33 protein-coding genes and 2 pseudogenes are annotated in these 40,797 nt (G+C 70.9%); 17 read left to right on the forward strand and 18 right to left on the reverse strand.

All coding sequences use genetic code 11. The features are described from left to right. Positions 1–137: 137 nt before the first annotated feature. From ACIA5C_RS38205 to ACIA5C_RS38215, 3 genes are read right to left on the reverse strand one after another with little or no spacing between them, the layout of a single operon-like run. Positions 138–1,136 (reverse strand): glycoside hydrolase family 26 protein, encoded by a 999-nt coding sequence (locus ACIA5C_RS38205; RefSeq protein ID WP_396064001.1) that lies wholly within the window; start codon positions 1,134–1,136, stop codon positions 138–140. A gap of 24 nt (positions 1,137–1,160) precedes the next feature. Beyond that, the gene (locus ACIA5C_RS38210; RefSeq protein ID WP_396064003.1) at positions 1,161–2,408 is read right to left on the reverse strand and encodes a sensor histidine kinase; all 1,248 of its coding nucleotides are present in this window, start codon (positions 2,406–2,408) and stop codon (positions 1,161–1,163) included. Continuing rightward, on the reverse strand, positions 2,405–3,070 hold the full coding sequence (locus ACIA5C_RS38215) for a winged helix-turn-helix domain-containing protein (protein WP_396064005.1): 666 nt from the start codon (positions 3,068–3,070) through the stop codon (positions 2,405–2,407). Before ACIA5C_RS38215 ends, ACIA5C_RS38210 begins: the two co-directional genes overlap by 4 nt. Here ACIA5C_RS38215 and ACIA5C_RS38220 point away from each other — a divergent pair. After that, a complete protein-coding gene (locus tag ACIA5C_RS38220) occupies positions 3,069–3,392 on the forward strand; it encodes a hypothetical protein (protein ID WP_396064007.1) in 324 nt (107 codons plus the stop codon). The two genes, ACIA5C_RS38215 and ACIA5C_RS38220, sit on opposite strands and share 2 nt — an antisense overlap. On the opposite strand, the gene ACIA5C_RS38225 is transcribed toward ACIA5C_RS38220, so the two are convergent. Continuing rightward, the gene (locus tag ACIA5C_RS38225) at positions 3,322–5,406 is read right to left on the reverse strand and encodes an MMPL family transporter (protein WP_396064009.1); all 2,085 of its coding nucleotides are present in this window, start codon (positions 5,404–5,406) and stop codon (positions 3,322–3,324) included. The two genes, ACIA5C_RS38220 and ACIA5C_RS38225, sit on opposite strands and share 71 nt — an antisense overlap. A 46-nt stretch (positions 5,407–5,452) precedes the next feature. Between ACIA5C_RS38225 and ACIA5C_RS38230 the strand changes: the two genes are divergently transcribed. Both ACIA5C_RS38230 and ACIA5C_RS38235 read left to right on the forward strand, forming a co-directional pair. Further along, positions 5,453–5,953: a MarR family winged helix-turn-helix transcriptional regulator gene (locus tag ACIA5C_RS38230; RefSeq protein ID WP_396064011.1), complete on the forward strand. Its 501-nt coding sequence runs from the start codon at positions 5,453–5,455 to the stop codon at positions 5,951–5,953. Between the two features lie 86 nt (positions 5,954–6,039). Next, positions 6,040–7,401: an AI-2E family transporter gene (locus ACIA5C_RS38235; RefSeq protein ID WP_396064013.1), complete on the forward strand. Its 1,362-nt coding sequence runs from the start codon at positions 6,040–6,042 to the stop codon at positions 7,399–7,401. Between the two features lie 489 nt (positions 7,402–7,890). Here ACIA5C_RS38235 and ACIA5C_RS38240 read toward each other — a convergent pair. After that, a pseudogene (locus ACIA5C_RS38240) lies at positions 7,891–8,076 on the reverse strand (short-chain dehydrogenase); the annotation flags it as partial. A gap of 266 nt (positions 8,077–8,342) precedes the next feature. Further along, the gene (locus ACIA5C_RS38245) at positions 8,343–9,053 is read right to left on the reverse strand and encodes a GntR family transcriptional regulator (protein WP_396064015.1); all 711 of its coding nucleotides are present in this window, start codon (positions 9,051–9,053) and stop codon (positions 8,343–8,345) included. Between the two features lie 159 nt (positions 9,054–9,212). On the opposite strand from ACIA5C_RS38245, the gene ACIA5C_RS38250 reads away from it, so the two are divergent. From ACIA5C_RS38250 to mftD (ACIA5C_RS38285), 8 genes are all read left to right on the forward strand, one after another. Then, positions 9,213–10,754, forward strand: coding sequence for a beta-N-acetylhexosaminidase (locus ACIA5C_RS38250; RefSeq protein WP_396064017.1), 1,542 nt, complete (start codon positions 9,213–9,215; stop codon positions 10,752–10,754). A gap of 192 nt (positions 10,755–10,946) precedes the next feature. Next, positions 10,947–12,209 (forward strand): sugar ABC transporter substrate-binding protein, encoded by a 1,263-nt coding sequence (locus ACIA5C_RS38255; RefSeq protein ID WP_396064019.1) that lies wholly within the window; start codon positions 10,947–10,949, stop codon positions 12,207–12,209. A gap of 6 nt (positions 12,210–12,215) precedes the next feature. Beyond that, positions 12,216–13,178 (forward strand): carbohydrate ABC transporter permease, encoded by a 963-nt coding sequence (locus ACIA5C_RS38260; RefSeq protein WP_396064021.1) that lies wholly within the window; start codon positions 12,216–12,218, stop codon positions 13,176–13,178. Next, a complete protein-coding gene (locus ACIA5C_RS38265; protein WP_396064023.1) occupies positions 13,175–14,005 on the forward strand; it encodes a carbohydrate ABC transporter permease in 831 nt (276 codons plus the stop codon). The genes ACIA5C_RS38260 and ACIA5C_RS38265 overlap by 4 nt, the downstream gene beginning before the upstream one ends. A 31-nt stretch (positions 14,006–14,036) precedes the next feature. Further along, on the forward strand, positions 14,037–15,233 hold the full coding sequence (locus ACIA5C_RS38270) for a carbohydrate-binding protein (RefSeq protein WP_396064026.1): 1,197 nt from the start codon (positions 14,037–14,039) through the stop codon (positions 15,231–15,233). Positions 15,234–15,390: 157 nt separating this feature from the next. After that, positions 15,391–17,607, forward strand: coding sequence for a ricin-type beta-trefoil lectin domain protein (locus ACIA5C_RS38275; protein ID WP_396064028.1), 2,217 nt, complete (start codon positions 15,391–15,393; stop codon positions 17,605–17,607). Between the two features lie 84 nt (positions 17,608–17,691). Then, positions 17,692–20,070 (forward strand): phosphoenolpyruvate synthase, encoded by a 2,379-nt coding sequence (locus ACIA5C_RS38280; RefSeq protein WP_396064030.1) that lies wholly within the window; start codon positions 17,692–17,694, stop codon positions 20,068–20,070. Between the two features lie 83 nt (positions 20,071–20,153). Further along, positions 20,154–21,392, forward strand: coding sequence for a pre-mycofactocin synthase MftD (gene mftD / locus ACIA5C_RS38285; protein ID WP_396064032.1), 1,239 nt, complete (start codon positions 20,154–20,156; stop codon positions 21,390–21,392). On the opposite strand, the pseudogene mftF reads toward mftD (ACIA5C_RS38285), so the two are convergent. From mftF to mftA, 6 genes and pseudogenes are all read right to left on the reverse strand, one after another. After that, positions 21,383–22,705: pseudogene (mftF, locus tag ACIA5C_RS38290) on the reverse strand (mycofactocin biosynthesis glycosyltransferase MftF); the annotation flags it as partial. The gene mftD (ACIA5C_RS38285) and the pseudogene mftF sit on opposite strands and share 10 nt — an antisense overlap. Further along, the gene (gene mftE / locus ACIA5C_RS38295) at positions 22,702–23,400 is read right to left on the reverse strand and encodes a mycofactocin biosynthesis peptidyl-dipeptidase MftE (RefSeq protein ID WP_396064034.1); all 699 of its coding nucleotides are present in this window, start codon (positions 23,398–23,400) and stop codon (positions 22,702–22,704) included. The pseudogene mftF and the gene mftE, both read right to left, overlap by 4 nt. After that, positions 23,397–24,581 carry a pre-mycofactocin synthase MftD gene (gene mftD, locus ACIA5C_RS38300; protein WP_396064036.1) on the reverse strand — a complete coding sequence of 395 codons (1,185 nt, stop codon included), beginning with the start codon at positions 24,579–24,581 and terminating at the stop codon, positions 23,397–23,399. The genes mftE and mftD (ACIA5C_RS38300) overlap by 4 nt, the downstream gene beginning before the upstream one ends. After that, positions 24,581–25,768 carry a mycofactocin radical SAM maturase gene (mftC, locus tag ACIA5C_RS38305; RefSeq protein WP_396064038.1) on the reverse strand — a complete coding sequence of 396 codons (1,188 nt, stop codon included), beginning with the start codon at positions 25,766–25,768 and terminating at the stop codon, positions 24,581–24,583. Before mftC ends, mftD (ACIA5C_RS38300) begins: the two co-directional genes overlap by 1 nt. After that, on the reverse strand, positions 25,765–26,055 hold the full coding sequence (mftB, locus tag ACIA5C_RS38310; protein WP_396064040.1) for a mycofactocin biosynthesis chaperone MftB: 291 nt from the start codon (positions 26,053–26,055) through the stop codon (positions 25,765–25,767). Before mftB ends, mftC begins: the two co-directional genes overlap by 4 nt. Positions 26,056–26,063: 8 nt before the next feature. Further along, positions 26,064–26,201, reverse strand: a complete 138-nt coding sequence (gene mftA, locus ACIA5C_RS38315; RefSeq protein WP_396064042.1) for a mycofactocin precursor MftA — start codon at positions 26,199–26,201, stop codon at positions 26,064–26,066. A 110-nt stretch (positions 26,202–26,311) separates the two neighbouring features. Here mftA and mftR point away from each other — a divergent pair, with 110 nt between their 5' ends. After that, on the forward strand, positions 26,312–26,941 hold the full coding sequence (gene mftR, locus ACIA5C_RS38320; protein WP_396064045.1) for a mycofactocin system transcriptional regulator: 630 nt from the start codon (positions 26,312–26,314) through the stop codon (positions 26,939–26,941). Further along, complete coding sequence (gene mftG, locus ACIA5C_RS38325; RefSeq protein ID WP_396064047.1) at positions 26,931–28,427, forward strand: mycofactocin system GMC family oxidoreductase MftG; 1,497 nt, start codon at positions 26,931–26,933, stop codon at positions 28,425–28,427. Before mftR ends, mftG begins: the two co-directional genes overlap by 11 nt. A gap of 36 nt (positions 28,428–28,463) precedes the next feature. On the opposite strand, the gene ACIA5C_RS38330 is transcribed toward mftG, so the two are convergent. From ACIA5C_RS38330 to ACIA5C_RS38350, 5 genes are all read right to left on the reverse strand, one after another. Next, the gene (locus ACIA5C_RS38330; RefSeq protein WP_396064049.1) at positions 28,464–29,813 is read right to left on the reverse strand and encodes an FtsX-like permease family protein; all 1,350 of its coding nucleotides are present in this window, start codon (positions 29,811–29,813) and stop codon (positions 28,464–28,466) included. Next, positions 29,810–30,580, reverse strand: coding sequence for an ABC transporter ATP-binding protein (locus ACIA5C_RS38335; RefSeq protein ID WP_396064051.1), 771 nt, complete (start codon positions 30,578–30,580; stop codon positions 29,810–29,812). Before ACIA5C_RS38335 ends, ACIA5C_RS38330 begins: the two co-directional genes overlap by 4 nt. Before the next feature lie 122 nt (positions 30,581–30,702). Next, positions 30,703–32,775 carry a PQQ-dependent sugar dehydrogenase gene (locus ACIA5C_RS38340; RefSeq protein WP_396064053.1) on the reverse strand — a complete coding sequence of 691 codons (2,073 nt, stop codon included), beginning with the start codon at positions 32,773–32,775 and terminating at the stop codon, positions 30,703–30,705. Beyond that, complete coding sequence (locus tag ACIA5C_RS38345; RefSeq protein ID WP_396064056.1) at positions 32,775–33,962, reverse strand: nucleotide disphospho-sugar-binding domain-containing protein; 1,188 nt, start codon at positions 33,960–33,962, stop codon at positions 32,775–32,777. Before ACIA5C_RS38345 ends, ACIA5C_RS38340 begins: the two co-directional genes overlap by 1 nt. Beyond that, entirely contained in the window at positions 33,959–34,393 is a 435-nt protein-coding gene (locus ACIA5C_RS38350; protein ID WP_396064058.1) for a nitroreductase/quinone reductase family protein, read from the reverse strand. The genes ACIA5C_RS38345 and ACIA5C_RS38350 overlap by 4 nt, the downstream gene beginning before the upstream one ends. Before the next feature lie 228 nt (positions 34,394–34,621). On the opposite strand from ACIA5C_RS38350, the gene ACIA5C_RS38355 reads away from it, so the two are divergent. Both ACIA5C_RS38355 and ACIA5C_RS38360 read left to right on the forward strand, forming a co-directional pair. Then, entirely contained in the window at positions 34,622–36,079 is a 1,458-nt protein-coding gene (locus ACIA5C_RS38355) for an NDP-hexose 2,3-dehydratase family protein (protein ID WP_396064060.1), read from the forward strand. Next, positions 36,066–37,052, forward strand: coding sequence for a Gfo/Idh/MocA family protein (locus ACIA5C_RS38360; RefSeq protein WP_396064062.1), 987 nt, complete (start codon positions 36,066–36,068; stop codon positions 37,050–37,052). The genes ACIA5C_RS38355 and ACIA5C_RS38360 overlap by 14 nt, the downstream gene beginning before the upstream one ends. Here the strand turns inward: ACIA5C_RS38360 and ACIA5C_RS38365 are convergent. Then, positions 37,037–37,648, reverse strand: a complete 612-nt coding sequence (locus tag ACIA5C_RS38365) for a dTDP-4-dehydrorhamnose 3,5-epimerase family protein (RefSeq protein WP_396064064.1) — start codon at positions 37,646–37,648, stop codon at positions 37,037–37,039. The genes ACIA5C_RS38360 and ACIA5C_RS38365 overlap by 16 nt on opposite strands. 203 nt (positions 37,649–37,851) lie before the next feature. Between ACIA5C_RS38365 and ACIA5C_RS38370 the strand changes: the two genes are divergently transcribed. After that, positions 37,852–39,015 (forward strand): DUF993 family protein, encoded by a 1,164-nt coding sequence (locus tag ACIA5C_RS38370; RefSeq protein WP_396064066.1) that lies wholly within the window; start codon positions 37,852–37,854, stop codon positions 39,013–39,015. A gap of 52 nt (positions 39,016–39,067) precedes the next feature. Further along, on the forward strand, positions 39,068–40,797 hold a 1,730-nt coding region (locus ACIA5C_RS38375; RefSeq protein WP_396064068.1), incomplete at its 3' end, for a type I polyketide synthase.

The following is a 40,797-nucleotide window of genomic DNA, read 5'->3' on the forward strand; positions in this document are numbered from 1 at the left end:
TGGGGCCGCGGGGCCGGGGGGGCGGCTTTTTGGCCGGCCCACGGGGGGGGTTCGGGGGGGCCAACCAACACCCCCCCCGCCCCCCCCCCCCCGCCCCCCCCCCCCCCGGGGGGCCCCCCCCCCGCCCCCGGGGCTGGTCACGGGTTCATGAAGGGGTCTTTCGCCATCTTCTGGTACGCGGCGAGCGCCGACGAGGACGAGTTGATCTGCCAGTGGCGTTCCTTGTCGACGTCGAACCAGACGATCGCCTTGATCAGCGGGTAGTTGTTCTTCAGCGTCGGGATGATGTTGTTGATCCAGGTGGCCTTGCTGCCGCCGGCCTCGTCGGAGGCCATCTCCGCGATGATGATGGGCTTGCCCTTGGCCGCCAGCTTCGGGTACATGCCGGCGAAGACGTCCCGGAAACTCTGCCAGTCGAAGTCCGGGTCGGAGGTGCCCCAGTTATATCCGTCGATTCCGGTCCAGTCGACGTACTGATCGCCGGGGTAGTAGTTCATCGCCGGCGGGGAGCTCGGGTCGTCCTCGTTGTTGGGGCACCAGGCCCAGACGACGTTGGTGGCGCCGCGCGCCACGAAGATGTCGTGGATGTGGCGCCAGGCGGCGATGTAGGTGGCGGGTTGGTGGCCGCCCCACCCCTCGTCGCCGTTCATCTCGGCCGCGAAGTCGACGAAGAACTGCCGGCCCAGAGCCTTGGCGTCGTCGGCCCGCTTCCTCAGCATCGTGTCGTACCGGCCGTTGACGATGTCGGTGAAGTTGATGTCGTTGGGTTCGACGTTGACCAGCGGGATCCGGCCGTCGGCGAAGTCCGAGGTGTTGACCGACGACTTGACCCAGTCGTCGTTCTTGAAGTCGTAATAGGTCAGATGGACGGCCGGCTTCCGGCCGATCCGCTTGTCGGTCTGCGCGATCGTGCCGTTGCCGTAGTAGTGGCCGAGAAGCGCGCCCTGGGCCGGCACCAGCGGCGCCGTGGCCGAGGCCTGGGCCGGCGCGGTCTTCCGGGCGGGCGCGGTCGTCGAGGCGAACGCGTTGGTCTGGGTCACCGTGACGGCGGTGGCCGCGGCCAGGAACGTCGCCACCGCGGCGGTCCGGGCGGTGCGGCGGGAACGGGGTGGTGTCTGTGGGGGATCGACGGTCATGACGTCAGCGTGGCAGCCGGACCATTAGCGGACGATGACGCGGGGCAGCACCAGCTCGACCAGGGTGCCGGGCCCCGGGGCGGACGCCACCCGAGCGCGTCCGCCGTGCAGTTCGGCCACCCACCGTACGATCGGAAGCCCGACGCCGATGCCGCCGCGCCCACCGGTGACGCGGTCGCCGAAGACCGCTTCGCGATCGCGCGCGTCGATGCCCGGTCCGTGGTCGCGCACCGCAACCCGGCCCTCGGCGACCGACACCTCCACCGTGGACGGCGCGTCCCCCGCGGTGCCGTGCCGCACGGCGTTCTCGACCAGGTTGCGCACCGCCTGCGCGAGCAGGTCCGGGTCACCGAGCACGACGGTCGGCTCGGTCCGTAGCGACACCGACGCACCGCGGGCGGGCAACTCCTCCACGACCTGCTCGACCAGGAGGTCGAGCCGCAGCGGCGTCAGCTCCAGCGGCCGGGCGCCGCTGTCGATGCGGGCCCGGCTGAGCAGGCCGGTGACCAACCGGTCCAGGTGGTCGACCATCCGCACCGCGTCCCGCGAGGTAGTCGCGCCTTCCAGCGCCAGGCGGAGAGTGGCCAGTGGCGTCCGAAGCTCGTGTGCCGCCTCGGCCAGGAACTGTTCCTGCTGGTCCAGCGTCCGCATCGCGGGACGCACGGCCCGGCCGGACAGCAGATGGCCGGCGCCGACCGAGACCAGCATCAGCACCGTGCCGCCGACGACCAGCCAGAGGACCAGCTCGTCGTGGCTGCGTTCCTGCGGGGCGAGGTCGGCCGCGACGAGGACGACGGCCCCGATCTCGTCGGCGTCCCAGACCGGTGCGGTGGCCCAGCGCAGTTCGTGGCCGTCGGGTCCCCTGATCGTCGTGAGCACCGGCTCCTGCTCCCGGACGGTCGCCGACCACAGGTCGTCCAGCCGGCTCACTTGCGGCAGACCGCCCTCGCGCTTCGGCTGCAGCCAGCGGGTCTGCACGTCGCCCGCTCCGATCCGCTGCAGGACCACGGTGACATCCGACGCGGTCGCCAGCTCGTCCTCGGACAGCGGCTCCAGATGCAGAACTCCCTGGTCCATCCAGATCGCCCGGGACAACGCCTCGGCCCGTCCCTTCATCTCCGAGTCGAGCTCGCGGGAGCCGGAGCGGGCGTCGATCGAGGCCGCGATGACCACCAGCGTGACCAGCGAGATCACGCTGACCGCCGCGTACAGCAGGGTCAGCCACCACCGCATCCGCCGCAGCCGCGCCACCGCGGGCCGGGGCGCCGTCACGCCGAACCGCGGATGCGGTAACCGACGCCCCGCAGCGACTCGATCAGATCGGGCGGCCCGAGCTTGCGGCGCAGGTGCCGGATGACCACGTCGACCACGTTCGACGCCGGGTCGCTCATCTCGTCCCAGCACCGCTCCACCAGGTCGCCGCGGGTGACGGCCTCCCCGGCCCGCACCATCAACGCCTCGAGGACGGCGAACTCCTTGGCGGTCAGCGTGAGCAGGACGCCGGCCCGCCGCACCCGGTGGCTCGGCACGTCGAGGGTCAGGTCGGCGACCGTGAGCTCGGGCAGCCGCGGGTGCTGATCACGCCGGCACAGTGCCCGCGTGCGTGCCACCAGCTCGGCCATGGCGAACGGCTTGACCAGGTAGTCGTCCGCGCCGTGCTCGAAACCGGAGATCCGGTCGTCGACCGCGGCCAGCGCCGTCAGCACCAGCACCGGCACGGTCCGGCCGGCCCGGCGCCACGTCCTGATCAGCACGAGCGCGTCGCCGTCGGGAAGGCCACGGTCGGCGATCACGCAGTCATAGGTGTTGACCGACATCTTGAGGTCGGCCTCCGCCCGGTACCGCGCGTGGTCGACGGCGAACCCCAGGGTGCGCAGGCGCGCGGTGATGGCCGGCCCGAGCTCGTGATCGTCCTCCACTACCAGCAGCCGCATGGCCGAGGAGTGTAGAGCGGCCGGCCTCGAGGTCGCCGTCGCCGTCGATCTCCTCGGCGACGGCCGGCATCGTGCGTTCGGCCCGCTGCGCCAGGGCGGTGCTTCGGCGAGCCACTGCCGGGCGCCGGGCGAGTCACCCATTCTCGTGTACGAGGTCATGAACGGCTTAACGGCCCGACGCGACCATGACGTCGATGACGTCGATGACGTCACCGTGGCCCGGCGCAGCGGCTACGCGACACCGTTCGCCTTCACCCACGCCTTCCGCCGGAAGTACGGCGTGCCGCCGGGTCGTTATCGGGTTGACCGATCGGCCCGGTGACCGGTTGGGCGGGCCGGGCCGGCCACCAGAAGCGTTCGCCGAGCAGCAGGGCGATGGCCGGCACCAGCAGCGTGCGCACGAGCAGGGTGTCGAGCAGCACGCCGATGCCGACGATGACGCCGATCTGGGTGAGCACGATGACGGGCAGCACGCCGAGCACGGCGAACACGGCCGCGAGCAGGATGCCGGCCGAGGTGATGACGCCGCCGGTCGCGCCGAGCGCGCGGATCATCGCGGTGCGGGTGTCGCCGCGGGCCGCGGTCTCCTCCCGGGCGCGGGTAACCAGGAAGATGTTGTAGTCGACGCCGAGCGCGACCAGGAACAGGAAGCTGAGCAGCGGCACGCCGGCGTCCAGCGCGGGCATGTCGAGCAGGTGGGTCAGCACCAGGGTGGCGGCGCCCAGGCTGGCGGCATAGCCGGCGATCACGGTGAGCAGGAGCAGCACCGGGGCGAGCAACGACCGCAGCAGCAGGACCAGCACGAGCAGGACGACGGCCAGCACCAGCGGGACGATGACCTTGTCGTCGCGCAGATTGGCATCGCGCTGGTCGAGGTCGGCGGCCGGTGCACCGCCGACCAGGGCGTCGGCGCCCGGGATGTCCGCGAGCGCGGTACGCAGTTCGCGCACGGTCCGGTCGGCCTGCGCGGTGCCCGGACCCGAGGTCAGCTGCACCGATATCTGCGCCAGCCGTCCGTCGTCGGACGCTTCCGGCCTACCGGTTTGCGCGACGCCGTCCACGGCTCTGATGCCGGCGGCCACGGCGTCGGCGGCGCTGCCGGCGCTGATGACGGTCACCGGCTGGGACGAGCCGGCCGGGAAGTGGCGGGCCAGCGCCTGCTGTCCGGTGACCGATTCGACCTTCGTGCGGAACTGCTCGGTCTGCGAGAGCCCGATGTTCGTGCTCAGCAGCCCGGCCGAAAGTCCACACAGGATCAGCACCGCAACGGCCAGCACCGCGGAGGGCCGGCGGCCCACCGCGCGGGCGATGCGGGCCCACCGGCCGGTGTCGCTGGGCTCGGCGGTGCCGACCTTCGGCACGAACGGCCAGAAGACGGCGCGGGGCAGGCTGACCAGCACGGCGGGCAGCACGACCAGGCCGAAGAACAGCGCGACCGCGACGCCGATGGCGGCCGAGATGCCGAGCGTACGGTTGCTGGTCAGCACCGCGGCGAGCAGCGTCAGCAGCGCCAGGATGACGGTGGCGGCGCTGCCGGCGACGGCCGGTGCCGCCGCGCGGAGGGCGCCGGCCATCGCCGCGCGGCGGTCCGGTGTGCGGCGCAGCTCTTCGCGATAGCGGGAGATCAGCAGCAGGGCGTAGTCGGTGCCGGCGCCGAAGACCAGCACCGAGACGATGCCGCTGACCGCGGCGTCGGTGCGCTCGCCGACCAGCCGGGCGACCCAGGGCAGGAGCTTGGCGACCACCTGGTCGGCGACGCCGATCACGGCCAGCGGAGCGATCCACAGCAGAGGGCTACGGTAGGTGATCAGCAGGAGCAGGGCGACGACACCCGCAGTGGCCAGCAGGAGTTTGACGTCGGCCCCGTCGAAGGCGGCCGCGATGTCGCGGCTGAACGCGGGTCCGCCGGTGACCTTCGCGGTCAGCCCCGCAGGCAACGGGCCGGCGGCGACGGTCGCGCGGAGGGCGTCGACGGTCTTCGCCTCGGCGGCATTGTCGAGGCCACCGGGAACGGGGACGATCACCAGCGCCGCTTGGCCGTCCCGGGAGACAACCGGCGTCCTCCCCTTTCCCGCGGCGGCGATGGCGTCCTTGTCCGCCGCGGTCAACGGGCCGTCGCGACGCTCGTAGACGACCACCGCGGCGTCGGTGCGGCCGCTGGGAAACCGGTCTGCGAGCTCGGTGACGCGGGTCGACTGCTTGCCGGCGGGCAGCCCGTCGGCCGGTCCGGGGGCCGGCTGCGCCGGCGAGGTCAGCCACACCAGCGCCGTCAGGGCGGCCGCCACCAGGAGGACCAGAAGCGCACCGGTGCGGCTGGTGACTGCGGCGATACGCATCCGGAATCCTTCGTTTAGTGAAATATTCGTTTCCCGAAACGATAGGATGACGGCTGTGCCGACGCAACCTGCCCGCGACGCCGAGCGCGCCGAGATCGTCGACGACCTCATCGACGCGTTGCGGCTCTTCACTGTCGAAAGCGACGTCTTCGTGGACGTCTTCGCGCGGGCGCACGGTCTCGGCCGCAACGACCTCAACGCGATCATGTGGATCAGCCAGGGGACCCGGAGCGGCCACCCGATCACGTCCGGCGAGCTGGCATCCCGTCTCGGCCTGGGCGCCCCCGCGACGACCGGGCTGGTGGATCGGCTCGAGAGCGCCGGGCACGTACGCCGGGAACGCGACCCGAAGGACCGCCGCAAGGTCACCATCGTGATGGAGCCGCCGGCCCTGCAACTCGCGATCGACTTCTTCGTGCCGCTCGGGCGGTTGATGCACGACACCGTTGCCGGCGTGGACAGTCAGGATCTGCAACGGGCGACCGCGGTGATCCGGCGGCTGATCGGCGCCGTCACCGAGGCCCGGGTGGCCGCGTCCACGTCCTGAACCGCGTTTTCCCGCGACCGCCCGGGGGTAGTCGATAGCTTCCGGGTCTGGCGACGTCCTGCGCCGGCCGGCTTAAGGAGTGCTCTATGGCCTGGCTCGACGACGCCCGGGAACGGGCCCGCACCCGCCTCCGTCAGGCACGCGATGCCGACCAGGTGCCGCCCTTCGCCGGCGACATCGACCCGGACGGCGCCACCCCGGTGGTGATGGTCGACGCGTCCCCGCGGATCGACGACGGGCTTCCCCGGTCGGTGCGGGTCGCCGGCGCCTGGGCCTGGCGGGTGATCCTCTTCGTGGCCGCGATCTACGTGCTGCTGCGGGTCCTCGCTCTGCTGCGCGTGGTGGTCATCCCGGTCGCGGTGGCGCTGCTGCTCGCCGCGCTGTTCCAGCCGGTGACCGCCTGGCTGCGCCGGCGCGGCATGAACCGCTCGCTCGCCGCGGTACTGGTCCTGTTCGGCGCGCTGATCGTGGTGTTCGGCGGACTGGGCCTGATCGTGAACACGGTCGTGGGTCAGGTCGGCGCGCTGAGTTCCCAGGTCGGCGACGGCGTGCAGGAGGTGCAGAAGTGGCTCGCCCGGGGCCCGCTGCACGTATCCCAGCAGCAGCTCAACGACGCTATCGCGCAGTTGCAGCATTCGGTCACCTCGAACCGGGCGGCGCTGACCTCCGGCGCGCTGAACACCGCGACCACGGTGGGCGAGGTCGCCGCGGGCTTTTTCCTGACCCTGTTCACGCTGTTCTTCTTCCTGCGCGACGGTGGCGAAATCTGGCGGTTCCTCTGCCGGCTGCTGCCCGGGCCGGCCCGCGTGCCGACCGCCCGGGCCGGCCACTACTCGTGGCACACCCTGGTGTCCTACGTGCACGCCACGGTGCTGGTCGCCTTCGTCGACGCGATCGGCATCGGCACCGGTGTGGCCATCCTGCAGGTGCCGCTCGCCCTGCCGCTGGCCGCGCTGGTCTTCCTCGGGGCGTTCATCCCGGTGGTCGGAGCCACCGTGACCGGGGTGGTCGCGGTGCTGGTCGCGCTGGTCACCGTCGGGCCGGTCAAGGCGCTGATCGTGCTCGGCGTCGTGATCGCGGTTCAACAGCTCGAGGGGCACGTCCTCCAGCCGCTGATCATGGGCCGGGCCGTGGCCCTGCACCCGCTCGCGGTGATCCTGTCCATCGCCTCCGGGGTGGTCATCGCCGGCATCATCGGGGGTCTGGTCGCCGTGCCGGTCCTGGCCGTGCTCAACACCGGCATCCGCTACCTGGCCCGGCATCCGGAGGGCGCCCCGACCGCCGACCGGGAGCCGCCGGGAACCGAGCCCACCGATGGGCCCACCGATGGGCCAACTGATGGGCCCACTGATGGCCCGGCCGATGGGCCGCCCGACGAGCGGGCCGAGGACAAGCAAGCAACGCCGCCCCCGGCGTACACCTCGGTCGAAGGCCCCGCCCACCCGTAGGCGAGCGGAAAGCGCGTGCCGGTGAGCCGCTCGGACAGTGCCCAGAGCCGCGCGGCGAGTTGTTCGTCGCGAGCGGCCGCGGACCGGTTGATCAGCTCGGGGGCCCCTCGCATGCGTGCGAGGCGACTCGGACCGGTGAAGCTGTCGCCGGGAAGATCGGCGACGGCGGCGTAAAGGACGGGAAGGGCGCCCTGCTCCGGGCTCTGCCCGGCCAGGCGGACCATCAGCCGGGTCACCGGGCCGGACTGGGCGTAGATCTCGCTCCGGACCAGGCCGGGGTGGGCGGCCAGGGCGCGCACCTTGGAGCCGGCGGCATCCAGGCGGCGTTGCAGCTCGGCGGTGAACAGCAGGTTGGCCAGCTTCGACCGGTTGTAGGCCCGGGTTTCGCGGTAGGGGCGGCGTTCGTCGGCGGGGTCGTCGAGGTCGAGGCGGCCCCATCCGCTCGGCCTGCGAAGAGAGTGTCACGACCCGGCCTTCGACGTGCTCCAGCAGCAGGTTGGTCAGCGCGAACGGTCCGAGGTGGTTGGTGCCGAACTGCAGTTCGAACCCGTCGGCGGTCCGGCGCCGGTCGGGCACCGAGATGCCGGCGTTGTTGATGAGCAGGTCGATCGGGCCCACCCAGGCGTCGGCGAAGGCGCGTACGGAGGAGCGGTCGGCCAGGTCGAGCCGGCGCACCTCGGTGCTGCTCGGTCGCGTGATCGCCGCGAGCCCCGAGCTGCAGGAGCGCGAGCTGGTCAAACGGCCGGCCTGGCCGACCGGATCACGGCCGCGCTCCGCGAGCGGGGAACGGCCGAGCCGGCCGCGATCGTCGCCGGCTGGACCGCGGTCGCGGTGTTCTTCGTCGCGCGCAACCGCTGGAACCAGGCGGGCAACGACCGCACGCTGGCCGATCTCATGGCCGAGACGCTGGACACGTTCCTGAGCGCGGCCGTCGTCGCCGGCTAGCCGGAGTTGCGGTCGAACCGCAGGTGGGTGGTGATGCGGTAGCGGTCGCCGCGGTAGATCGAGCGGGTGTGTTCGATGACGCGGCGGTTGGCGTCCCGGGTGGTGCGCTCGAAGAGCAGGGCCGGTGAGTAGGTCGGCACGGAAAGGAGTTCGGCCTCGTGCTCGTCGGTGACGGTCGGCTCGGTGGTCTGCACCGCGTCGGTGGCGACGACTTCGTAGCGCATGCTGAGCAGCCGATAGAGCGAGCCGGACTCGAAGTCGGCCGGGGCGATGCCGGGGACCAGGTCGGCAGGGATGCGGATGTGCTCGATGCCCATCGGCTCGTCGTCGACGATGCGGACCCGGGCGACGTAGAGGACCTCGGTGCTGGGGGAGACGTGCATGCGCTTGCCGAGGCGGGCCCCGGCGGGCTCGGTGCGGAAGATCTCGACGTGGCTGCTCCAGTCGCCCTCGGGGGAGGGCACGCCGAAGTCGTCGGCGGTGCGCGGGGTCAGCTCCTGCGATATCTTGCGGCGCGACGTGAAGGTGCCGCGGCCCTGGCTGCGCTCCAGGAGGCCGTCGCGGGCCAGATCCTCGATGGCGGCGCGCAGCGTCGGCCGGGACACCCCGAGCTGCTCACTCAAGGTGCGTTCGGACGGCAGCAGCTCGCCCGGCTCCCAGGCGTCGATGAGTTGGCGGAGACGCTCCCGTACCTCGACGCGTTTCAAGTCAACTCCTGCGGGTCGGTCCGGCTTCGCCCGGTGAGCATACCAGCGGGCCGATGTTTCTTTACCAATGGTAACCACGCGGCATCTCTCACCAGCAAAGAGGGTGTCGATCTGGCCGTTTGTTGACATTTACCAGTGGTTGAACCAGTCTTCGTTTTCATGCTGATACCGCGGCCTCGCTCCTTCGTCTCCGGCGCCGGGGCGTTCACGTTGAACGCCGGCACCCGGGTGTACGCGCCCGACGCACCCGAGGTCGCCGACCTCCTGCGGGAACTGCTCGGCCCGGCGACCGGGCTCGCGCTCGAGGCCGCCCCGGCCCCCGGACCGAACGTGATCTCGCTGCTGTGCGCCGTGCGGCAGCCGCCGGAGGTGGAGGGCTACCGGCTGTCGGTCAAGCCCACCGGGATCGTCGCGACCGCGGCCGGCGCCACCGGCCTGCGCTGGGCCGTGCAGGCGCTCCGCCAGCTCCTGCCGCCCCAGGTGTACTCACCGGAGCGCGTACTTCAGGTGGCCTGGACCGTGGCGGCGGCCGAGATCCGCGATGCGCCGCGGTTCGGCTGGCGGGGCCTGATGCTCGACGTCGGCCGGTGGTACAAGCCGATCGGCTGGCTGCGCTCGATGGTCGACCTGGTCGCGATGCACCGGATGAACATCCTGCATCTGCACCTGACCGACGACCAGGGCTGGCGTTTCGAGGTCCGGCGGCATCCGCGGCTGACCGAGGTCGGTGCGTACCGGCTCCAGTCGCCGCTCGGGCACGCCAAGGACGGGGTCGGCGACGGCCGTCCGCACGGCGGCTTCTACACGCAGACCGAACTGCGCGAGCTGGTCGCGTACGCGGGCCGGCGCGGGGTCACCGTCGTACCGGAGATCGACCTGCCCGGGCACACGCAGGCCGCGATAGCGGCCTATCCGGAACTGGGCAACCGGCCCGATCTCCCGCCGGAGGTCTGGACCGGTTTCGGTGTCAGCCGGCGGATCCTCAACGTCGAGGACGCCACCGTGGCGTTCTTCCGCGACGTCCTCGACGAGGTGATCGACGTCTTCCCGGGGCCCTGGATCCATCTGGGCGGCGACGAGGTGCCGGCCGACGAGTGGGCGGCGAGCGCGGGCGCCCGGCGGCGGATGGCACAGCTCGGCCTGGCCCGGCCGGAGCAGCTTCTGGGCTGGTGGGTCGACCGGATGGCGGCCCACGTGCGGGCCCGGGGGCGCCGCGCGGTGGTCTGGGACGAACTGGTCGGCCAGGTGCCGCCGGAGACGGTCGTCATGGCGTGGCGGGGCGAGGACCGGGTCGCGGAGGCGCTGCGGGCCGGTCACGACGTGATCGCCACTCCGCACACCACGACGTACCTGAACTATCCGGCCGCGGACGGCGACGGTGAGCCGCTGTCGATCGCCTCCCGGCCGTCGTCGGTCTTCCACGGACCGCTCAGCTTTGCCCAGATCCACGCGTACGAGCCGATGCCGGCGCCCGGATCGTCGGTGCTGGGTCTGCAGGGCAACCTCTGGGCCGAGTACGCGCCCACGCCCGCCCGGGCCGAGTACGACCTGATGCCGCGCCTGGCCGCGATCGCCGAGGTCGGCTGGGGTGTGCAGGGCGACGTGCAGGGTGTCGAGGCGGTGCTCGACCGGCACCTGGAACGCCTTGACGCGGCCGGGATCGGCTATCGGCGACCTGCCCGAATTACCATTGGTAAATAGGCGTCGGGGCGTCCATAGCGGAGCTGAGCAGCTCATTTATGCCTGCGTGCGACCGGAATCGACGGTAAATGCAGCGTATCGAGAGGCTTGACTTTTCCCAAAGGTTAGGCCACGGTGTTCCCCATTGAGAGAGCGCCCATGCCCGATGGTCATTGCCATCGACGGCCTGGCATCACATAACGGGAGAACGCCATGAAGCACTCTCCGCTCCGACGCCCACTCGCCCTCCTCCTCGCCGTGTCGAGCATCGGCCTCGCCGCGGCCTGCGGCTCCTCCAAGGAGGGCGGCAGCGGCGGCGACGGCGCCACGACCCTCACCGTGTGGCTCATGAAGGACTCGGCCCCCGACGCGGTGATCAGCCAGATCAACGCCGAGTTCCACACCGCGCACCCCGACGTCACGGTCAAGCCGGAAATCCTCGACTGGGACGGGCGTGACGTGAAGTGGAAGACCGCCCTGGCCGGCAACAACCCGCCGGATGTGCTCGAGATGGGCAACACCGACGTGCTGTCCTACGCCACGTCCGGCGCCCTGGCCGACCTCACCGGGAAGACCTTCGAGAACTCGTCGACCTGGCTGCAGGGGCTCAAGGAGGCCGGCACCTACAACGGGAAGCTCTACGGCGTCCCCTACTACGGCGGCGACCGGGTCGTCATCTACCGCAAGGACATGTGGAAGGCGGCCGGCCTGACGGCGACGCCGACCACCCTCGCGCAGCTGCAGACCGACGGCCAGAAACTGGCCGCCGGCAAGGGCAACGACTTCTCAGCCATGTACTTCCCCGGCCGCTACCAGTACGCCGCGCTCCCGTTCGTCTACGACACCGGCGGCTCGATCGCGGTGCAGAACGGTGACAAGTGGACCGGCAACCTGTCGTCACCCGCCTCGCAGGCCGGGCTCACCAACTGGGCGAGCTTCGTCAAGGCGGTCTCGCACGCGCCGGCCGACGTCGACGAGACCAACATCCCCGACGTCTTCGGCCAGGGTCACACCGCGATGATCATCGGTCAGGGCTGGATGGTCGGCTCGATCAGCAAGACCTACCCGAAGATCGCCGACCAGATCGGCGCGTTCCCGATGCCCGGTACGAACGGCCCGATGCCGGTTTTCCTCGGCGGTTCCAACCTGGTCGCCTCGGCGGGCAGCAAGCACGCCGACCTGGCCTACGAGTGGATCAAGATGATGGCCGGTGACAAGTACCAGGGCATCCTGGCCGGCAACGGACTGCTGCCCAACACGACCAGCCTCTCGGCCAAGGTCACCGGCATCACGGCGACCGAGCTCGCGGCGGCGTCCAAGAGCTGGTTCACCCCGACCTCCCCGAAGTGGTCCGATGTGGACAACTCCAAGACGCTGATGGACATGTTCCAGGCGATCGCCTCCGGGCACGCCACGGTCGCCCAGGCGGCCAAACAGGCGGACGACACCATCAATCAGAAGCTCGCCGGCGCCTGATCCGCCATGACGAGCACCGGCTTCGAAACCCAGGCCGGGCCGACCGCTGCCGGGAAGGCGGCGGGGCCGCCCCGCCGCCGGCCCCGGCGGCGGGGACGGGCCCTGCCCTACCTGCTGCTGACACCGGCCGGCATCGCGGTCTTCGCCACGCTGCTGTACCCGGTCGGCACGATGATCCTGATGTCCTTCCAGCGGGAGAACCTCGGTGACCTGATCTCGCGCACGACGACGTGGGTGGGGCTGGACAACTACCGCGAGGTGCTGACCGACCCGGGATTCTGGACGGTCCTGCCGCGTACCCTCGGCTTCGCCGCGACCTGCGTGGCGCTCACCCTGCTCGTCGCCACCGGATGCGCGCTGCTGCTGCAACGGGCGTCGGTGTGGGCGCGGACGGTGCTCTCGATCGGCATGGTGGTCGCCTGGGCGACGCCGGTCATCATCGGCGCGGTGGTCTTCACCTGGCTCTTCGACCCCGAATTCGGCGTGGTCAACTATCTGCTGTCGAAGACCGGGATCTGCGCCTGTCAGCACCACTCCTGGTTCGCCGACCAGTGGAGCGCGCTCGCCGTCCTGGTCGTGCTGGTGGTCTGGGGTGCGGTGCCGTTCGCCGCGTTGTCGCTCTACGCCGGTCTGCTGACCGTGCCGCCGGAGCTGCCCGAGGCGGCCCGGGTCGACGGGGCCGACGGCGTACTGATCTTCCGGCGGATCACCCTGCCGCTGCTCCGCCCGATCTACGCGATCCTCATCGTGCTGTCGGTCATCTGGGACACCAAGGTGTTCCCACAGGTCTGGCTCACCACCAAGGGCGGCCCGTACCAGGGCACCGTCATGCTCGGCGTCTACATCTACAACAAGGGCATCAACGACTCGCAGTTCGGTGTCGCGTCGACCATCGCGGTGCTGATGACGGTCATGCTTCTGGGGCTCTCCTGGGTCTACATGCGTACGATGCGCGAGGAAGCCCGATGAGCGCGCGGCGCGCCCGGCGCGCGACCGTCAACGCCGCCTGCGTGGTTCTGGCGATCCTCTTCGTCTCCCCGGTCTACTGGATGATCGCGACCGCGTTCAAGCCGGACAGCCAGATCAAGCAGTACACCCCCTCGTTCCTGCCCTGGCCGCTGGACTTCTCGCACTTCCACCGGATCTTCGCCGACAGCGCCTTCTACACCGGCCTGCGCAGCTCGCTGATCGTCACCGTCTCGGTGGTCGTCGCCGGCACCCTGGTCGCGCTGCTCGCCGCGACCGCGCTGGCCCGCTTCCAGTTCCGCGGGCGGGCCGGCTTCATCCTCGCCCTGATCATCGTCCAGATGATCCCCGGGGAGGCGCTGTTCATCCCCTTCTACCTGATGCTGCGCAACATCGACCTGCTCGGTCACCTGCTCGGCCTGATGCTCGTCTATCTGTCCTTCACGGTGCCGTTCACGACGTGGATGCTGCGGGGCTTCGTCGCGTCGATCCCGGTCGAGCTCGAAGAGGCGGCGTCGGTCGACGGCGCGACCCGCTGGCAGTCGTTCTGGCGCATCCTCTTCCCCCTGGTCGCGCCCGGGCTGCTGGCCACCTCGATCTTCTCGTTCATCACCGCCTGGACCGAATTCACCTACGCCTACGTGCTGGTGAACGACTCGGCCCACTACACCCTGCCGGTCTACATCCAATCCTTCATCGGCCGTAACGGCACCGACTACGGAGCTCAGATGGCGGTCGCGACCGTCTTCACCCTCCCCGTGGTCGTGTTCTTCCTCCTTGTTCAACGCCGGGCAGTCGCCGGCATGAGTGCGGGCGCCGTCAAGGGCTGACCCGCATCCCCCCTCAAAGATGGAGTTCCCCATGCCACTCCCCAGAAAGGCCGCGATGGCTGTCCTCGCGGCCGGAACCCTGACCGCGGCCGGTGTTCTGTTCGCCACCCAAAGCGATGCCGCCACCGCGGCCGCCTCTTGCGGCACCTTCTACGATGACTTCAGCTACAACTCCCGAACCGACGCGGCGTTCACCGGCAACGGCTGGGTGGCCCGCAGCGAGTCCGGCGGCCCCGGTGTCTCGGGCGCCAGCTGGTCGGCCGACAACATCACGTTCCCGACGGTGGACGGACAGAAGGTCGCCCAGCTGACCTCGTCCACCGACGGGTCCTCCTCCGGGACCGTCCAGTCCGAACTGCGCACGGCCCAGCTACGGTTCCAGGACGGCACCTACGCCAGTCGCATCAAGTTCCAGGACACCCCGGCGAGCGGCAGCGACGGCGACCACATCAACGAGACGTACTTCGTCATCGGTCCGCCGCAGCGCTACAACTACGACCCGCAGTACAGCGAGCTCGACTTCTCCGAGTACCTGCCGAACGGCGGCTGGGGCGCGGCCGGCCCGATCGACTACGAGACGAGCTGGAACGGCTATCAGGAGGACCCCTGGGACCCCCGCAACGCGCACTCGTCGCAGAACCAGAGCCTCGACGGCTGGCACAACCTGGTGAGCCAGGTCGGCGGCGGCCACGTCAAGTACTACATCGACGGCACGCTGGTCGGTGACCACACGGTCGACGACCAGACCCACAGCCTGCCGGTCTATCCGCGGGTTCCGATGACGCTGAGCTACAACCTGTGGTTCATCGACACGGCCGGGCACACCAGCGGGACCAGCACGTACAAGGAGTCGGTGGACTGGACCTACTACGCCAAGAACGCCACCCTGTCGCCCGACCAGGCCGTCGCCCAGGCGACCGCCGTCCGCGGCTCCGGCGCGAGCCACCAGGACACGCTGGACTCGACGACGTGTTCCACCACGCCGCCTACTACACCGCCGACGACCCGGCCGACCAGCCCGCCCACGACCGCGCCGACCACGGCGCCGACCACTGCTCCGCCGACCGGGCCCGCAAATTGCGCCAACGCCCCGGCCTGGAACTGGTCGACGGTCTACCTGGCTGGTCAGACGGCCACCCACAACGGGCACCTATGGCAGGCCAACTGGTGGACCCAGGGTTCCGAGCCGGGCCTGACCGCCCAATGGAAGGACCTCGGCCGCTGCTGACGGCCGTTCAGAACCACCGCCGGGCATCGATGCCCGGCGGTGGTTCGGGCAGATGCGGGTGTACGGGCAGGTAGGTGCCTTGACTCTCTTGAAGCATCGTAGAAACACTTATGAAACTTTATTGAGAGCGCTCTCTCCCCGAGGGAAGCAGGCCCGCATGACAACTCATCCCCGATGGCGCCGCCGTGGGTTACTGGCGACGCTCGTGCTGGTCGTGGTCGCCGGACTCGGCATCGCCGGTGCCGACCAGTTCGCCTCGGCCGCCACGATCACCGGCAACACCATCGCCGGCCCGGCCGGCAAGTGCGTCGACGTCAGCGGCGACGACACCGGCGTCAACGGCACGGCGGTCCAGCTCTGGGACTGCCAGACCACCAGCGCCGACCAGCACTGGACCTGGACCGGCACCGCGCTGACCACCATCGGCCGCTGCCTGGACGTGGCGAGCGGGGGCACCGCCAACGGTACCCAGCTTCAGCTCTGGGACTGCAACGGCAGCGGCGCGCAACAGTGGGCCCAGCAGGCCAACGGCTCGCTGAAGAACCCGCAGTCCGGCCGCTGCATGGACGCGCCGAGTGGCGCCACCGCCAACGGAACCCGCCTGCAGATCTGGGACTGCAACGGCACCGGCGCCCAGACGTTCACCGTGGGTACCTCGACGACGCCCCCGCCCACCGGCCCCTGCCCGACCTACTCCGACACGCCGGACTTCGGGCCGAACGTGCACGTCTACGACCACTCGATGTCGGACGCGGCCATCCAGTCCTCCCTGGACAGCGTGTTCAACGCGCAGAAGGACACCAACTCGGCCCAGTTCGGGACCCGTCGCGACGCGGAGATCTTCAAGCCCAGCACCACGCCGTACAACGTCGGCGCGAACATCGGCTTCAACACCTCGATCCTCGGTGCCGGCCAGAACCCCGACGACGTACGCATCAACGGTGCCGTGACGGTCGACGCGTTCAACGCCAGCGACGCCGGCAACGCGACCCAGAACTTCTGGCGCTCGGCCGAGAACCTGTCGATCAACACGCTCGGCGGCACCGACCGCTGGGCCGTCGCCCAGGCCGCGCCGTTCCGCCGCATCCACGTGATCGGCGGCCTCAACCTCTACCCGGCCAGCTACGGCTGGGCCAGCGGCGGCTACATCTCCGACTCGAAGGTCGACGGGAACACGGAGTCCGCCTCCCAGCAGCAGTGGTACACCAAGGACAGCACGCTGGGCTCCTGGAGCGGCTCCAACTGGAACATGGTGTTCTCGGGCACCAACGGCGCTCCCGCCACCAACTTCAACACCGCGGCGGCCGGACCGCGCTACACGACGCTGGCCACCACGCCGGTGTCGCGTGACGTGCCGTATCTCTACATCGACTCGGCCGGCAAGTACCGGGTGTTCCTGCCCTCGCTGCGCACCAACGCCAGCGGCCCGAGCTGGGCCGGCGGCAGCACCCCGGGCACGTCGCTACCGATGAGCAACTTCTACGTCGCGCACGCCGGTGACTCGGCGGCCACGATCAACACGGCGCTGGCCAACGGGTGCAACATCTTCTTCACCCCCGGCATCTACCACGTCAACCAGACGCTGCACGTGACCAAGGCCAACACGGTCGTCCTGGGCATCGGCTACCCGACGATCATCCCGGACAGCGGCGTCAACGCGATGGACGTCGCCGACGTGGACGGCGTACGCCTGAAGGGTCTGCTCTTCGACGCCGGCACCACCAACAGCGACACGCTGCTCAAGGTCGGCCTGGCCAAGTCGGGCGTTTCTCACGCGGCCAACCCGGCCACGGTCCAGGACGTGTTCTTCCGGATCGGCGGCGCGGTCGCCGGCAAGGCCAACAACAGCCTGGTCGTCAATACCAACAACACGATCGTGGACCACACCTGGGCGTGGCGGGCCGACCACGGCAGCGGCATCGGCTGGACGTCGAACACGGCCGACAACGGCCTGACCGTGAACGGCGACAACGTGCTCGCGACCGGCCTGTTCGTCGAGCACTACCAGAAGAACGAGGTGGTCTGGAACGGGGCCAACGGCAAGATCATCTTCTTCCAGAACGAGATGCCGTACGACCCGCCCAACCAGGCCGCGTGGATGAACGGCTCCCAGAACGGCTACGCGGCGATCAAGGTGGCGGACAACGTCACCACGTTCGAGGCGTGGGGGCTGGGCAGCTACTGCTTCTTCAACGTCAACAACGCGGTGTCGTCGGCTCACTCGTTCGAGGTGCCGGCGGTCGCCGGAGTGAAGTTCCACGACATGGCGGTCGTCTCGCTCGGCGGGGTCGGCACCATCTCGCACATCATCAACAACACGGGTGCCGCGGCCAACTCGAGCAACAACAACTCGTACCTGGTCAACTTCCCGTAACCCCACCTCAACATATATCGGACATAGTGGCTTGCCGCAAGACCCCCCTCCGGGCGCACAATCGTCGGCCGGAGGGGGTTTTCCATGGTTGAGCAGTACGTGATGGACCTGGCCGATGCGACGGAGATCGCGCTGGTCGGAGGGAAGGGCGCGGGCCTGGGCTCGCTCATGCGGGTCGAGGGGGTGCGGGTGCCCGCCGGCTTCGTCGTGACGACGGCCGCGTTCGAGCGGGTGGTGACGCCGGCAATCGAGGGTGTCGACGCGGGGGCGATCCGCGGCACGATCGAGGACCTGGAAATGCCCGCGGATCTCGCCGCGGAGATCGCCGAGGCGGTCGACGCCACCGCTGCCTACGCGGTGCGGTCCAGCGCCACCGCCGAGGATCTGCCGACGGCGTCCTTCGCGGGCCAGCAGGACACCTATCTGAACGTGCGCGGCGCCACCGCGGTCGTCGAGCACGTCGTCCGCTGCTGGGCGTCGCTGTTCACGGACCGGGCGGTGGCCTACCGGTCGCGGAACGGTATCGACGACCGGTCGGTGCGCATGTCCGTGGTCGTGCAGCGGATGGTTTCTGCGGAGGCCTCCGGCGTGCTGTTCACGGCCGACCCGGTAACCGGCAACCGCACGGTGGCCACGGTCGACGCCGTGCCGGGGCTGGGCGAGGACCTTGTGTCGGGGCTGGTCAATCCGGAGGCGTACCGGGTGCGTGACGGCATCATTGCCGCCGGCGAAAGATCCGTGCTGACCGACGGTCAGATCTTGGAGCTGGTACGCCTCGGCCGCCGGATCGAGGCGCATTTCGGCCGCCCGCAGGACATCGAGTGGTGCCGCGACGCGGACGGCTTCGCGATCGTGCAGAGCCGCCCGATCACCACGCTGTTCCTGATTCCGGCCTCTATCGACGGTAAGAACCGCGTCTACCTCTCGGTCGGCCACCAGCAGATGATGACCGACGCCATGAAGCCGCTCGGCATCTCGATGTGGCAACTCACCGCGATGGCGCCGATGCTCGAGGCGGGCGGCCGGCTGTGGGTCGACGCGACCCGCCAGCTGGCGTCGGCGTCCGGCCGTGGCGCCTTCCTCGACATGGTCGGCCGCGGTGATCCGCTGTTCCGGGACGCGCTGGAGACGGTGGTCGAGCGCGGCTTCGTCCCGCTCGAGGAGGCGCCGGACGCGGCCCGCCCGCGGATGCCCGGGGGAGCGGTCCCGGCCGAGGCCGACCCCGCCATCGTGCCCGAGCTGATCGGCCGCAGCGAGGCGTCCCTCGAGGCGCTGCGGCGCGACATCAAGGGCAGGACCGGGCCGGAGCTGTTCGCCTTCCTGGACGAGGCGTTCGCGGAGCACAAGCGGCTCCTCGCCGACCCGCTCAGCATGCAGGCGATCATGGCCGGGATGGGCGCCACCTGGTGGCTCAACGACCATCTGGAGGAGTGGCTGGGCGAGAGGAACGCGGCCGACACGCTCACTCTCTCCGCCCCCGGCAACATCACCTCCGAGATGGGGCTGGCGCTGCTCGACGTCGCCGACGCGTTCCGGCCCTTTCCGTCGGCGCTCGACGATGTCGAAGGCGACCTGCCGGACGGTCCCCGCGAGGCCTTCCACGCCTATCTCGACCGGTACGGCATGCGCTGCGCCGGCGAGATCGACATCACCCGGCCACGCTGGAGTGAGCGCCCGTCCACGCTGGCCCCGCTGATCCTCGACAACATCAAGCTCTTCGAGCCGGGAGCCGCCCGCCGGCGCTTCGAGGACGGCCTCCGCAAGGCCGAGAACAAAAAACAGGAGATTCTCCGGCGCCTTCCGGCTCCTCGGGCCGCCGAGGCCGTACGCGTGATCGACCGGCTGCGCGCGTTCATCGGCTACCGGGAGTACCCCAAGTACGCCATCATCGCCCGCTACTTCGTCTACAAGCAGGCCCTGATGGCCGAGGCCGACCGGCTCGTGGCCGCGGGCCGGCTGGCCGACCGGGAGGACGCCTTCTACCTCACCTTCCAGGAATTGCGCGATGGCTGGGACGCCGGGCTGATCGAGCGGCGCAAGGACGAGTTCCGCGCGTACCAGCAGCTCACCCCGCCCCGGCTGATCACCTCCGAGGGAGAGGTCATCTCGGGCGAGTACCGGCGCGACGACGTACCGGAGGGCGCGCTGGCCGGCCTGGCGGTGTCGCCCGGAACCGTCGAGGGCCGGGCCCGGGTCATCCTCGACATGGCCGACGCAGACCTGGAAGCGGGCGACATCCTGGTCACCGCGTTCACCGACCCCAGCTGGTCACCGCTGTTCGTCGCGGTCGCGGGCCTGGTGACCGAGGTCGGCGGCCTGATGACCCACGGCGCCGTGATCGCCCGCGAGTACGGCCTGCCGGCCGTGGTCGGCGTGGCCGGCGCGACCCGGCTGATCGCCGACGGGCAGCGGATCCGGGTGCACGGGGCCGAGGGCTACGTCGAGATCTTTCCTCCGGTGTAGTGAGTCGCCGGCGCCGCCGATAGTTATGGCACCTGGTGCCAAATCGCGTATGCTCTCCTCAGGAGCGGGGAGGCGACTGCGGCATGGCGAGCACACGAGACTGGTTCGAGACGGTGGCCGAGGCTCAGCGGCGGGCGAAGAGGCGTCTGCCGAAGGGTGTCTATCTGGCCCTGGTGGCGGGGGCCGAGGCCGGCGTGACCATGGAGGACAACGTCGCCGCATTCGGCGAGTTGCGCTTCCGGCCTCACGTCGCCGACCTTCCGGCAACGCGGAGCCTGGGCACCACCGTGATGGGTCTGGACGTCAGCATGCCGGTTCTCATCTCGCCCACCGGTGCCCAGGCCGTCCACCCGGACGGCGAGCTCGCGGTCGCGCGGGCGGCGGGCGACGCCGGCACCGCCATGTGCCTGTCCTCGTTCGCGTCCACGCCGGTGGAGGACATCGGTCGGGCCACCGGCAAGCTGCTGTTCCAGTCCTATTGGGTGGGTGGCCGCGACGAGATCCTCGCCCGGGCCGAACGAGCGCGTGCGGCCGGGGCCACCGGGCTGATCGTCACGGTGGACTGGGTCTTCGGGCATCGCCGCGACTGGGGCAGCCCCTGGATCCCGGACCAGCTCGATCTCCGGGCCATGTGGCGGTACGCGCCGCAGGTTCTGCCCCGGCCCGGCTACCTGTGGTCGTGGCTGCGCAGCGGCCACCGGCCCGAGCTGGGCGTGCCCAACCTGGGTGCCCGCGATGCGCACGTACCCACCTTCTTCGGTGCGTACGGCCAATGGATGGGTTCGCCGCCGCCGACCTGGAAGGATCTGGCCTGGCTGCGGGAACAGTGGAACGGCCCGTTCATGATCAAGGGCATCACCCGGCCGGACGACGCTCTTCGGGCGATCGACGCCGGTGCCACGGCGATCTCCGTGTCCAATCACGGCGGCAACAACCTCGACTCCACCCCGGCCAGCATCCGCAACCTGCCCGATGTGGTGGACGCCGCCGGCGATCAGGTCGAGGTGCTGATGGACGGTGGCATCCGCCGCGGCGGCGACGTGGTCAAGGCCATGGCTCTGGGCGCCCGGGCCGTCATGATCGGCCGTCCGTACCTCTGGGGTCTGGCCGCCGGCGGCCGGCGCGGCGTGACCAACGTGCTGGAGATCCTGCGCAAGGGCGTCGACGAGACTCTGCTCGGCCTCGGCCGGTCATCGGTTCAGGACATCGAACGCGGCGACGTCGTGGTTCCCGACGGATTCCGGGACGGCGTCCGCAGCCGCGGGAGCAGCGCCGCCGCGGAGCGTCCGCGCATCGCCGACCACCACACGCCGGTGCCGTAGGCGAGGTCGTCGAGGCGGTGCGCCAGCCAGAAGCGAGGAAGGTCCAGGTCGATACGGCCGTTCGCCCGCTCCAGCACGACGTCCGCGACGGCGGCCACCGCGGCCGCCCGCCGCACCCGCCGGGAGAACAAGCAGCCCACGGCGGCGGCCGGCCACCAGTGGCGGGTGATCAGGGCGCCGGTCTGTAACAATGTGCCGGCCGCGCCGCCGGCGGTCAGCCGCAGGGCCAGACCGGCCGATCCCTCGACGTCCAGCCGGCGGGCGATCCGGACCGCGGTCATCCCGCCGATCACCGCCGCCACGGGCAACGACCACCGGCGCTGGGCGAGCAGCGCCACGGTCAGAGCGGCGCTCCACGGCGCGACGATCGCCGGGGCCACGGATCGCGGATGCCGTACGGCCAGGGGGTGCGCACCGGTGCCGTACTGGAGTTTGCGGACGAACCAGTCGCCGAACCCGGCCCGGTGCTCGTGTGCCGCGGCGACCGACGGCTCGAATCGGACGCGCCCGCCCCGGGCGACCGCCCGCCAGCCGAAGTCGACGTCCTCGGCGATCCGCATGCTCTCGTCGAAGCCGTCACCGATCGCCGCGACGCGGGCGACCGAGCAGGCGGTGGAGGCCCAGGAGACGTACGATCCCGGGCGCACCGACGCGGGCCGCGCGCCCAGGTCGAGGGAGCCGCGCGAGTTCTCGTACCGTTCGATCCAGGTCCGGGGCCCGGTCGTGCGCAGCCCAGTGATCCGGGGGACCGCCACCGCCACGCGCGGGTCGTGGAAGTGCTTGAGCAGCGTCGGCACCGTGTCGGCGGCCAGCACGACATCGGAGTCGACGAACGCCACGAACGGCGTTCGGACCTGCCGCAGGCCCGCATTACGAGCCCCGGCCGGCCCGGCGTTGCGGGGCAGAGCGATCAGGCGGGCACCGTGCCGTGCGGCGACCGCGGCGATGCCGGCCCGGTCGGCCGAGGCGTCGTCCACCACGATCACCTCCTCACCCCTGCCGATGCCGGCCAGCAGGCGATCGAGCGGCCCGGGGCGGTCGCGCACCGGGATGACGTACGTACATCGGGGATCGGGGTACGGCGGCACCTCATCGACGTGCGGATGCGCGATTCCCAGTTCGAGGAGGCGATCGGCGAGCCGGGCGGTCGCCCGGTCGCGGACCCGCAGAGTCCGGCCGGTGAACAGGTCCCGGGCCCGCGGCGTCAGCCGGATCAGGTGGGTGGTGGGCGCGCCGCCGAGCAGGGCACGACCCCGGTCGACGACTCGGGTCCGCTGGTCGAGAACGACGACGAAGCCGTCCGGCAGCATCATCCCAGCCGGCCCCGGGAGTCCGGATCGAAGGCCGCCACGCGGTCGGCCGTCATGCCGACCAGCGCCTCCAGCAATGCCCGGCCCTCCGCCGCACCGGCGCCGCTGGGGTCACCGAGCACGCCGTTCGCCGCGACCGCGCGAACGCCCTCGGCCACCAGCCGCGGCATCAGATCGTCGAGCGGGCGGGTGTTGCCGGCGGCCGCGTCGGCCCGACGGACCTCCTCCGGAGCGAGGTGCAGCATGACCGAGGTCTCGGACCGGCCGGCATGCGCGTCGCCACCGGGGAACACGCAGGGCGTCCAGGCGACGGCGTGACCTTCGGCGCGCATGGCCGGTACGGCGTCGTCGAGCGTACGGACGTTGCCGCCGTGGCCGTTGACGAAGACCATCCGGCTCGCCCAGAGCGCCAGTGAGCGTACGGTCTCGACCAGGACGAGCCGCAACGCGTCGTGACCGATGGAGATCGTGCCCGGGAAGTCCGCGTGCTCGCCGCTGTTGCCGAAACTGATCGCGGGGGTGACCAGCACCGGGCCCGGCAGGCAGGACGCGACCCGGTCGGCGACGGCGCGGGCGATGACGGTGTCCGTGGTGAGTGGCAGGTGCGGGCCGTGCTGTTCGGTCGAGCCCACCGGCACCAGCACGAGAGCGCCCGGCGTGGGCACCCGCGGCCAGACCGTACGGGCGAGCGCGGTCATCGGCCGGCCCCCGCGGTCCGGGTGAAGCCCGGCGGGACGAAAAGGTCGTCCGGGCCCAGGTCGGCGACGGATGAGTGGCCCAGTCCGAGCACGGCCGAGTCGAGGCCGCCCCGGATGATGTCCAGGACGTTCTCGACGCCGGCCTGGCCGTTGGCGGCCAGGCCCCAGAGGTACGCCCGGCCGATCAGCACCGCCCGGGCGCCGAGGGCCAGAGCCTTCGCCACGTCGCCGCCGCGCCGGATGCCGCCGTCCAGAAGCACCTCGACGTGGCCGCCGACCGCCTCGGCGATCGAGGGCAGCAGCCGGATCGTGGCCGGGGTGGTGTCGAGGTTGTTGCCACCATGGTTGGACACCGACAACGCGGTGACGCCCGCGTCGACCGCGCGCCGCGCGTCGTCGACCCGGCTGACGCCCTTGAGCAGGAACGGCCCGTCCCACTCCCGGACCAGCCAGGCGATGTCGTCCCAGGTCGGCGGCGGGGTCCGCATCCACTCCCGGTAGGCGCCGAAGAAGGCCGGAGCGGCACCCCCGGCGACGGCGAGGTTGGGCACGGTGAGATCGGGCCGGCGGCCGGCCCGGGCGAAACTCCACAGCCAGCCGGGATGCGGCAGCACACCGGGGGCCGATCGGAGCATGGTCCGGAGGTCGACCTTCTCCGGGATGGCCGGGCTGCCATGGTCCCGGCCGTGGGAGAACGACCAGTCGAGAGTGGCGATGAGTGCCCGGCATCCGGAGGCCCGCGCCCGCCGCACGAGGTCCCGCATCCGGTCGCGGCCGCCGATCCAGTGGACCTGGAAGGCGGTTCGCGGGTTGACCGCCACGACCTCCTCCATCGGCCGGGAGGCGAACAGGCTCAAGCTCATGATCACGTCTCGGGCGGCGGCGGCGCGAGCCACCGCGACCTCGCCGTCGGGGTGGACGGCCTGGACCCCGGTCGGTGAGATCAGCACCGGCATCGACGCCGGCAGGCCGAGCACGGTCGTGGTCAGGCGACGCTTCGCGTGTTGGCCGGCGACGCGGGGCGCGAAACCGAGTTCGGCGAACGCGCCGACGTTGTCGGTGACGGTGCGGCCGCGTTCCGACCCGGCGAGCAGGGAGTCGTAGACCACGGACGGGAGACGCCTCCGGGCCCGGCGCTGGGCCTCGGCCACGGTCTCGAACCAGGGGTTACGCCACGGCATCAGCGGAGGTCCGCGCCGGCCAGTGGCGACTCCTCGCACGCGCTGACCGGGGGATGCGCGAGATCGTCGCGGCGGGACAGCGTCAGGCGTACGGCCGGGCGCGAGTGGTCGCCGGACGGCTTGGGGACGCGGCCCCGGTTGACCAGAAGCGACTCGCCGTGGCCCTGAACGCATTCCGGATCCGGCCCGTCCAGAGGCAGCCCGGTGAAGAACTTGGCCGCCATGCACCCGCCCTTGCAACTGTCGTAGAAGGAGCACGAAGAGCACGCCCCGCCCTGCTGCGGCTCGCGCAGCCGCCGGAACAGGGCCGAGTCACGCCACACCCCGGCGAAGCCGTCCACGTCGCGGACGTTGCCGGCCCGGAACTCGTCGTGGATCGCGAACGGGCAGGCGTAGACGTCGCCGACCGGATCGATCAGGCAGACCACCCGGCCCGCGCCGCACAGGTTGAGCCCCGGAAGCGGGTCACCGAACGCGGACAGATGGAAGAACGAGTCGCCGGTCAGGACGCCGTCGCCGTGCGCGACCAGCCAGTCGTAGAGCTCGCGCTGCTGGCCGGGCCGCGGGTGCAGGTCGTCCCAGACGTCGGCGCCGCGACCCGAGGGGCGCAGCCGGGTCAGCCGCAGCTGAGCGTGGTATCGGTCGGCGATCTCCTTGAACGCGTCCAGCTGCGGGATGTTGTGCCGGGTGGAGACCACGGAGAGCTTGAAGTCGCGCATACCGGCGTCGGCCAGGTGGCCCATCGCGCGCAGTGCCGTGGCGTACGAGCCGCGCCCGCGGACGGCGTCGTTGACCTCGGCGGTCGCCCCGTCGAGCGAGATTTGCACGTCGACGTAGTCGTTCGTGGCCAGCCGCCGGGCGACCGGCGGCGTGATCCGGACGCCGTTGGTCGAGAACTTCACCCCCACGTGGTGGTCCGTGGCGTAGTCGAGCAGCTCCCAGAAGTCGGCGCGGGCGGTCGGCTCCCCGCCGCCGATGTTGACGTAGAACACCTGCATGGCCTCGAGCTCGTCGATGACGGCCTTGGCCTCCGCGGTGGTGAGCTCACGCGGGTCCCGGCGTCCGGAGCTGGACAGGCAGTGGGTGCAGGACAGGTTGCAGGCGTAGGTGAGCTCCCAGGTCAGGCAGATCGGAGCGTCGAGGCCGTACGTGAACAGGTCCACCAGGCGCTCGGGGCGTACCGTCATGCGGCCGGCCTCCGTTCGGTGATCATGGATGAGCGCGCGAGCGTGGTCAGCGCCCGTGCGTAACGGGTGATGTCGTCGTCGCCGACCCCGGCTGCCCGGCAGGCCGCTCGCGCGGTCGGCGCGGCCGCGAGGCCGCGGACGACGGCGAGCAGCGCCGGATCCTTGAGAAAGGACAGTTTGCGGGTGCCGAAGTGGTAGAGCAGCGCGCCGAAGGGCTCGGGCCGCACCGAGACCTGCGGATGCAGGTCCCAGGCGCGGTCCAGATCGAAGTCCGGTGGCGTAGGCATCCGGATCGTCAGTAGACGCCGCACATGCCGTCGATGGAGACCTCTTCGACCAGGTCGTCGTCCTCGATGAGAGGCTCGACCGGAGGATGCTCGGGGCCGGTGTCGCCGGCGTCGGGCGGGTCGGCAAGATCAGTTTGCTCGTTCATGATTCCTCCTCAGCCCGGGAGACCTGGCTTCGAGGCTAATGGCATGCGGTGCCAAAATGGAAGGCGCGGACGGAGATTTTCCGGACGATCGGCGACGGAGTGGAGACAGCGTGGCGAAACCGGCGACCGGCGCGGACGATCCGCCGGCGGTTCGAAGCGGACGCCCGCGGGTCGCGTCCCGGGCCGAGCTGGAGCGGATCGGGTTCGCCCTGTTCGAACGGCACGGTTTCGAAGAGACCACGATCGACGACATCGCCGCCTCCGCAGGCATCGGCCGCCGCACCTTCTTCCGGTATTTCGCCTCGAAGAACGACCTGGTGTGGGGCGACTTCGAGGACCATCTGACCGGCCTGCGCTCGCTGCTCGCCGCGGTGCCGGCCGAAGTCCCGATGATGGACGCGCTGCGCGAGGCGGTGATCGAGTTCAACCGGTTCGACCCCGAGGTCGTGCCGTGGCACCGGCGACGGATGGAACTGATTCTGCGGGTGCCCGCCCTGCGCGCCGACTCGACGCTGCGTTACCACTCCTGGCAGGCGCTGATCACCGAATTCGTGGCCGCTCGGCTCGGGCAGAAGGTGACCGGCGCGGTGCCGCGGCTGATCGGCAACGTGGCGCTGGCGACCAGTGTGACCGCGTACGAACTGTGGCTCGACGACGAGACCGCCGACCTCGCCGCGCTGCTGGACTTCTCGTTCCGGCAGCTGGCGACCGGTTTCCGCGAGTTCCGCGATGAGGCATGACATCGTCGTGGTCGGTGCCGGGGCGGCCGGTGCCGCGCTGGCGGCCCGCCTGAGCGAGGACCCCGCCGCACGGGTCGTCGTCCTCGAGGCGGGGCCGCTCGACATCGCACCCGGGCTGCTCGACGCCCGCCGGATCCCGGGAGCGCAGCCCGGGCACCCGGCCACGGTCAGCTACCCGGTCAACCTCGCGCCGGGACGGCCCTGGGCGGTTCCCCGGGGCCGGATTCTCGGCGGCTCGACGACGGTCAGCGGCGGTTACTTCGTCCGCGCCCGGCGCGAGGACTTCGCTCGCTGGTCGGCGGCGGGCAACCCGCAGTGGGCGTACGAGCGGGTGCTGCCGTTTCTGCGGCGGATGGAGTCCGACCTCGACCATCCGGACGGAGACCTGCACGGGCACGACGGTCCGATGCTGATCCGCCGGTCCGGTCTGGACCATCCGGCGGCCGCGGCGTTCCGGCAGAGCGCCGCGGCCTCGGGATTTCCGGCCGAGACGGACAAGAACGATCAGGGGCTGCCCGGTTTCGGACCGGTGCCCTGCAATATCGAGGCCGGGATCCGGCGCAACACCGGCCTCTCGTATCTGAGCGCCGACGTGCGGGCGCGGCCCAACCTCACCGTCATCGGCGAGTGCCGGGTGAACCGGATCCTCACCGAGCGCCGCCGCGTCACCGGTGTCGCCACCTCACGTGGCACCGTCGAGGCCCGTACGGTCGTGGTCTGCGCCGGCGCGTTCGCCACGGCCCAGTTGCTTCTGCTGTCGGGCATCGGACCGCGGGCCGAGCTCGAGCGCCTGGGGATCCCGGTGATTCGCGACGCCCCGGCCGTCGGCACCCGCTTCAGCGACCATCCTCAGCTGGTGCTGGAGTGGCAGCCGCGGTATGACCACGCCCCACCGGACGGCACCTGGCTCGGTGGCTGTCTGCACCTCGATTCGAGCGACGCCGCCGGCCACCAGGGCAACCTGGAGATCCTGCAGTCGCTGGTGCCCATGGCGTCGCTTTCGAGCGGTCCGGCCGACGGCCCGCCGGCGTTCCTGGTCTCCGATCAGACGCCCGTCCGGAGCGGTACGCTGCGGCTTCGCTCGGCCGATCCGGACCGGCCGCCGTTCATCGACTACGGCTATCTCGGTAGCCGGGGAAGCCTCGGTCGTCTGCGGGAAGCGGCGCGGGTCACCGCCGGCATCGTGGGCGCCATGCCGTCGCCCGGGCGGTTGCTCGAGCCCGGGCCTGCGGTTCTCCGCGATGACCACGCGCTGGACGACTGGATCCGGAGCCATCTCGGAACCTCGCAGCACACCTGCGGCACCGCGCCCATGGGACCCCCGGACGACGGCGTCGCGGATCAGCACGGCCGGGTGCACGGCGTGGCAGGCCTCCGGATCGCCGACACCTCCCTGCTGCCCGACGCGCCGCAGCGTGGCCCGGCCGCCACCGCCGTGCTCATCGGCGAGCTAATCGCCGACGCCGTCCGGCGGAACGGGGAGTGAGCTCCGGCGTCCGGGGGAGAACGCCGGAGCTCACGGTCAGGCGACGGCCGCGGCGGCCGCCGGGCGGCGCAGGTTGTGAAGCGTCACCACGACCGTCGAAGCGATGGAGATGAGGGCGGCCGTGCCGAGGATGCCCAGGTAGATCCCGATGCCGCCGGCGGGGTGTATCTCCTTGGCGTACGCGTAGGGCAGGAACGTGAACGCGGCCGCGATCAGCCCGTAGAAGGCGCCCGCGAGGGTCAGGGCCAGTGATTCGCCCGCCACCATGCCGATCAGCTGAGCAGGCGTCGTGCCGAGGAGGCGGAGCTGGCCGAACTCGCGGCGCCGATCGACTGTGGCGGCGGCCAGCGTGTTTACCACCATCAGGGCCGCGAACAGCAGGAGCATGCCGATCACGATGAGGTTGGTGGCCTCCACGTTGCGGTCGTACGCCGTCTTGGCCAGACCGATCCGGTCGCGCGCCGCGTTGTCGGTGGCGACCATGTAGAGAGTGCCGCCCGCGATGCCGGTGAACATGATGATCGGCATCGCGGCGCTGGACAGGTTGCCGACGTTGCGCCGCAGGTTGATGCCGGCCAGCGAGCCGATCGGGCCGGAAGCCGCGCTCAACAGGCCGGAGAGCAGACGGGTCATCCCGCGCAGCAGGGGCGGCGCGATCAACGCGAATCCGATCGCCGCGAAGATCGACGCCTGGCCGGCCGTGGCCATCGGGTCGGAGCCGGGGGCGCCGTGCATGACGGTCGCGGTCACCACGGCCAGATTCACGCCGAGCAGCAGAAACAGGATCGCGGCGATGACACGGATCTTGCCGAGTTTCGTCCGGCGGCCGGCGGTCTCGGCCCCGGCCCCGCCCCGGCCGATCCGGCGGGCCGTGAACACGACCGCGAGCAGGGCGCCGACGACGCTCACCGCGGCACCCGAACCGATGGCGAGACCGCCGAACTGGTGCTTCACGTCGTCGGCGACCTGGTCGGCCGAGATCATCCAGGCCAGCAGGGCGCGGCCGATGAGAGCACCGGGGACGAGCGCCGCCGCGAGCGCCAGCACGGTCAGCGCCGCGGTCTCGCCGAACACCAGCCGGGTGACCTGGCCCGGCGTGGCGCCGAGCCGCTTGAGCAGGCCGAGTTCCTCGGCCCGCTGCCGGACATGCAGCGAGAGCATGGCGGCCACCGCGTACGTGACCAGCGGCAGGCTCCAGCCCACCACGATGAACCCGGGGGTCCGCAGTGCTTCCTGGCTGCCGCTGTCACCGGTGGCATTGGCCGTATCGAGCAGCGAGCCGAACGACATGAGCAGAATCGCGCCGAGGAACATCGCGAGGAAGCTCGCCGCGTACCCGCCGGGGCGGAACCGCAGGGTGCGCAGGGAGAGGCCGAAGGTGCTCAACTCGCCACCCCCGCCGCGGTCTCGCCGAGCTGAGTGATGCGGGCGGCGACCTGCTCGGCGACCGGGTTGTGCATCTCGTCGACGAGCCGGCCGTCGGCCAGGAAGAGGACGGTGTCGGCATAGGACGCCGCGATCGGGTCGTGGGTGACCATCACGACCGTACGCCCGTCGGTGTCCACCGATTCGCGGAGCAGTTGCAGCACTCCACGGGCACTGGCCTGGTCGAGCGCACCGGTCGGCTCGTCGGCGAAGGTCACCGCGGGCGAGGCGAGCAGCGTGCGTGCGATGGCGGCTCGCTGCTGCTGACCGCCGGAGATCTCGCCGGGCCGGCGGTCACGGTACTCGGCGAGGCCGACCCGGGTGAGCAGGGCCCGGCGCAGATCGCGGTCGACGCGGCGGCGGGCGAGCTTGAGCGGGAGGCTCACGTTCTCCTCGACGGTGAGGGCGGGGAGCAGGTTGTACTGCTGGAAGACGAAGCCGATCCGCCGGCGGCGGAGTTTGGTGAGGGCCGCTTCACCCAGACCGGTGAGGTCGACGCCGTCGAGCACGACCTGGCCCGAGGTGGGGCGGTCGAGGCCGGCGGCCACCTGGAGAAGCGTGGTCTTGCCGGATCCGGAGGGGCCCATGATGGAGGTGAAGGTGCCGCTGCGCAGCGAAAATGAGACGTCACGGAGGGCGGTCACGGGCTGACCCGTTCCGGTGAAGATCCGGCCGACTCCCTGCAGCCGAAGGGCTGCGTTGTCGCCGCTGACGGTGGCGTTGACCATCTCAAGCCCCAATCTGATCGTACGTATGTATAGATTGACCCTACCTGATAGATGCCCGTCCGCGGAACCGGGACCGCGACGACCGGCACACCATGCCGGTCGTCGCGGAGTTCACACCGTGATCAGGAGGTGGGCGGTACGTAGACCGCGGCGGTGCCGGTCTGAGGCGGATCGCCGGTGTCGGTGTAGGACGCGACGAAGACCGCCGTCAGGTCATGCGCACCGACGTGACCGGCGTCCAGGAACGTCGTGATCGAGCCGGTGCAGCCGAAGTACGTGGACATCGGGTGCCCGTGCTGCTCGTGGCCGAGAACGTAGGTCACGGACACCTTCGAGCAGTCCACCGGCTGGTCGTCGACCACGTGAACCTCGTAGTCGACGGTGTCTCCGAATTGGAACGGCTGGCCGCTCACCGGCGTGACGAAGGTCAGCTGCGGCGCCAGGGTGCCGACCGGCAGGATCACCTCGGCAGACGCCGATCGGCCCTTGCTGTCGGTCACCTTCAGCGTCGGGCGGTAGTTGCCGTTGCGGGTGAAGGTCCAGCTCGGGTCGGGTGCCGTCGAGTCGACCGTACCGTCGGCGTCGAAGTCCCACGCGTAGGTCAGGGCATCGCCGTCCGGGTCGGTCGTCCCGGCACTGGAGAACGCCACGGTCAGCGGCGCCTGACCGTACGTCGGATTGGCCGTCGCCTTCGGTACGGGCGAGTGGTCGCCCCGGACGTAGTCGATCCGGGACAGCTGGGCCTCGGGGTTCTCGGCGAAGTAACCGTCGCCGTACTCCAGGACGTAGAGCGACCCGTCCGGGCCGAACTGCATGTCCATCGGGTTGTCGAAGACGAACGACGGCAGCAGCGCGTCCATGCCGGTGATCTGGTGGTGCCGGTCCAGGTGGAACGCCTCGACGTAGTCCCGGGTCCACTCACCGAACAGCGGGAGCCCGTCGAACGCGGCCGGCCACTTCGTGGTGGACGGGTTCCGCGGGTCGTAGTGGTACGCTGGTCCGCCCATCGGGCCGATGCCGCCGCTGCCCAGCTCGGGGAATCGCGCGCTCGGGCCGTTCTCGTACGTCAGCTCGGGCTTCTCGACCGGCGGCAGATTACGCAGGCCGGTGTTGTGCGGCGAGTCGTTCACCAGGTGGGCGCAGTCGAACGGCTTTCCGGAGACGCCGGTGGCGAAGTCGTAGTCCACATAGGGCAGATCGGGTGCCGCGCAGTACGGCCAGCCGTAGTTCGCCGGCTTGTCGATCGCCATCCAGCGGCCGTGCCCGTTCGGTCCGCGCAGCGGGTCGGCCGTCTCGGCGTCGGGCGAGTAGTCACCGAGGTAGACCACGTCGGTGGTGCGGTCGACCGCGAACCGGAACGGGTTGCGTAGGCCCATCGCGTAGATCTCGGGACGGGTCTTCGGTGTGCCGGGCGGGAAGAGATTGCCCTTCGGGATGGTGTAGTCGCCGTCCGGACGGACCTTGATACGCAGCAGCTTGCCCCGCAGATCGTTGGTGTTGCCGGCCGAGCGCTGCGCGTCGAATACCGGGTTGCGGCCCGGGCGTTCGTCGATCGGTGCGAATCCGTCCGAGAAGTACGGGTTGCTGTCGTCACCGGTGGACAGGTAGAGATTGCCCTTGCTGTCAAAGTCGATCTTGCCGCCGACGTGGCAGCACATGCCCCGGTCGGTGCCCACCTCGAGAATCTTCTGCTCGGTGCCGAGCTGCAGCGTGTTCCCGTCCAGCTTGAACCGGGACAGCCGCATCACGCCTTTGAACGGCGCGAAGTCGGCGTCGGTCCCGTCGGCCGGTGCGTCGCCCTCGTTGATCGCGCCGGTCGTCGGATCGTCGGCGGGCGTGTTGAGCGGTGGCGAGTAGTAGATGTAGACCCAGTGGTTACGGCTGAAGCCGGGGTCGATCGCGATGCCCTGCACGCCCTCCTCGTCGTGCTGGTAGATCGGGATTTTCGCGGCCAGCACGTTGCGTCCGGTGGACGGCTCGTGGATCCGGACCTCGCCGCTGCGGGCGGTGTGCAGCACCCGCAGATCGGGCAGGACGGCGAGGGCGATCGGCTCGCCCGGGAAGTCGTCGAGCGTCACCTTCTGGAAGGCGGAGTCGGGTGGCAGCGTGCGATGGCCCGGGTGCGCGACGGCCACCGCCGGGTTGATGAGTACGGCCGTGGCGGCGGCCGCCAGCAGGCTGAGTCGGCGCAGCATCAGTGACCGGCCTCTCCGCTGGAGACCAGCTTCTCGATCCGCTCGACGGCGGCGTGCATCGGCGGCAGCGATCGCATCTCGTCCCGGATGCCCCGGGCGGCCGCGCGGACCGCGGGCTCCTCCAGCGCGCGCACGATCGCCGTACGGATGGCGTCGATGTCGTCCTGTTCGGCCCGGCTCCGGAAGGAGAAGCCGGCGCCCGCCTCGGCCAGGCGCCGCGCGAAGTCGAAGCTGGTGCCCCACTGCGGCAGGACCACCTGGGGCAGCCCGAACGCCGTGGCGGTCAGGCCGGTACCCGCTCCGCCGTGGTGGATGACCAGGTCGCACGTCTCCAGGAACAGGTTCAGGGGCATGCGCTCGACCGGCATCGCCCACTCCGGCAGGGGGCCGACGACCGCGTGGCTCTCCGCGCTGAGCGTGACGACGACCTCGATCCCCGGCACGTCGCCCAGCGCCTTCAGCACGTTGTGCACGGGACGCGGCCCGGTCATCGGCGTCGAGCTGCCGAAGATCACGCAGACCCGGCGTTTCTCCGGGCGGTGCCGGGCCCAGCCGGGCAGGTTGCCGGCGCCGTTGTACGGCGCGTAGCGCACCCGGATGTCGGCGGCCGGTGCGTCCTCCGACTGCAGGCTGGCCGGCACCGGGTCGATGGTGAGATCGGGCTCGGCGAGCCCCGGCCGGCCGAGGCGCTCGACGGTCGGCGCCAGCATCTGCCGGGCCGTGTCGTAGAACGGGCCGGTGAGCGGGGCCAGCCCGGTGAGCTGCCGGACAAAGGGAACGTCGACCGCCGAGCCGACCAGCCAGCCCAGCAGCGACATGCCGTCACCGATCACCACGTCCGGCTTCCAGTCGGCGGCCAGCGCGAGGAAGTCGTCGATCTGGGCGGCCGCGTTCGGCACCAGCGCCGCCGCGCCCTGGCCCCACCAGACCTTGCCGTCCTCGGTCGTGCGGCTGGCCAGCACCTCCAGCGGGAACATCTCCGGCGGCAGGCCCTGCCGGGTCTGCTCGTCGAGCGCGACCATCTCACCGATCTCGGCCAGGTTGAGTCCGGCGCCGCGGGCGGTCGGTGCGATGTCCGGGTCGCCGCCGATCAGCACCTGGTGGCCGGCGGCCCGCAGGGCCCAGGACAGCGGCACCAGCTCGGTCATGTGGGTACTCATCAGCATCGGCACTATCAGTGCTTTCATCGGCCCTCCCCGGGCGTCGGCTCGAGCACGACGACCGGGATCTGCCGCTCGGTGCGGGCCTGCAGATCGTCGTAACCCGGATAGATCTTCACCATCAGCTGCCAGAACTCGCTTCGCTCCGGCTCCTCGGTCACGACCCGCGCACGGGCCTGCGTCCGGAGGGCCATCACCTGGACCGTGACCTCCGGGTTCGCGGTCAGGTTGTGGTACCAGTCGGGGTGGTTGACCTGGCCGTCCCGGCTGGCGATGACGACGTGGCCGGCCGGGCTCGGCTGATAGACCAGGACGCACTTGTGCTCGCGCCCGCTGTGCCGCCCGGTGGTGGTCAGCAGCAGGGTGGGCGGGGCCAGCGGGTCCTCCCAGCCGCCCCCGGTCTCGCCGTTGCACTCCTCGTACCGGCGTGCGTGTTCGGCACCCCAGAGCGTGATCATCTTCTCTCCCTTCGCCGAGTGCGGCGGGTGCGTTCATCCCACCGGCCGGCGATGTACCGGGCGACCCGTGGCGGCCCAATTAGGGGGCGGGTAGTGGGCGCGGCCGCCGGGCCGGGTGCCCGGGGCGGGGCCGGTAGGGGTTGTCGGCCACTTCGGACCGTCCATACGCTTTCGCCGCGACCAAGTCCCCCATCCCTGACATCGACGTTCCACGGTCTGGAGGCGAGCATGGTGGTGGCGGTCCTCGATCGGACGCCGGCCATCGGTGACGACGCGACGGCCTGGCGGTTCCTGCGCTCCGCGCTGACACCCGCCACCCCGACCGCGCCGGACGGGCACTTCGACGAATGGTTCGCGCGTCGCTGCGGCGCCAACGCCTTCGAGGTGGACCGTGTGCCGCTGACCGCTCTGCCCGGGTGGCACTTCGACGACGGCACGGGCGACCTGCGGCACGAGAGCGGGCGGTTCTTCACCGTCGCCGGACTGCTGGCGCGCACCGACCCGGGCTGGCGGGCCGAGTGGCGGCAACCGATCATCCTGCAGCCCGAGATCGGCACCCTCGGCATCCTCGCCAAGGAGTTCGACGGCGTCCTGCACTTCCTGATGCAGGCCAAGATGGAGCCGGGCAATGCCACGATCGTGCAGCTGTCGCCGACCGTACAGGCCACCCGCAGCAACTACACCGGCGTCCACCGCGGCGCCGCCATCAAGTACCTCGAGTTCTTCGCCCCGGGCCGGCATCGCGTTCTCGTCGACTCGCTCCAGTCCGAGCAGGGGTCCTGGTTCCTGCACAAGCGCAACCGCAACATCGTCGTGGAGACCAGCGACGACGTCGCCGTCGACGACGACTTCTGCTGGCTCACCCTCGGTCAGATCCTCGGGCTGCTGCGCCGGGAGAACGTCGTGAACATGGACTCCCGTACGGTCGTGTCCTGCATCCCGCTGCCGCCGGAGGCCCCGGCCGGCGAGGGGTTCGCGGCCTCGCTACGACGGTCGATGTCGCGCGAGGCGGAGCCGCTGCACCCCGACGGCCAGGTGCTGAGCTGGCTCACCGGGATGCGGGCGCAGCACGAGTTGATCCAGCAGCGCATTCCGCTCGATGCCGTCCTGGGCGGCGAATGGTTCCGCGACGACGAGCGGATCGCCCGCCGGGACGGCCGCTTCTTCTCGGTGATCGGAGTCGACGTACGCGCCAGCAACCGCGAGGTCCGCAGCTGGGGGCAACCGCTGCTGGCCCCGGCGCGGCCCGGGCTGGTCGGCCTGCTGGTGAAGCGGCACCGCGGGGTCGCGCACGTGCTGGTGCAGGCCCGGGTCGAGGCGGGCGCCGCGGTGGTGGCCGAGCTGGGCCCGTCCGTGCACTGCCAGCCGGACAACTACCGCGACGCCGAGCCCGGCACCCGCCCCGCGTTCCTCGACTGGCTGCTCGCCGTGCCCGCCGGCCGGCTGCACTACGACGCGGTGCAGTCCGAGGAGGGCGGCCGCTTCTATCACGCGGTCAATCGGTACGTGGTGGCCGAGGCCGACGAAGCGGTGCCCGACGAGGCACCGGACGGCTACCTGTGGGTGACCCTCCGGCAGCTGACCATGCTGATGCCGCACGGCAACTATCTCAACGTCGAGTTGCGCAGCGCGCTGGTGTGCGTGCACAGCCTGTGGTGCGCCGGAAGCGACGATGACGAGTCCTGACCGCGTCCGGATCGGCGTGCTGGGCTGCGCCGACATCGCCTGGCGGCGGACGTTGCCGGCGCTGGCCGAGGCGGGGCGCTTCGACCTGGTCGCGATGGCCAGCCGCGACGGTCGGAAGGCCGCCGGCTTCACCGGCCGCTTCGGTGGTGAGCCGCTGACCGGCTACGACGCGCTGCTGGCCCGGGACGACGTCGACGCGGTCTACATCCCTCTCCCGCCCGGCCTGCACGCCGAGTGGATCGAACGGTCGCTCGCGGCGGGCAAGCACGTCCTGGCCGAGAAGCCGCTCTCGACGTCGGTCGCCGACACGTCGCGGCTGGCCGGGCTGGCCCGAGCCGCCGGCCGGGTGCTGTGGGAGGATTTCGCGTTCCTGCACCATCCGCAGCACGAGGAGGTGCGGCGGCTGGTGGCCGGTGGCGCGATCGGCGAGTTGCGGGCGGCCACGTTCGCCTTCACCGTGCCGGCCCGGCCCGAGGGCGATATTCGCCTACGCGCCGACCTGGGCGGGGGAGCGCTGCTCGACGCGGGCGTCTATCCGATCCGGGCGGCACTGCACCTGCTCGGCCCCGAACTGCGGGTGGCCGGTGCGGTTCTGCGCCACGATCGGGCGTACGGCGTCGACCTCGGCGGGACCGCTCTGGTGGAGGCGCCGGGCGGGGTGTCCGCGGCGCTCTTCTTCGGACTCGACGACACCTATCGCAACGCGTACGAGCTGCACGGCACCCGGGGGACGCTCCGTCTCGACCGGGTCTTCACGCCCCTCGAAAAACACGAACCGGTGATCGTGATCGACGGCGCCGGCGGGCACCGGGAGATCGGGCTGGCCCCGGCCGACCAGTTCGCCGAGGCGTTCCGGGCCTTCGCCGACGCCGTCATCGGCCGCACCACCCGGGACGCGACCCGCGACGACCTTCTGGTGCGGCAGGCCGCGCTGGTGGAGGCGGTCCGGGGGACGCCTCACGCGATGCGCTGAGGCAGTACGCCCGCATAGGCCTGGAGGCACTGTTCGTACGTGGGGAGCAGCCCCGCCGCGGCCGCCTCGCGCAGGGTCGGTGCCGCCGCGTCCTTCTCCGACTGGATCGGAGGCTCGGTCAGGCCCCACGGCAGACCGAGTTCCGGGTCGAGCGCGTTGATGTCGATCATGGTGCCCGGGATGTATTCGGTCGAGCAGATGTAGCTCATGCACGCCATCTCGGTCAGGGCCAGGAAGGCGTGTCCCAGCCCGTCGGCGAGATAGACCGCGACGCCGGAGTCCTCGTCCTGCTGGGTCACCTCGAACTCGCCGAACGTCGGCGAGCCGACGCGCAGGTCGACGACGACGTCGAGAACCGCGCCGCGGACGCACGTGACCAGCTTGGCTTGGCCGGGCGGAAGCGCGGTCCCGTGAATGCCGCGCAGTGTGTTCTTGTGCGACACCGAATAATTCGCCTGGGCCACGGTGAACGGATATCCGATTCTCTCCGAAATGGCGTCGGCGCGTACTGCCTCATAAAATACGCCGCGCTGATCGGCAATCTTCTGCGGCCGGATCCGAAACGCGTTGCTCAGCGACATCGGGGTGATTTCCATGCCCTGCCTCCCTGGTTCGCCGTCCGATCCGGCTGCTGTCATCCTGGCAAAAGGCCCGAGCGGGGGGCACCGGTAACGACCCCCTAAATGCGGACCGGCGTGGCCTTGATAGGGGATTTCTAGGGGCTCGGAAAAGTTCTTCGCTCGATATCGTCGAAGCCCACGGATCTATTCGCCGGCACACCAGAAGCGAGGGCCGAATTGTGATCAAACTGCCTGATCAGGACGGCAAGCTCACCGCGTACACGCCGCGGAACGCGCCGCGCGAGCGCGTGCCGGCCGACGGGCCGTTCCGCAGCCGGGTGGCGGTCGCCGCCGCTCACGTGGTCGTCGACCCGCTCGCCGCCAACGAGCCGTTCGGCACCCCCCTCGTCGACTGGGACGCCACCCTGGCCTTCCGCCGGCATCTGTGGTCCGAGGGGTTCGTGGTCGGTGAGGCCCTCGACACCGCCCAGCGGGGCATGGGCCTCGACTGGGGACTCGCGTCCGAGCTGATCCGGCGCAGCGGTGCCGAGGCGGCCGCGGCCGGAGGCCGGCTGACCGCCGGGGTCTGGACCGACCAGATCGACCCCGCGACCACCGACCTGGCGGCCGTCACCGCGGCGTACGAGCAGCAGCTGGAGCTCGTCGACGAGGCCGGGGCGCAGGCCGTCATCCTCTCCAGCCGTCAGCTGGCGGCGGGCGCCACGTCGGCCGAGGACTACGCGGCCGTCTACGGCAAGCTCCTGGGCAACGCCTCGCGGCCGGCGATCCTGCACTGGGTCGGCCCCGAGTGGGACCCGGCGCTGGCCGGCTACTGGGGCAGCGCCGATCCGGAGACCGCGATGGCGAACTTCCTGGACATCGTGCGGGCCAACGCGGCGAAGATCGACGGCGTCAAGGTCGCGCCGCTGCCGATCGAGCGCGAGATCGAACTACGCGGCAAGCTGCCCGAGGGCGTCCGCTGTTACACCGGCGACGACTTCAGCTACCCCCAGCTGATCGCCGGCGACGGCACGACGCACAGCGACGCGCTGCTCGGTGTGCTCGACCCGCTGGCCGGTCTGGCCGCCGACGCGATCCACCTGCTGGACGACGGCGACGTCGAGGGCTTCCGTCGCCTGCTGGACCCGTCCGTCGAGCTCTCCGGCCACCTCTTCAAAGGCCCCGGCATGAACATCCGGTTCTACAAGACCGGCTTCGTGTTCCTCGCCTGGCTGGCCGGGCACCAGAGCCACTTCCGGATGATCTGGGGTGAGCAGGCGGCCCGCTCGGTGCCACACCTCGCCCGCGCCTACCAGCTCGGCGACCAGCTCGGCCTCTTCCCCGAACCCGCCCTGGCCGAGCACCGCATGCGGGTGATCCTGACCACCGCCGGGCTCGACTGAGCAACCGGACGGACGGTGTCGGCCCGGCCCCTGAACGAGTGGAGTGGCACTGGTGAGCAACGAGGCGAAGCTGCTCGACTACTTGAAGCGGGCAACCGCCGACCTGCGGGCCGAGCGGGAGCGCAACGCCGATCGGGAGCGCCGTGCTCACGAGCCGCTCGCCATCGTCGGCCTGGCCTGCCGTTACCCGGGTGGGGTCACCTCGCCCGAGGAACTGTGGGAGCTGGTCGCCCAGGGGCGCGACGCGATCGGGCCGTTCCCCGTCGACCGCGGCTGGGACCTCGACGGGATCTACGATCCGGAGCCGGGTGCGCCGGGACGCACGTACGTCCGCGGGGGCGGCTTCCTCGACCGGCCGGGTGACTTCGACGCGCCGTTCTTCCAGATCAGCCCGCGCGAGGCCCGGCTGATGGACCCGCAGCAACGGATCCTTCTCGAGCTGGCGTGGGAGGCGCTCGAACGGGCCCGGATCGCCCCGGGCTCGTTGCAGGGCAGCGACACCGGAGTGTTCGTCGGCGGCATGTACCACGACTACGGCACGGGCAGCAACGGGGGGAGCCTGCTGTCCGGGCGGATCGCGTACACCCTCGGCCTGGAGGGGCCGGCCGTCACCGTGGACACGGCCTGTTCGTCGTCGCTGGTCGGACTGCACTGGGCGGCTCAGGCGCTGCGGCGCGGGGACTGCGCGCTGGCCCTGGTCGGCGGCGTCGCGGTGATGGCCACCCCCGAGGCGTTCGTCGACTTCAGCGAGCAGCGGGGGCTGTCGGCGGACGGCCGGTGCCGGTCGTTCGCCGACGACGCCGACGGGACCGGCTGGAGCGAAGGAGCCGGGCTGCTCGTCCTGGAGCGGCTCACGGACGCCGAGCGGCTTGGGCATCCGGTTCTGGCCCTGGTCCGGGGCAGCGCGGTCAACCAGGACGGCGCCAGCAGCGGGCTCACCGCACCCAGCGGCCCGGCCCAGCAGCGGGTCATCCGGGCGGCGCTGGCCGACGCGGGGATCACCAACCACGACGTGGACGCCGTGGAGGCACACGGCACCGGGACCACGCTCGGCGATCCGATCGAGGCGCAGGCGCTGATCGGCGCGTACGGCATCGGGCGCACCGGGGCGCCGCTGTGGCTGGGGTCGCTCAAGTCGAATCTCGGGCACACGCAATCGGCGGCCGGCATCGGCGGGATCATCAAGATGGTCATGGCGATGCGGACCGGGCGCCTTCCGCGGACGCTGCACGCGTCCTCGCCTTCCTCCAAAGTGGACTGGTCGGCCGGCAACGTCGCGCTGCTGCGGGAACCGGTGCCCTGGCCGGCGGCCGAACGGCCGCGGCGCGCGGGAGTGTCCTCGTTCGGGATCTCCGGCACCAACGCCCACGTGATCATCGAGGAATCCGCACCTACCGACGTGGCCCCCGCGGCGACGCCGGTGCCGGTGCCGGTGCCGGTCTTCCTCTCCGCGACCGACCCGGACGCCCTGGAGCGGCAGGCGCGGCGGTTGCGCGCCTGGCCGGACGCCGACCTGGCCGAGCTGGCCTGGTCGAGTGTCGCCACCCGGACGCTGCTCGACTGCCGCGCCGCCGTGGTGGCGTCGGACGTGGGTGAGTTGGGGGCGGGTCTGGGGTCGGTAGTAGGGGTCTCCGGTCGTGGTGGCGGCGGCCTGGCCGTGTTGTTCTCGGGCCAGGGTTCGCAGCGTGCCGGGATGGGCCGGGAGCTGTGCGAGGCGTTTCCGGTGTTCGCGTCGGTGTGGGAGGAGGTCTGGCAGTTCTTCGGGGTTGATTCGGCGGTTGT

The sequence above is a fragment of the Actinoplanes sp. NPDC051343 genome (assembly GCF_044455125.1).
Taxonomy (GTDB): Bacteria; Actinomycetota; Actinomycetes; order Mycobacteriales; family Micromonosporaceae; genus Actinoplanes.

Coding starts and splice junctions, on each gene's coding strand:
- ACIA5C_RS38365 (WP_396064064.1), bottom strand. CDS start 37,648: ATGGAAATCACCCCGATGTCGCTGAGCAACGCGTTTCGGATCCGGCCG.
- mftA (WP_396064042.1), bottom strand. CDS start 26,201: ATGAACGAGCAAACTGATCTTGCCGACCCGCCCGACGCCGGCGACACC.
- mftD (WP_396064032.1), top strand. CDS start 20,154: ATGGCGAGCACACGAGACTGGTTCGAGACGGTGGCCGAGGCTCAGCGG.
- mftG (WP_396064047.1), top strand. CDS start 26,931: ATGAGGCATGACATCGTCGTGGTCGGTGCCGGGGCGGCCGGTGCCGCG.
- mftB (WP_396064040.1), bottom strand. CDS start 26,055: ATGCCTACGCCACCGGACTTCGATCTGGACCGCGCCTGGGACCTGCAT.
- ACIA5C_RS38265 (WP_396064023.1), top strand. CDS start 13,175: ATGAGCGCGCGGCGCGCCCGGCGCGCGACCGTCAACGCCGCCTGCGTG.
- ACIA5C_RS38275 (WP_396064028.1), top strand. CDS start 15,391: ATGACAACTCATCCCCGATGGCGCCGCCGTGGGTTACTGGCGACGCTC.
- ACIA5C_RS38360 (WP_396064062.1), top strand. CDS start 36,066: ATGACGAGTCCTGACCGCGTCCGGATCGGCGTGCTGGGCTGCGCCGAC.
- ACIA5C_RS38350 (WP_396064058.1), bottom strand. CDS start 34,393: ATGATCACGCTCTGGGGTGCCGAACACGCACGCCGGTACGAGGAGTGC.
- ACIA5C_RS38270 (WP_396064026.1), top strand. CDS start 14,037: ATGCCACTCCCCAGAAAGGCCGCGATGGCTGTCCTCGCGGCCGGAACC.
- ACIA5C_RS38340 (WP_396064053.1), bottom strand. CDS start 32,775: ATGCTGCGCCGACTCAGCCTGCTGGCGGCCGCCGCCACGGCCGTACTC.
- ACIA5C_RS38255 (WP_396064019.1), top strand. CDS start 10,947: ATGAAGCACTCTCCGCTCCGACGCCCACTCGCCCTCCTCCTCGCCGTG.
- ACIA5C_RS38260 (WP_396064021.1), top strand. CDS start 12,216: ATGACGAGCACCGGCTTCGAAACCCAGGCCGGGCCGACCGCTGCCGGG.
- ACIA5C_RS38205 (WP_396064001.1), bottom strand. CDS start 1,136: ATGACCGTCGATCCCCCACAGACACCACCCCGTTCCCGCCGCACCGCC.
- ACIA5C_RS38235 (WP_396064013.1), top strand. CDS start 6,040: ATGGCCTGGCTCGACGACGCCCGGGAACGGGCCCGCACCCGCCTCCGT.
- ACIA5C_RS38280 (WP_396064030.1), top strand. CDS start 17,692: ATGGTTGAGCAGTACGTGATGGACCTGGCCGATGCGACGGAGATCGCG.
- mftD (WP_396064036.1), bottom strand. CDS start 24,581: ATGCCGTGGCGTAACCCCTGGTTCGAGACCGTGGCCGAGGCCCAGCGC.
- ACIA5C_RS38335 (WP_396064051.1), bottom strand. CDS start 30,580: ATGGTCAACGCCACCGTCAGCGGCGACAACGCAGCCCTTCGGCTGCAG.
- ACIA5C_RS38220 (WP_396064007.1), top strand. CDS start 3,069: ATGGCCGAGGAGTGTAGAGCGGCCGGCCTCGAGGTCGCCGTCGCCGTC.
- mftE (WP_396064034.1), bottom strand. CDS start 23,400: ATGACCGCGCTCGCCCGTACGGTCTGGCCGCGGGTGCCCACGCCGGGC.
- ACIA5C_RS38225 (WP_396064009.1), bottom strand. CDS start 5,406: ATGCGTATCGCCGCAGTCACCAGCCGCACCGGTGCGCTTCTGGTCCTC.
- ACIA5C_RS38230 (WP_396064011.1), top strand. CDS start 5,453: ATGACGGCTGTGCCGACGCAACCTGCCCGCGACGCCGAGCGCGCCGAG.
- ACIA5C_RS38250 (WP_396064017.1), top strand. CDS start 9,213: ATGCTGATACCGCGGCCTCGCTCCTTCGTCTCCGGCGCCGGGGCGTTC.
- mftC (WP_396064038.1), bottom strand. CDS start 25,768: ATGACGGTACGCCCCGAGCGCCTGGTGGACCTGTTCACGTACGGCCTC.
- ACIA5C_RS38345 (WP_396064056.1), bottom strand. CDS start 33,962: ATGAAAGCACTGATAGTGCCGATGCTGATGAGTACCCACATGACCGAG.
- ACIA5C_RS38355 (WP_396064060.1), top strand. CDS start 34,622: ATGGTGGTGGCGGTCCTCGATCGGACGCCGGCCATCGGTGACGACGCG.
- ACIA5C_RS38215 (WP_396064005.1), bottom strand. CDS start 3,070: ATGCGGCTGCTGGTAGTGGAGGACGATCACGAGCTCGGGCCGGCCATC.